General features: G+C 69.3%; 55 protein-coding genes, 4 tRNA genes and 15 pseudogenes (2 of these 74 cut by a window edge). 49 read left to right on the plus strand and 25 right to left on the minus strand.

The annotated features are described in order from the left end of the window. From LP418_RS23600 to LP418_RS23615, 4 genes are all read left to right on the plus strand, one after another. Positions 1-47 carry the 3' end of a hypothetical protein gene (locus tag LP418_RS23600; RefSeq protein ID WP_257953918.1) on the plus strand. The gene continues 115 nt to the left of window position 1, outside the view, so the window shows 47 of its 162 coding nt (coding positions 116-162); its start codon lies off the left edge, out of view; the stop codon is at positions 45-47. Then, positions 44-805 carry a YihY/virulence factor BrkB family protein gene (locus LP418_RS23605; RefSeq protein WP_257953919.1) on the plus strand — a complete coding sequence of 254 codons (762 nt, stop codon included), beginning with the start codon at positions 44-46 and terminating at the stop codon, positions 803-805. Before LP418_RS23600 ends, LP418_RS23605 begins: the two co-directional genes overlap by 4 nt. A 16-nt stretch (positions 806-821) precedes the next feature. Continuing rightward, positions 822-1,100: a potassium channel family protein gene (locus tag LP418_RS23610; protein WP_257953920.1), complete on the plus strand. Its 279-nt coding sequence runs from the start codon at positions 822-824 to the stop codon at positions 1,098-1,100. Positions 1,101-1,225: 125 nt separating this feature from the next. Next, a complete protein-coding gene (locus tag LP418_RS23615) occupies positions 1,226-1,912 on the plus strand; it encodes a potassium channel family protein (protein ID WP_257957165.1) in 687 nt (228 codons plus the stop codon). A gap of 4 nt (positions 1,913-1,916) precedes the next feature. On the opposite strand, the pseudogene LP418_RS23620 reads toward LP418_RS23615, so the two are convergent. The 6 genes and pseudogenes from LP418_RS23620 to LP418_RS31435 all read right to left on the minus strand — a co-directional run bounded on the left by LP418_RS23620 (position 1,917) and on the right by LP418_RS31435 (position 5,759). Beyond that, positions 1,917-2,583: pseudogene (locus LP418_RS23620) on the minus strand (response regulator). 25 nt (positions 2,584-2,608) lie between these two features. After that, positions 2,609-3,037: a sensor histidine kinase gene (locus LP418_RS23625; RefSeq protein ID WP_257953921.1), complete on the minus strand. Its 429-nt coding sequence runs from the start codon at positions 3,035-3,037 to the stop codon at positions 2,609-2,611. Next, on the minus strand, positions 3,034-3,921 hold the full coding sequence (locus LP418_RS23630; RefSeq protein WP_257953922.1) for a DUF4118 domain-containing protein: 888 nt from the start codon (positions 3,919-3,921) through the stop codon (positions 3,034-3,036). The genes LP418_RS23625 and LP418_RS23630 overlap by 4 nt, the downstream gene beginning before the upstream one ends. Positions 3,922-3,944: 23 nt before the next feature. After that, positions 3,945-5,009 (minus strand): hypothetical protein, encoded by a 1,065-nt coding sequence (locus tag LP418_RS31425; protein ID WP_336275794.1) that lies wholly within the window; start codon positions 5,007-5,009, stop codon positions 3,945-3,947. After that, positions 5,006-5,383 carry a hypothetical protein gene (locus LP418_RS31430; protein ID WP_336275795.1) on the minus strand — a complete coding sequence of 126 codons (378 nt, stop codon included), beginning with the start codon at positions 5,381-5,383 and terminating at the stop codon, positions 5,006-5,008. The genes LP418_RS31425 and LP418_RS31430 overlap by 4 nt, the downstream gene beginning before the upstream one ends. Continuing rightward, complete coding sequence (locus LP418_RS31435; protein ID WP_336275796.1) at positions 5,349-5,759, minus strand: hypothetical protein; 411 nt, start codon at positions 5,757-5,759, stop codon at positions 5,349-5,351. The genes LP418_RS31430 and LP418_RS31435 overlap by 35 nt, the downstream gene beginning before the upstream one ends. Between LP418_RS31435 and LP418_RS23640 the strand changes: the two genes are divergently transcribed. From LP418_RS23640 to LP418_RS23650, 3 genes are read left to right on the plus strand one after another with little or no spacing between them, the layout of a single operon-like run. Then, positions 5,758-7,185 carry a SigE family RNA polymerase sigma factor gene (locus tag LP418_RS23640; RefSeq protein ID WP_257957166.1) on the plus strand — a complete coding sequence of 476 codons (1,428 nt, stop codon included), beginning with the start codon at positions 5,758-5,760 and terminating at the stop codon, positions 7,183-7,185. The genes LP418_RS31435 and LP418_RS23640 overlap by 2 nt on opposite strands. Further along, a complete protein-coding gene (locus LP418_RS23645; RefSeq protein ID WP_257953923.1) occupies positions 7,155-7,433 on the plus strand; it encodes a hypothetical protein in 279 nt (92 codons plus the stop codon). Before LP418_RS23640 ends, LP418_RS23645 begins: the two co-directional genes overlap by 31 nt. Positions 7,434-7,443: 10 nt before the next feature. After that, entirely contained in the window at positions 7,444-7,686 is a 243-nt protein-coding gene (locus LP418_RS23650; protein ID WP_257953924.1) for a hypothetical protein, read from the plus strand. A gap of 6 nt (positions 7,687-7,692) precedes the next feature. Here the strand turns inward: LP418_RS23650 and LP418_RS23655 are convergent, their stop codons facing one another. Continuing rightward, entirely contained in the window at positions 7,693-8,649 is a 957-nt protein-coding gene (locus LP418_RS23655) for a hypothetical protein (protein WP_257953925.1), read from the minus strand. 131 nt (positions 8,650-8,780) lie between these two features. Here LP418_RS23655 and LP418_RS23660 point away from each other — a divergent pair, with 131 nt between their 5' ends. Beyond that, a complete protein-coding gene (locus LP418_RS23660; protein ID WP_257953926.1) occupies positions 8,781-9,260 on the plus strand; it encodes a nuclear transport factor 2 family protein in 480 nt (159 codons plus the stop codon). A 99-nt stretch (positions 9,261-9,359) separates the two neighbouring features. On the opposite strand, the gene LP418_RS23665 is transcribed toward LP418_RS23660, so the two are convergent. Continuing rightward, entirely contained in the window at positions 9,360-9,668 is a 309-nt protein-coding gene (locus LP418_RS23665; RefSeq protein WP_257953927.1) for a hypothetical protein, read from the minus strand. On the opposite strand from LP418_RS23665, the gene LP418_RS23670 reads away from it, so the two are divergent. The 3 genes and pseudogenes from LP418_RS23670 (at position 9,553) to LP418_RS23680 (ending at position 12,105) form a co-directional block, all read left to right on the plus strand. Further along, the gene (locus tag LP418_RS23670; RefSeq protein WP_442939993.1) at positions 9,553-10,110 is read left to right on the plus strand and encodes a GAF and ANTAR domain-containing protein; all 558 of its coding nucleotides are present in this window, start codon (positions 9,553-9,555) and stop codon (positions 10,108-10,110) included. The two genes, LP418_RS23665 and LP418_RS23670, sit on opposite strands and share 116 nt — an antisense overlap. Positions 10,111-10,793: 683 nt before the next feature. Next, positions 10,794-10,982: pseudogene (locus tag LP418_RS23675) on the plus strand (sigma factor); the annotation flags it as partial. 286 nt (positions 10,983-11,268) lie between these two features. Beyond that, positions 11,269-12,105, plus strand: a complete 837-nt coding sequence (locus LP418_RS23680; protein ID WP_257953929.1) for a sigma factor-like helix-turn-helix DNA-binding protein — start codon at positions 11,269-11,271, stop codon at positions 12,103-12,105. Between the two features lie 272 nt (positions 12,106-12,377). On the opposite strand, the gene LP418_RS23690 is transcribed toward LP418_RS23680, so the two are convergent. The 3 genes from LP418_RS23690 to LP418_RS23700 all read right to left on the minus strand — a co-directional run bounded on the left by LP418_RS23690 (position 12,378) and on the right by LP418_RS23700 (position 12,672). Then, positions 12,378-12,451 (minus strand) — tRNA-Val (locus LP418_RS23690). A gap of 27 nt (positions 12,452-12,478) precedes the next feature. Further along, positions 12,479-12,552 (minus strand) — tRNA-Cys (locus LP418_RS23695). 47 nt (positions 12,553-12,599) lie between these two features. Continuing rightward, positions 12,600-12,672: transfer RNA gene (locus LP418_RS23700), tRNA-Gly, on the minus strand. Between the two features lie 136 nt (positions 12,673-12,808). Here LP418_RS23700 and LP418_RS31440 point away from each other — a divergent pair. The 16 genes and pseudogenes from LP418_RS31440 to LP418_RS23775 all read left to right on the plus strand — a co-directional run. Further along, a pseudogene (locus LP418_RS31440) lies at positions 12,809-13,078 on the plus strand (aminotransferase class IV); the annotation flags it as partial. Further along, a complete protein-coding gene (locus LP418_RS31445) occupies positions 13,011-13,649 on the plus strand; it encodes an aminotransferase class IV (RefSeq protein WP_336276125.1) in 639 nt (212 codons plus the stop codon). The pseudogene LP418_RS31440 and the gene LP418_RS31445, both read left to right, overlap by 68 nt. Next, positions 13,646-13,987 carry a phosphoribosyl-AMP cyclohydrolase gene (gene hisI / locus LP418_RS23710; protein WP_257953932.1) on the plus strand — a complete coding sequence of 114 codons (342 nt, stop codon included), beginning with the start codon at positions 13,646-13,648 and terminating at the stop codon, positions 13,985-13,987. The genes LP418_RS31445 and hisI overlap by 4 nt, the downstream gene beginning before the upstream one ends. Then, positions 13,980-14,580, plus strand: a pseudogene (locus LP418_RS23715) (Trp biosynthesis-associated membrane protein). Before hisI ends, LP418_RS23715 begins: the two are co-directional and overlap by 8 nt. Before the next feature lie 49 nt (positions 14,581-14,629). Next, complete coding sequence (locus LP418_RS23720; protein WP_257953934.1) at positions 14,630-14,830, plus strand: HGxxPAAW family protein; 201 nt, start codon at positions 14,630-14,632, stop codon at positions 14,828-14,830. A gap of 4 nt (positions 14,831-14,834) precedes the next feature. Beyond that, positions 14,835-15,083, plus strand: a pseudogene (locus tag LP418_RS23725) (DUF2752 domain-containing protein); the annotation flags it as partial. A gap of 200 nt (positions 15,084-15,283) precedes the next feature. Beyond that, a pseudogene (gene trpC, locus LP418_RS23730) lies at positions 15,284-16,064 on the plus strand (indole-3-glycerol phosphate synthase TrpC). Continuing rightward, positions 16,061-17,303, plus strand: a pseudogene (gene trpB, locus LP418_RS23735) (tryptophan synthase subunit beta). Before trpC ends, trpB begins: the two co-directional pseudogenes overlap by 4 nt. Continuing rightward, the gene (gene trpA / locus LP418_RS23740) at positions 17,300-18,097 is read left to right on the plus strand and encodes a tryptophan synthase subunit alpha (RefSeq protein WP_257953935.1); all 798 of its coding nucleotides are present in this window, start codon (positions 17,300-17,302) and stop codon (positions 18,095-18,097) included. Before trpB ends, trpA begins: the two are co-directional and overlap by 4 nt. Next, the gene (locus tag LP418_RS23745) at positions 18,090-18,698 is read left to right on the plus strand and encodes an SCO family protein (protein ID WP_257953936.1); all 609 of its coding nucleotides are present in this window, start codon (positions 18,090-18,092) and stop codon (positions 18,696-18,698) included. Before trpA ends, LP418_RS23745 begins: the two co-directional genes overlap by 8 nt. Before the next feature lie 30 nt (positions 18,699-18,728). Then, positions 18,729-19,145 (plus strand): annotated as a pseudogene (locus LP418_RS23750) (prolipoprotein diacylglyceryl transferase family protein); the annotation flags it as partial. 91 nt (positions 19,146-19,236) lie between these two features. Further along, a complete protein-coding gene (locus tag LP418_RS23755) occupies positions 19,237-19,602 on the plus strand; it encodes a prolipoprotein diacylglyceryl transferase family protein (protein ID WP_257953937.1) in 366 nt (121 codons plus the stop codon). Positions 19,603-19,746: 144 nt separating this feature from the next. Continuing rightward, a pseudogene (gene gltB, locus LP418_RS23760) lies at positions 19,747-24,341 on the plus strand (glutamate synthase large subunit). Beyond that, the gene (locus tag LP418_RS23765; RefSeq protein WP_257953938.1) at positions 24,334-25,794 is read left to right on the plus strand and encodes a glutamate synthase subunit beta; all 1,461 of its coding nucleotides are present in this window, start codon (positions 24,334-24,336) and stop codon (positions 25,792-25,794) included. Before gltB ends, LP418_RS23765 begins: the two are co-directional and overlap by 8 nt. Positions 25,795-25,845: 51 nt before the next feature. Next, complete coding sequence (pyk, locus tag LP418_RS23770) at positions 25,846-27,066, plus strand: pyruvate kinase (protein WP_257953939.1); 1,221 nt, start codon at positions 25,846-25,848, stop codon at positions 27,064-27,066. After that, a pseudogene (locus tag LP418_RS23775) lies at positions 27,017-27,295 on the plus strand (pyruvate kinase alpha/beta domain-containing protein); the annotation flags it as partial. The gene pyk and the pseudogene LP418_RS23775, both read left to right, overlap by 50 nt. A gap of 315 nt (positions 27,296-27,610) precedes the next feature. Here the strand turns inward: LP418_RS23775 and LP418_RS23780 are convergent. Next, a tRNA-Leu gene (locus LP418_RS23780) sits at positions 27,611-27,686 on the minus strand. Between LP418_RS23780 and LP418_RS23785 the strand changes: the two are divergent. The 12 genes and pseudogenes from LP418_RS23785 (at position 27,644) to LP418_RS23825 (ending at position 33,396) form a co-directional block, all read left to right on the plus strand. After that, positions 27,644-28,336 (plus strand): annotated as a pseudogene (locus LP418_RS23785) (ANTAR domain-containing response regulator). The gene LP418_RS23780 and the pseudogene LP418_RS23785 overlap by 43 nt on opposite strands. Positions 28,337-28,530: 194 nt before the next feature. Further along, the gene (locus tag LP418_RS23790; protein WP_257953940.1) at positions 28,531-28,818 is read left to right on the plus strand and encodes a hypothetical protein; all 288 of its coding nucleotides are present in this window, start codon (positions 28,531-28,533) and stop codon (positions 28,816-28,818) included. A 22-nt stretch (positions 28,819-28,840) separates the two neighbouring features. Then, complete coding sequence (locus LP418_RS34390; RefSeq protein WP_442940312.1) at positions 28,841-29,068, plus strand: hypothetical protein; 228 nt, start codon at positions 28,841-28,843, stop codon at positions 29,066-29,068. Continuing rightward, positions 29,040-29,663, plus strand: coding sequence for a branched-chain amino acid ABC transporter substrate-binding protein (locus tag LP418_RS23795; protein ID WP_257953941.1), 624 nt, complete (start codon positions 29,040-29,042; stop codon positions 29,661-29,663). Before LP418_RS34390 ends, LP418_RS23795 begins: the two co-directional genes overlap by 29 nt. Before the next feature lie 96 nt (positions 29,664-29,759). Then, the gene (locus LP418_RS23800; RefSeq protein ID WP_257953942.1) at positions 29,760-30,269 is read left to right on the plus strand and encodes an ABC transporter permease subunit; all 510 of its coding nucleotides are present in this window, start codon (positions 29,760-29,762) and stop codon (positions 30,267-30,269) included. After that, positions 30,172-30,750: a branched-chain amino acid ABC transporter permease gene (locus LP418_RS23805; protein ID WP_257953943.1), complete on the plus strand. Its 579-nt coding sequence runs from the start codon at positions 30,172-30,174 to the stop codon at positions 30,748-30,750. Before LP418_RS23800 ends, LP418_RS23805 begins: the two co-directional genes overlap by 98 nt. Continuing rightward, entirely contained in the window at positions 30,747-31,151 is a 405-nt protein-coding gene (locus tag LP418_RS31450) for an ABC transporter permease subunit (protein WP_336275797.1), read from the plus strand. The genes LP418_RS23805 and LP418_RS31450 overlap by 4 nt, the downstream gene beginning before the upstream one ends. Continuing rightward, positions 31,051-31,371 (plus strand): annotated as a pseudogene (locus LP418_RS34395) (ABC transporter permease subunit); the annotation flags it as partial. The gene LP418_RS31450 and the pseudogene LP418_RS34395, both read left to right, overlap by 101 nt. A gap of 100 nt (positions 31,372-31,471) precedes the next feature. Continuing rightward, positions 31,472-31,852 carry an ABC transporter permease subunit gene (locus LP418_RS34400; RefSeq protein ID WP_442940313.1) on the plus strand — a complete coding sequence of 127 codons (381 nt, stop codon included), beginning with the start codon at positions 31,472-31,474 and terminating at the stop codon, positions 31,850-31,852. A 44-nt stretch (positions 31,853-31,896) separates the two neighbouring features. Further along, on the plus strand, positions 31,897-32,496 hold the full coding sequence (locus tag LP418_RS23815) for an ABC transporter ATP-binding protein (protein ID WP_257953944.1): 600 nt from the start codon (positions 31,897-31,899) through the stop codon (positions 32,494-32,496). After that, positions 32,471-32,764, plus strand: a complete 294-nt coding sequence (locus tag LP418_RS23820) for a hypothetical protein (protein WP_257953945.1) — start codon at positions 32,471-32,473, stop codon at positions 32,762-32,764. The genes LP418_RS23815 and LP418_RS23820 overlap by 26 nt, the downstream gene beginning before the upstream one ends. Beyond that, entirely contained in the window at positions 32,665-33,396 is a 732-nt protein-coding gene (locus tag LP418_RS23825; protein ID WP_257953946.1) for an ABC transporter ATP-binding protein, read from the plus strand. Before LP418_RS23820 ends, LP418_RS23825 begins: the two co-directional genes overlap by 100 nt. A 58-nt stretch (positions 33,397-33,454) precedes the next feature. Here LP418_RS23825 and LP418_RS23830 read toward each other — a convergent pair whose 3' ends face one another. The 4 genes and pseudogenes from LP418_RS23830 to LP418_RS23845 form a co-directional block, all read right to left on the minus strand. Further along, positions 33,455-34,216, minus strand: coding sequence for an amino acid ABC transporter ATP-binding protein (locus LP418_RS23830; RefSeq protein ID WP_257953947.1), 762 nt, complete (start codon positions 34,214-34,216; stop codon positions 33,455-33,457). Between the two features lie 2 nt (positions 34,217-34,218). Beyond that, positions 34,219-34,515 (minus strand): ABC transporter permease subunit, encoded by a 297-nt coding sequence (locus LP418_RS23835; RefSeq protein WP_257953948.1) that lies wholly within the window; start codon positions 34,513-34,515, stop codon positions 34,219-34,221. A gap of 112 nt (positions 34,516-34,627) precedes the next feature. Then, a pseudogene (locus tag LP418_RS23840) lies at positions 34,628-35,044 on the minus strand (ABC transporter permease subunit); the annotation flags it as partial. 7 nt (positions 35,045-35,051) lie between these two features. Next, positions 35,052-35,525: a transporter substrate-binding domain-containing protein gene (locus tag LP418_RS23845; protein WP_257953949.1), complete on the minus strand. Its 474-nt coding sequence runs from the start codon at positions 35,523-35,525 to the stop codon at positions 35,052-35,054. Between the two features lie 545 nt (positions 35,526-36,070). Between LP418_RS23845 and LP418_RS23850 the strand changes: the two genes are divergently transcribed. Beyond that, positions 36,071-36,637 (plus strand): GNAT family N-acetyltransferase, encoded by a 567-nt coding sequence (locus LP418_RS23850; RefSeq protein ID WP_257953950.1) that lies wholly within the window; start codon positions 36,071-36,073, stop codon positions 36,635-36,637. 6 nt (positions 36,638-36,643) lie between these two features. On the opposite strand, the gene LP418_RS23855 is transcribed toward LP418_RS23850, so the two are convergent. Continuing rightward, positions 36,644-37,087, minus strand: a complete 444-nt coding sequence (locus LP418_RS23855; RefSeq protein WP_257953951.1) for a hotdog fold thioesterase — start codon at positions 37,085-37,087, stop codon at positions 36,644-36,646. Positions 37,088-37,150: 63 nt separating this feature from the next. Between LP418_RS23855 and polA the strand changes: the two are divergent. Further along, a pseudogene (polA, locus tag LP418_RS23860) lies at positions 37,151-39,845 on the plus strand (DNA polymerase I). Positions 39,846-39,979: 134 nt separating this feature from the next. Here the strand turns inward: polA and LP418_RS23865 are convergent. Next, positions 39,980-41,065, minus strand: coding sequence for a lipopolysaccharide biosynthesis protein (locus LP418_RS23865; protein WP_257953952.1), 1,086 nt, complete (start codon positions 41,063-41,065; stop codon positions 39,980-39,982). 165 nt (positions 41,066-41,230) lie between these two features. Between LP418_RS23865 and LP418_RS23870 the strand changes: the two genes are divergently transcribed. Both LP418_RS23870 and LP418_RS23875 read left to right on the plus strand, forming a co-directional pair. Continuing rightward, entirely contained in the window at positions 41,231-42,343 is a 1,113-nt protein-coding gene (locus LP418_RS23870) for a hypothetical protein (RefSeq protein WP_257953953.1), read from the plus strand. Continuing rightward, positions 42,343-42,735, plus strand: a complete 393-nt coding sequence (locus LP418_RS23875) for a hypothetical protein (RefSeq protein ID WP_257953954.1) — start codon at positions 42,343-42,345, stop codon at positions 42,733-42,735. Before LP418_RS23870 ends, LP418_RS23875 begins: the two co-directional genes overlap by 1 nt. Positions 42,736-43,353: 618 nt before the next feature. Here LP418_RS23875 and LP418_RS23880 read toward each other — a convergent pair. Continuing rightward, complete coding sequence (locus LP418_RS23880; RefSeq protein ID WP_257953955.1) at positions 43,354-44,253, minus strand: glycosyltransferase family 4 protein; 900 nt, start codon at positions 44,251-44,253, stop codon at positions 43,354-43,356. 297 nt (positions 44,254-44,550) lie between these two features. On the opposite strand from LP418_RS23880, the gene LP418_RS23885 reads away from it, so the two are divergent. Continuing rightward, the gene (locus LP418_RS23885; protein WP_257953956.1) at positions 44,551-45,186 is read left to right on the plus strand and encodes a class I SAM-dependent methyltransferase; all 636 of its coding nucleotides are present in this window, start codon (positions 44,551-44,553) and stop codon (positions 45,184-45,186) included. A gap of 65 nt (positions 45,187-45,251) precedes the next feature. Beyond that, positions 45,252-46,046, plus strand: a complete 795-nt coding sequence (locus LP418_RS23890) for a DUF3367 domain-containing protein (protein WP_257953957.1) — start codon at positions 45,252-45,254, stop codon at positions 46,044-46,046. On the opposite strand, the gene LP418_RS23895 is transcribed toward LP418_RS23890, so the two are convergent. Then, on the minus strand, positions 46,007-46,318 hold the full coding sequence (locus LP418_RS23895; protein ID WP_257957281.1) for a hypothetical protein: 312 nt from the start codon (positions 46,316-46,318) through the stop codon (positions 46,007-46,009). The genes LP418_RS23890 and LP418_RS23895 overlap by 40 nt on opposite strands. Between LP418_RS23895 and LP418_RS23900 the strand changes: the two genes are divergently transcribed. Next, on the plus strand, positions 46,218-46,892 hold the full coding sequence (locus LP418_RS23900; protein ID WP_257953958.1) for a DUF3367 domain-containing protein: 675 nt from the start codon (positions 46,218-46,220) through the stop codon (positions 46,890-46,892). The two genes, LP418_RS23895 and LP418_RS23900, sit on opposite strands and share 101 nt — an antisense overlap. A 160-nt stretch (positions 46,893-47,052) precedes the next feature. Next, positions 47,053-48,852 carry a discoidin domain-containing protein gene (locus tag LP418_RS23905; RefSeq protein WP_257953959.1) on the plus strand — a complete coding sequence of 600 codons (1,800 nt, stop codon included), beginning with the start codon at positions 47,053-47,055 and terminating at the stop codon, positions 48,850-48,852. 303 nt (positions 48,853-49,155) lie between these two features. On the opposite strand, the gene LP418_RS23910 is transcribed toward LP418_RS23905, so the two are convergent. The 3 genes from LP418_RS23910 to LP418_RS23920 form a co-directional block, all read right to left on the minus strand. Next, on the minus strand, positions 49,156-50,205 hold the full coding sequence (locus LP418_RS23910; RefSeq protein WP_257953960.1) for an acyltransferase family protein: 1,050 nt from the start codon (positions 50,203-50,205) through the stop codon (positions 49,156-49,158). Positions 50,206-50,352: 147 nt separating this feature from the next. Next, complete coding sequence (locus LP418_RS23915) at positions 50,353-50,889, minus strand: hypothetical protein (RefSeq protein WP_257953961.1); 537 nt, start codon at positions 50,887-50,889, stop codon at positions 50,353-50,355. Further along, positions 50,846-51,985 carry a hypothetical protein gene (locus tag LP418_RS23920; protein ID WP_257953962.1) on the minus strand — a complete coding sequence of 380 codons (1,140 nt, stop codon included), beginning with the start codon at positions 51,983-51,985 and terminating at the stop codon, positions 50,846-50,848. The genes LP418_RS23915 and LP418_RS23920 overlap by 44 nt, the downstream gene beginning before the upstream one ends. A gap of 359 nt (positions 51,986-52,344) precedes the next feature. Here LP418_RS23920 and LP418_RS23925 point away from each other — a divergent pair. Together LP418_RS23925 and LP418_RS34405 are read left to right on the plus strand one after the other, a co-directional pair. After that, positions 52,345-52,977 (plus strand): annotated as a pseudogene (locus LP418_RS23925) (porin PorA family protein); the annotation flags it as partial. A 70-nt stretch (positions 52,978-53,047) separates the two neighbouring features. Continuing rightward, on the plus strand, positions 53,048-53,236 hold the full coding sequence (locus LP418_RS34405; RefSeq protein ID WP_442939995.1) for a porin PorA family protein: 189 nt from the start codon (positions 53,048-53,050) through the stop codon (positions 53,234-53,236). A gap of 277 nt (positions 53,237-53,513) precedes the next feature. Here the strand turns inward: LP418_RS34405 and LP418_RS23930 are convergent, their stop codons facing one another. Both LP418_RS23930 and LP418_RS34410 read right to left on the minus strand, forming a co-directional pair. Continuing rightward, positions 53,514-54,623, minus strand: coding sequence for a hypothetical protein (locus LP418_RS23930; RefSeq protein WP_257953964.1), 1,110 nt, complete (start codon positions 54,621-54,623; stop codon positions 53,514-53,516). Further along, positions 54,511-54,728: the 3' portion of a hypothetical protein gene (locus LP418_RS34410; protein ID WP_442940314.1), read on the minus strand. The gene runs 109 nt beyond the window's last position; the window shows 218 of its 327 coding nt (coding positions 110-327); its start codon lies off the right edge, out of view; it ends in the stop codon at positions 54,511-54,513. Before LP418_RS34410 ends, LP418_RS23930 begins: the two co-directional genes overlap by 113 nt.

Consider the following 54,728-nt stretch of genomic DNA (forward strand, 5'->3'; position numbering starts at 1 on the left):
TGCCGCCACTGATCTTCGCGCTCCTGCAGGTGCGGTGGGCTACGTGACGGACCAGTTCTCGCCCGCCGACATCGCCGAGGTCCGGGGCGCGATCATCGACCCGGCTTCTCGCGGGCTGACCGAGAAGGCCGTGCACGACATCATCACGCCGACCCTCAACTCCGTGCTGCGCGGCGGCCGGTTCGACGTGGTCTCGGTCGGCTTCGTGCTCGCCCTGTGGTCGGGCTCGCGGGCACTCAACGTCTTCGTCGACACCATCACGATCATGCACGGGCTGGGCGGTCACCGCGGGATCGTGAAGACCCGGGCGCTGTCGTTCGGCCTCTACGTCCCGGCGATGCTCACCGGCATGGTCACGCTGCCGCTCGTCGTCGCGGGGCCCTCGCTGATCCGGGACTGGTTGCCGGAGCGGTTCGAGTTCGTGATGTCGTTCTACTGGCCGATCGTGATCGTGCTGTGCATCTGCTTCCTCGCCACGCTCTACCACGTGTCCGTGCCGGTGCGGACGAACTGGGCGTTCAACCTCCCGGGCGCGACGTTCTCCCCGGTGGCCCGGATCGGCGGATCGTTCGTCCTGCGCTGGGTCCTCACCGTGACCGCCGCGGAGTCGCGGTCGATCTACGGGCCGCTGGCCGCGCCCATCGCCGTACTCCTGTGGCTCTATCTCCCGGCCATCGCCGTGCTCATCGGAGCGGCGGTCAACGCCGCCTTCGACACCGTCTTTCCGCAGGGCACCACGACCCGGGCGAGACTCGAGCTCGTCCAACGCCTGCGCGCGGCGATCACGTCCAAGGACGCGGCGTGAAAGACTCCGCCCGTGCATGACCTCTCCGCGACGTCAGCGGCCTCCAGCAGCGGGCGCGTGGCCCTGCCGGAGCGCGTCCGTTCCCCATGGTGGGTGCTCGGTCGACGCGTGCTTGCCGCCGTCTCGATCTCGGTCGGCACGGTCGTGCTGGTCTACCTCGACCGTCGGGGCTACATCGACGGAAACGACCCGACCGGCCGGAGTCGACCTCATCGACTCGATCTACTACACCACCGTCACGCTGAGCACGACCGGCTACGGCGACATCACCCCTGTCGACGAGCGCGGCGGCTGATCAACGCATTCGTCATCACCCCGGCCCGCGTCGCCTTCCCCGGTGCTGCTGATCGGGACCACCCCCGGAGGTCCTTGCCTCCCCGGGGCCGCGAGATGTTCCGGGTCGCCCGGTGGAGGAAGAACATGGGAGAGCACGTCGTCGTCGTCGGCTACGGCACCAAGGGACGCAGCGCCATCGAGACGCTCGTCAACAACGGTCACGACCGCGAGGCGATCATCGTCGTCGACCCGAGCCCGGTGGCGAAGGAGGAAGCCCACCGCGACGGCCTCGCGGTCATCACCGGCGACGCGACGCGGCGTGAGGTGCTGCGCAGTGCGCGGGTCCAGCTCGCGACGCACGTCATCATCACCACCGACAGCGACGCCTCGAACGTCTTGTCCACCCTCACTGTGCGCCAGCTCAACCCCGACGCTTGGATCGTCGCCGCGGTCCGTGAGCAGGAGAACGTCCCGCTCATGCGCCAGTCCGGTGCCAACTCCGTCATCACCTCCTCCGACGCTGTCGGGCGACTGCTCGGTCTCTCGTCCATGTCGCCGATGCTCGGCTCCGTGATGGAGGACCTCCTGACGTACGGCGAAGGGCTCGAGGTCGCCGAGCGCGACCTGCTCGTCAGCGAGGTCGGCAAGCCCCCGCAGTCGTTGCCCGACCAGGTCATCGCGGTCGTGCGCGACGAGAAGGTCTACCGCTACTTCGACCCCGTCGTGACGCTGCTGGCGCGAGGCGACCGGCTCATCGTCGTACGCCCCGCGAAGGAGCTGCCCCGGGCGCCGCGCCCCGGGACCCACGGGGAAGACACCTCCGAGGACTGATCCCTCAGGGCTCGAAGCGGTAGCCGATCCCGGGCTCGGTGACCAGTGCCGCGGGCGGGAAGGGTCTGTCTCGAGCTTCTTGCGCAGCGCCGCGAGGTGGACCCGCAGGTAGTTGGACTGCGAGTCGAAGCCCGGTCCCCACACCTCGTGCAGCAGGTCGCGCTGGTCCACGAGACGCCCGGGCGTGCGGGTCAGCACGAGCAGCAGCGACCACTCGGTGGGCGTCAGCCGGACGGGCGTCCCGGCTCGGGTGACGGTGCGCGAGCCCGGATCGATCACGAGCTCGCCGGCCATCAGCCTCGGCTGCTCGGTGCCGGCCCGCCGGGCCGCCGACCGGATGCGGGCGAGCAGCTCCTCGAGACCGAAGGGCTTGGTGACGTAGTCGTCAGCGCCCGCATCGAGCGCCTCGACCTTGTCGGCCGAGTCGGTGCGCGCCGAGAGCACGATGACGGGCACCGGGCTCCACGCACGGAGCTGGCGCAGCACCTCGATGCCGGGGACGTCGGGCAGACCCAGGGTGCGAGGATGACGAGGTCGGGGGAGTCCTCGCGGCAGGCCTGCAGCGCGGTCCGGCCGTCCCCGGCGGTCAGGGCGTCGCAGCCGTTCGCCCGCAGGCCGATGGCGAGGGTACGGCGCAGGCCGGGCTCGTCGTCGGTGACCGGGATCCTCATGGGGTGGCCAGCTCGACGGTCATGGTCAGCCCGCCACCCGGAGTGGGTGAGGCGATGAGGGTGGCGCCCTGCGCCTCGGCCGGGCCGCGGGCGACCGCCGGCCCAGTCCGATGCCCTCGCCGGCGGTGACGTCGCCGAGCCGCTGGAACGGCTCGAAGAGGCGAGGCAGGTCTGCCTCGGCCACGCCGCGGCCGTGGTCGGCGACGATCAGCAGCACCCGCCTGCCCTCGGATCGGGCGGAGATCGATCCGCCGCCTCCGTGCCGGATCGCGTTGGACGCCGGGTTCTCGACGACGCGCTCCACTAGGCCGGGATCGCAGAGAACCTCGGGCAGGCCCTCGGCCACGCTGAGGAGATCTCGCTGCGGGAGACCCCGCAGGGCGTGCTCGACCACGTCCCCGAGCGCGGTCGGGACCATGATCGGACTGACCGCACCGGTCTGGAGCCGGCTCATGTCGAGCAGGTCGGTGACGATGCGCGTGAGCCGGGTCGTGGCCGTCCCGACCGTGTCGAGCAGTGCTTCGCGGTCGCCCGCTGCCAGCTGTCCGGACGGCAGGGTGAGGGGTGTCGACCGCCGCCCGGATCTCCGCGAGCGGTGTGCGCAGGTCGTGCGACACGGCAGCGAGCAACGCCGTACGCGTGCGGTTGCCGGCCTCGAGCTCGCGCGCGGCCTGCACCCGGCGACCCATCTCCTCTCGCTCGGTGAGGACGCCGAGGTGGGACGCGAAGGCCGATGCGATCCGGTGATCGGCGAGCGAGAGGGACGGCCCGCGCACCACCAGCGCCAGCTGCCTTCCCGCCGGGGCGACCACCACGTCGGGCTGGGGCTCGGGAGCGGTCCCGGCGCTCACGAGCGCGACGTCCGCGGCCCGGAACGTCGTGCGGACCCGGGGCCAGCAGGGCGTCGACCTCGAGCTCACCGCCGAGGACAGAGCGGTTGAGCATGGCCAGCGTCTCCGCCTCGTGCCGTGCCTGTTCGGCCTGCCGCAGCCGCGACGCGGCCGCGTCCACCACCGCTGACACGGCGAGGGCGGTGACCACGAAGACGGCGAGGGCGAGGACGTCCTGCCCGGACTGGATGGCCAGCGTGTGCAGGGGCGGCGTGAAGAAGAAGTTCAGCAGGGCGGCGCTGGCAGCCGCCGCGGCCACTGCCGGCCAGCGACCGCCCACCGGGGCGACGGCCACGGTCAGCCCGAGGAACAGCAACGCCTCGTTGCCCAGCGCAGGCTCGTCCCGGTGGGGGAGCATCACGGCCGTCAGCACCCCGGGCCCCGCGAGCGCGAGCAGCCAGCCCGACACGAGCCGGGTCGTGCCGAGCGTCGAGCTCTCGTCGCGCATGGCGCCCATCCTGCCGGGCGACGTCACCCGACGTGCACGTGCGGTCGTCGGTGCCGCTCGGGCTCGGCACGACGCAGCACCTCGCGGGTCACGGGCGCCACCTCGCCCTGCCCGAAGAGCAGGAACCGCAGGAAGTGCAGCGCCGGGTTGCCCTCCGTCCACTCGAAGTAGACGTGCGGCACGACGCCCGAGACGTCACGCACGTGCAGCGTCAGGGCGGCCAGTGCGTTGGGCACCGAGGAAGACTCCAGCGTGATCACCCGGTAGTGGTCGTGCAGCACCTCGCCGCGCACCCGCAAGCTGGCCTCGAAGTCGCTGGGGTCGCGCACCGTGACCTCGACGAAGATCACGTCGGGGTCGTTCGGGAGATCGTGGTCCAGACGGAGCTGGCGCACCTTGTCGGCGTACTCCGCTCGGTCCCGGGCATCGGGGTGGTTGGCGACGAGGCGGATCGTCCGGCGGGCGCAGTCCCGCAGGAAGACTCGGCTGGTGGCGTCCAGCGTGACCTCGGTGGTGCGCAGCTCGAAGACGCGACGAAGCCGGGAGAGCAGTGAGACACCCATGATCGCGGCGATGAAGCACAGGCCGATCTTGAGGCCGTCGGGACGCTCGACCACGTTGTCCGGGGTCGTGTAGACGAAGACCAGCGTCACCGCGCCGAAGGCGGCGGTCAGTCGCCGCTGCCCGTCGCGACGGCAGGCGAGGGTCACCGCGACGGAAGCACTCGTCATCAGCACGAGCACACCGGTCGCATAGGCGCCGCCCTGTGCGTCGACGTCGGCATCGAAGATCCGGGTGATCAGGAACGCCGTCGCGGTGAGCACGAGCACCAGCGGGCGCACGGCGCGCGCCCACTCCGGTGCCATCCCGTAGCGCGGCAGGTAGCGCGGGATCAGGTTCAGCATGCCGGCCATCGCCGAGGCGCCGGCGAACCAGAGGATCGCGATCGTGGAGGCGTCGTAGACGGTCCCGAAGACGTTGCCGAGGTGCTGGTGCGCGAGGAAGGCCAGTGCACGCCCGTTGGCCTGACCGCCATCGGCGAAATCCTCGGCGGGGATGAGCAGCGTGGTCACCAGCGAGCTGGTCACCGGGGAAGCCGCTCATGATCAGCGCGGCCGTCGTCAACAGGCGCTGCGTGCCCCGGATCCGGGCTTCCGGGTTGGCTGCCGTGTCCTCGACGCTCCCGCGCACGTGCGGCATCACGGCGACACCGGTCTCGAAGCCGGACATGCCCAGCGCCGAGGCTCGGGAAGACCATCAGCGACACCGCGATCATCGCGATCGGGTCCCCGTGGGTGCGGGTGAGCGCGTCCGTCCAGTCGGGCACGACGTGCGGGTGGGTGGCGATCTGCCACAGGCCGACGCCGATCACCACGACGTTGAGGAGGAGGTACGCCGCAACGAGCGCTACGGCAACCCCGATGGCCTCAGTGAACCCGCGCAGGAAGACACCGCCCAACATGGCCAGCAGGCCCGGGGGTGATCAGGAGGTGGTGGCCGTCGAGGAACGGGTGCAGTGCCGGGTTCTCGATCAGGTGCGCGGTCGCGTCCGCGGCCGAGAGGGTCATCGTGATGATGAAGTCCGTCGCTGCGAAACCGAGCAGCACCAGCACGAAGGCCTTGCCCTTCCAGAAGGACAGCAGCCGCTCGAGCATCGCGATCGAACCCTCGCCGTGCGGGCTCTCGCGGGCGACGCGGCGGTAGACGGGCAGTGCGCCCAGCAGGGTGAGGGCCACCAGCACCGGGGTCGCCATGGGGGACAGCAAGCCTGCGGCGAGCGCCGCGATGCCCGGCTGGTAGCCGAGCGTCGAGAAGTAGTCGACGCCGGTGAGGCACATGACCTTCCACCGGGGAGTGGCCGTGGCCGGCCTTCACCTCGCCGCCCAGCCCACCGCCGTACATCCAGCGCGTGACCGGGGTGTCGGGGGAAGGCTCGGGGCGCAGCTCGGTGCCGGCGTAGGTCATGTCGCCAGCGTCCGGCCGTCCGGCGCTGGCGCCGGAGATCTTGACGCGATCTTGACGCGGGCGCAGGCAACCAGATCGGAGGGCCGGGCGGTTCAATGGTCAGTGGCTCTGACCGAGGGGGATCGCGTGGGCGCAGAACCGGCTGGATTCCGGGAGTTCGTGGTGGCGCGCTCGCCGGCACTGCTGCGCACCGCTTGGATGCTCACGGGTGACGGAGCGCTGGCCGAGGACCTCCTGCAGACGGCGCTGGCCGGGACCCGGCCGCACTGGAAGCGGATCGCGGACGGCCAGCCGGAGGCCTACGTACGCACGGTGATGGTGCGCACCAGCTCGAGCTGGCGCGCTCGTCGCTGGACGGGAGAGAGACCCAGCTCGGACGCGCTGCCCGAGACGGGAGCCGACCAACGCCGCCCCGACGAGACCGCCCGGGTCGACGACCGGGCCCAGCTGGCGACTGCCCTCGGGTCCTTGCCGGTGGGCCAGCGGCAGGCCGTGGTGCTGCGGTTCTTCGACGACCTCTCGGTCGAGGCGACCGCGCAGATCATGGGCTGCTCGACGGGGACCGTGAAGAGCCAGACGGCGAAGGGTCTCGTGAAGCTGCGCTTGGCCATGGAAGTGACCGCCGTCCCGGGAGGGGAGAGAACGATGAACGACGCCGACCTCGAGGCCATGCTCCGTGAGCTCACTCCTGACCTGCACGAGCCGCCTGACCGCTTCGCCCGGATCGAGAAGCGCGTGCGCCGCACCCGAGCGCGCCGCATCGGTGGGGCCGCGGCCGTCGCGGCCGTGCTCGCGGTCGCGATCCCCGTCGCCCTGCTCACCGCGGACGGCACCGCGGTCAGGGACCCGGACGCGGTCGTCGCGACGGACCCGCAGAGTCCCAGCCAGTCCGCTGCACCGGTGGACCACCTGCCGGGAGCCGACCCGGACACCCCGCTCAGTGAGCCCGTCATCACCCGGGGCACGGGCACCACGTCCATCGACCCGGGCTCGCGTCCGGAGGGCGCGACCGGCGTGTCCACGGACCTGAGGTGCCTGAGCGCGGGCACCTTCCGCTGGCCGAGCGGTGCCTCCCTCACGTGCACCGCGCGACGCCGCCCGGGCAATGGATCAGCCGACGTCCCCGGGCAACGTCTTGGACCTCCGACCTCACCAGACCAGCCTCGTGATCGGGGCCGATGCCGATGCGTCCTTCTGGATCAGCACGACGTACGTCCGGACGGAGCCGACGGAGTGGGGGTGTCACCGCCACTGGTGAGACCTACGGCGTGCCCAACGACTCGGGCCAGCCCGACCTGATCGCGACCGCCGCGCGCGGCGGCGGCGAGGTTCGCTACGCCGGGGCCGTGGACTCGGACGCCGGCGCGGCCGATCCCGACGAGGCCATGGCATGGACGGCCGACGGCGAGCTCTACTCCGTCCCGACCTACGCGGTGGACGGGCTGACCGTTCTGGGCACCTTCGCGATGTCCGGTCGCGCGGGCGGACGAACCCGACACGAGGCTGGTCGTCGGATCCGCGCCGGCCGGCGCCGAGCCGGGTGTTGAGACTGGCGTCGTGACCGTGACGGAGCAAGGGTGCGTGCACCTCGCCACCCCGGCCGGCACGCGGTGGGTAATCCTGCCGTGGGGTGTCCAGCTCGCTGGCACGCCAGACGGGGGAGTGCTGCAGAGATTCACCGGGGATCCGGTGGCAGAGCTGAACCGCGAGGTGACCTTCAACGGCTCGGAGATCGCGGGCCGGGAGGTGGAGCACGACTGCGGAACCGGCCTGCCTCCGTTCTACCTCACGACGCCGTAGGCAAGCTCAGGCGATGAGCAGGTCACCGCGCGCGGAGCGCCGGTAGTCCACGTTGCGACCGCGCCCGGTCGCGACGAGCAGCCCGGCCGCGGCGAGCGCACCCGGGTGGTGGGAGACGGTCGCCTTGGCGAGGGAGTGGCGCTCACTCAGCTCCGAGGTCGTCCGGGCGACGTCGAGGTCACGGAGCAGGGCCGCTCGCGACGTACCGAGGAGCGACACCATCCCGTCGCGTCCGTTGGTGCGAGACGATCCGGAGCCGAACGCGAAGGCCGGATAGACGATGCTCCCGCGGGGCTCGTGGACCACCCGGACGGTGAGCCGGGGCCGAGTCAGCACCGAGGGCGACAGGACGAGCTCCCGGTCCCGATAGCTGACGGCCTCGTCGAACGGCTTGGCGATGCGCAGCGCGCCACCGCTCCACCTGACGTCCGGGTGCATGCCGCCGAGCACCGCGCCCACGCCTTCGCGACCGGCGGTCGCCGCAGCATCGTGCGTGGACCGCTCCGGGCGTTGCTTCACGGACTCCCAGCGGTCACCCATGGCACGCCGGGCGGTTGCGAGCCCACGCGCCGCTCGCGGCCCGACGTCGCCGCGGTCCACCGCGGTGCGTACCCGGGGCGGTGCGGCTCGGCCGGCGCTCCACCAGCCGACCTCTGTCGCGCTCTGCGCCGGATCGGCCGAGGCGATCGCGTCGAGCTGGTCATGGAAGGCGGTCTCGAAGCTGCCGCCACCCGCGACGGGAGTGAGGAGATCAGGTTGATAGCCGCCGCCGGCCACCGGGTCCACGACCAGCGCGACGTCCGGGTCGCGGATCGAGGCGCGGTCGGAGGCAGAGGTCCGGCCGTAGACCGGATGGCGAGCCTCCGAGTCGACGAGGCGGAGCCAGCCGATCACCTCATGGACCGGCGAGGGGCGGATCGTCAGTCGCGCCGGGGTCGACGCATCGAGGTCGGCCACGATCATGCCCGTCAACGTAGGTGGCGCAACGGCGGGCGAAGAAGGCCGCGGATTCGATCGTGACCGAATCGTTGGCCCGGTCCCGTCGACGCGAGATCTCCTGAGCGGACCAACCCCACTCGGCAAGGAGAACACCCATGACCGCCATGCGCATCGCCACCCTCTCGACCAGCGTGCTTGCAGCCATCGCCGTCGGCGTCGGAGCACCGCCCGCCACGTCGGCCAAGTCGAGCGCGCCCAGCCACTGCCGCGCGAGCTTCGACAGTGCTGTCGAGGACTACCGACAGACGACGTTCGACAAGGACGCCGGCGGGTTCAACGCACTGCTCCACCCCGATGTCACCGCCATCTTCGCCGACGGCAGCACGCTGCTGGGCAAGGAGGCAACCGCGGGTTTCATCGACGGCTTCTTCACCGACCCGGAGTGGACCCAGACGCTCGATGTCCTCGTGACCGAGGTCGAGGGCTGCCGCTCCGGCTTCGTCCTGTTCGACTCGGTCTACACGCCGTCGCCGACGACGGACGGAGTCCCGCTGGCCATCGGCGTCACGTTCACCTTCGAGTCGGGCGAATGGCTGGTGCTGCACAACCAGGACAGCGACGGCCCGGTCTCGTAGCGACCCCGGTCCCCGGCCCCTCGCCGATGATCTCCCGGGCGGTTCTCCGGGTCTACGGCGACCCGGGCCGGGCGCTCGACAAGGTCCGTATGATTGCTGTCAGCGTGGTGGGGTCAGTTGATCTTGGACGTGTGAGGAGTGCTGATGGACGACGGCACACTGGCGGGCGATCTCGCCCGCTTGGTCGAGCGCCTGCATCAGGCGCCCAACCCCAGACGGACCGCCGAGGAGGTGGTCACCTATGCGCGTGCGCAGCTCGGCGCCGACTACGCGGGCATCAGCCTGATCAGGAGTGGCGGGCGGCTGCAGACCGTGGCGGCGACCGATCCCCTCGTCGAGGCTGCGGACCAGTTGCAATACGAGCTGGGCGAGGGCCCCGTGCCACGACAGTGCATGGCAGGGCGCCACGATGGTCTCCCGGGACCTCGCAGCGGACTCGCGCTGGCCCCTCTGGGCCCCCAAGGCCGTGGCTCTCGGCATCGGCAGCGCGCTGGGGGCGGAGCTGGTGAACAAGGCGGGCGATCGCAGGCTCGGAGCTGTGAACCTCTACTGGGCCCGGGCGCGGGTCTTCACCTCCGACGAGGTCGCGTTCGCGCACCTCATGACCCGCCACGCCGCCCTCGCCCTCGATGCGTCGCTCACCGTCGAGGGGCTCAACATCGCCCTCGACGGGCGCAAGCGCATCGGACAGGCCCGGGGGATCCTGATGGAACGCCACGGCTCGGACGAGGACCGTGCCTTCGCGGTGCTCAAGCGCTACTCCCCGGGACAACAACGTCAAGCTGCGCGAGCTGGCCGAGCAGCTGGTGGCGACCGGGCGGCTGCCTCGCGATCAGGGGACCCGGGGTGACGCACCGCACGTGCGGGGACATGACCCGACCTGAGGTGGGTACGCCGTGATGAGGTCGGGTGCGTCTCCGGCTGGCGTCGCCTGACCGGGCCCTCGGCCTGCAAAACCGCGCGGGTCGGGGGCCGCCTCCATCTGTACGGCGCCAGACGGCCCGACGTCGGGTGGTCAATCGAGCTCGCCGAGACGGGTGTGGTCGCCGCCCTCGCTCTTCGTCGTTGTCGCGCCCGGTTACTCCGCAGCCGGAGGTTCCTCGTCGGACGCATCTCGCTCGTGATCCCATCCCAACCCGAACGGGTCCGGGACGGTGCCGGCAGCCGGGTCGAAGTCGTGCTCCTGCTCAGTCATCTTCGGCTCCCTCTCCCTTGCCATGACTGAGTCGTACCCGCGGCACCCACGCTCCATACGGTCGCTTGATGCCGCGCGGTCGGGCGGCTACTTTTGACATGTGCTCGGGCATCTTCGCGCCTGCGAAGTGAGCCCACTGGTTCAAGCCACGGACCGCCCCGCGCACCCAGATCACTGCCGGGTGATAGCCCGTGACCGCCGTCCGGGACATGGCCACGTCTGTTCGTGTGCCGCCCCCGCGTCAGGAGAGGCAACGTCGCACCGCCGAGCTCCCGGCGGTTGCCCCCGAGTGTGGCGACGAGGAGAGAGGCCAAGCCCTCCGCGACGAGGTGTTGTTGATGAACCCGGGTGTCGCGCGCACACTGGCCGGGCGGTTCACCCGCCGTGGCATCGAGCTCGAGGACCTCGAGCAGGTCGCCAGCGAGGCCCCGGCCAAGGCCATCCAGAGGTTCGATCCCGCGCAGGACCACGACTTCCTGTCCTTCGCGGTCCCGACCATCAGGGGCGAGCTGCAAAGACACTTCCGTGACCTCGGATGGATGGTGCGTCCGACGCGCCGGGTCCAGGAGACGCAGTGGCGCGCCACCCGCGCCGAGGGAGAGCTCACCGTCCGCCCGGGTCGGCGACCCGACCGCGAGGAGCTGTTGGCCGAGCTCGAGATCACGGACGAGGAGTACGCCGAGGCGCAGGCGGCCCGGGGCTGCTTCCGACCGACATCGCTCGACCGACCGGCGACCATCGAGGGCGACGGCGAGGACCTGGGGAGCAACGTTGAGCGAGGAGGACCGGGGCCGGGCCGAGTGCGAGGCCCGGATGATGGTCCGGCCAGCGCTGCGCTCATTGCCGGAGCGCGACCGCCGTGTCCTCTACCTCCGGTTCTTCGAGGGCCTCACCCAGATCGAGATCGGCAACGAGCTCGGAGTGGGCCGAGCGCAGGTCTCGCGGCTCATCACTCGAGCCCCGGGGGACCTGCGTGACCAGCTCACCGGCCCGGGGGGACCGGTCGGACAGCCCGGAGTCTGCGTAAGCCCGGGTTGGCAGACCGTGTCGAAGATCGCCGTACCCACGACGCCTGCTCCCATGCATCACGAGCGAGAAGTTGGGTACGGCGCTGGCATGATCGATCAGCATCCCGTCGACCGGGCCCGGGAGGTCAGCACCGGCGAGGAGCTCGCACAGTTGTTGCACGCGCAGCACGCCGAGCTGAGCGGTGCCCTGTGCCGGATCCCGCGGCTGCACGACGGTGGCCGGGAGGACGTCTTTCTCCGGGCGCGGCGCCACCTCGCCGTGCACACGGCCCTCGAGGTCGTCGTGCTCGCGCCCCGACTGTTGCCCGTGCCGGACCACTTCCGGCTCGACACCGAGGTCCCGGCCGGGGAGGGCGGTGCCGTGGAGTCGATCGAGTTCGACGCCGCCCACGCGCGGCTCACGGTCGCCTTCCTGCACCACGTCCAGCTGCAGGAGCGGCAGGATCTCACCGGCCCCCTGTCGGAGCGCGAACGGACAGCGGTCGAGGTCGCCGTACAGCTGTGGAACGGTGACGGGGACGTCTATCTCGGCAGCACGTGGGCCGAGATGGTCACGACGGCCTGCGAGCACGTAGCAGGGGACGCGTCGCCGGTCCTTCCAGCACCTCGCCGTCCGCGCTGAAGCGCGAGCCGTGCAGGGGACAGTCCCATGAGCCTTCGGCGTCGTTCCACCTCAGGACACCGCCGAGGTCCCTGTGCTCGCCCTCGTCGAGGCATGCGCCGAAGCCTGCGCAGCCTGTGCGCAGGAGTGTGAGCGGCATACGGTCACGGATGATTTCCACAGCGTCTGTGCCGTCGCCACTCGACGGTGCGAGAGGGCGTGCCGGGCGCTGCTCGCGTGAGTCGACGAAAGAGCCCCTGACCGAGTGGTCAGGGGCTCTGTCCGTGCTGTGCTGGTGGGCGATACTGGGTTTGAACCAGTGACCTCTTCCGTGTCAGGGAAGCGCGTACCGCTGCGCCAATCGCCCGAGGTCGTGCTCTTCACTTGTGGAGCTTGGAGGTGGGTACGGGATTTGAACCCGTGTACACGGATTTGCAGTCCGTTGCCTCGCCTCTCGGCCAACCCACCACGGAGGCCTTCCCAAGAACAAGAAGGCACGGGGAGAGACCTCTCCGAGCGGACAACGAGACTCGAACTCGCGACCTCAACCTTGGCAAGGTTGCGCTCTACCAACTGAGCTATGTCCGCCTGCATTTTGTGACCGGCGAACCGGCCTCAAGTGCGAGCAGAACAGTAGCCGATGGGTAGACGGGTGCCAAAATCGGGTGGTCGATCGCGTGTCCCCGGGCCTGCTTTCGGCCGGTTGCTCTCCTAGAGTGGCGGCATGCGCGCCCGGCTCAACGGACAGCTCCTCGACGACCCGAGCGGAGCGACCCTCAGCGTCACCGACCACGGCTTCACCGTCGGTGACGGGGTCTTCGAGTCCATCAAGACACTTCGCGGGGTTCCCTTCGCCCTGAGCCGCCACGTCACGCGGTTGGGGCGCTCCGCGACGGGGCTGGGCCTCGAGGCGCCGGACGAGGCCGATGTACGCCGAGGCGTTGCCGCGGTCCTCGACGGGACCGCCGACCCGCTCGGTCGGCTGCGGATCACCTACACCGGGGGACCGGCCCCGATGGGTTCCGGTCGCGGTGACGGGCCGGCCACGCTCGTCGTCGCCTACTCCGCCATCGACCCGTTCCCGGCCACGACCGCGGTCAGCACGGTGCCCCGGGCCCCGCAACGAGCGCAGTGCGACCGCCGGCCTCAAGACCACGTCGTACGCCGAGAACGTGATCGCCCTCGCGCACGCGAGCGAGCGAGGGGCCACCGAGGCGATCTTCGCCAACACGCTCGGCGACCTCTGCGAGGGCACCGGCTCCAACGTCTTCTACGTCGTGGACGGCGAGCTCCGCACCCCGACCCCGGCGAGCGGCTGCCCGGCCGGCGTCACCCGGGCCCCGGTGCTCGAGTGGTGTGGGGGAGTGGAGGTCGACGAGCCGATGAGCGACGTCGCCGAGCGGATGAGCGAGGCGTTCCTCGTCTCCACCACGCGTGACGTCCGGGCGATCAGCCCGCTGGGACGACCGCGACCTACCGGCCCCCGGCCCGGTCACCGCGGAGTGTGCGCGCACGTGGGCGCAGCGCGAGTCCGACAACCTCGACCCCTGATACTTGGAGGGTGACCGACTCGGACCCCGCCATCGCCGCACGTCTCAAGCGCACGCCCGACGGGCTGGTGCCGGCGATCGCGCAGCAGCATGACACCGGAGAGGTGCTGATGCTCGGCTGGATGGACGACGAGGCGCTCGCGCGCACCTTGAGCACCGGTCGGGCGACGTACTGGAGCCGCTCCCGCAACGAGTACTGGGTCAAGGGCGACACCAGCGGCCACGTCCAGCACGTCCGCGAGGTGCGACTCGACTGCGACGGCGACACGATCCCGGTCAAGGTCGACCGGGTCGGCGCGGCCTGCCACACCGGCGACCGCACCTGCTTCGACGCGGACCGGCTCGATGGCTGAGACCCGCAAGACGTTCGGTCCGGTGCTGCTGCTCGGCCTCGCCAGCGGGATCCTCGCGGCCGTGGCCGGCGCCCGCCCGTGGGTGAGCGGGTCGTCCGGCAGGGTCGACACGTCGAGCGCGTCGGCCGCGGCCACCTTCGACACGACCGGCATCCGCGAGTCACCGCTCGCCGCCGCGCTCGCGCTCGTGGTGCTTGCGTGCTGGGGCGTCGTCCTCGTGACGCGCGGTCGCGTGCGCCGTACGGTCGCAGCGCTCGGCGCCGTGGCCGCGATCGGCGCCCTCGTCACCACCGTCCTCGCGTTCTGGTCGCTGCAGGATGCGCTGACCGACGCGTTGCTCGAGGCATCCGGCACCGACACGGCCCGGAGTCAGCCTCAACGGCTGGTACGCCGCAGCGCTGATCGGCGCCGTCGGCAGCGTCGTCGCCACGGTCCCGGCGGTCGTGAAGATCCCGTCCTGGCCGGAGATGGGCACGCGCTACGACGCACCGACGGGGGAGGTCGCGCCCGGGGAGCCCGAGGGCAACATCGACATCTGGAAGGCCCTCGACGAGGGCGATGACCCGACGGAGCCGGGCCGCCCCCTAAACTGAGCCGGCACGGACTGACCGAACAGCGCAGCCACGATCAGGAGCACTTCACATGGCGGACAACCACGGCAACACCCTCGCGGCCCGGACCGGCGTCGGCGTTGCCATGCTCGGCTTCCTCGTCGGCTCGATCGCGCTGATGCTGACGCCGGTGAGCATGCCGATCTTCTGGATCGGCGTCGCCCTCGGCGTCGTCGCGTTCCCGCTGTTCCTGATCCTCGCCAAGCTCGGTTTCCACACCGAGCACCACTGAGCCGATGGGCGAGCGGGCCCGCAGGCTCGCCTGCCCGCTCGCGGTCGGCGGCGCTGTCGCGGCCGCCACCCCGGCCCTGCGCCTGCGTGATCCGCACGTGTCGGGCGCCCGGGGCCTGTGTCCCACGAAGGCGTTGACCGACCTCGACTGTCCGTTGTGCGGCAGCCTGCGCGCGGTCAACGACCTGACCCACCTCGACGTCGGAGCCGCACTGTCGAGCAACCCGGTCTTCGTCCCGGCGGTCCCCGCGATCCTCTTCTTCTGGGGCCGCCGGCTGCGGGCCTGCTGGCGCGGCGGCGAGGCGATGCGCCCCGTGAAGATCCGGTCCCGGGGTGTGGATCGCCGGCCTCGTCGTGCTCACGGTCTTCACGGTGGTGCGCAACCTGCCCGGCAACGTGCTCGCTGCCTGAGCCACCCGTCAAAGCGCTGGTGTCGGAGTGAGAGGGTAGGGACATGTCCGTGCTCGATGAGATCATCGCCGGCGTCCGCGAGGATCTCGCCGCTCGCGAGGCCGCCACGCCCCCGGCCGACGTGCGTGCCGCGCTCGCCGACGTCGACCCGGCGCGTGACCCGATGCCGCACTTCCGCGCGGCGGGTTCGAGCGTGATCGCCGAGGTGAAGCGCAGCAGCCCGAGCAAGGGTGCGCTGGCGGACATCCCCGACCCGGCGGTGCTCGCTGCGGCGTACGCTCGAGGCGGCGCAGCCGCGATCTCCGTGCTCACCGAGCAGCGCCGCTTCAACGGCACCCTCGACGACCTGCGCGCCGTGCGCGCGGCCGTCGAGACGCCGATCCTGCGCAAGGACTTCATCGTCTCCAGCTACCAGCTCGTCGAGGGTCGCGCCGCCGGCGCCGACCTCGCCCTGCTCATCGTGGCTGCCCTCGACGACACCGGGCTGCGCCGGTTGTACGCCGAAGCGCGCGAGCTCGGACTGACGGTCCTCGTCGAGGTCCACGACGAGCCGGAGACCGAGCGAGCGGTCGAGCTCGGCGCCGAGCTGATCGGCGTCAACGCGCGCAACCTCAAGACCCCCGGCCGTCGACAACGACACCTTCGGCCGACTCTCGAAGCTGATCCCGGACGACCGCGTCAAGGTCGCGGAGTCCGGCATCAGCGGCCCCGATGACGTGCAGCGGTTCGTCGACGAGGGCGCCTCCGTGGTGCTCGTCGGCGAGGCGCTGGTCAGGGACGGCGACCCCGAGGCAGCCGTCCGTGCGATGACAGGAGTGGCATGACGACGACCGGATCCGATCAGCGCTGGGACGCCGACGAGCGCGGCTACTTCGGCGACGCGTGGGGTGGCCGCTTCATGCCGGAGGCCCTCGTCGCCGCACTGGACGAGGCTGACCGAGGCCCGGCAGACCGCCATGGCCGACCCCGAGTTCGTCGCGTCCTTCGAGAAGATCTGCCGCGAGTACGCCGGCACCCCGAGCCTGCTCTACCACGCAGAGCGCCTCTCGACGCGGGTCGGCGCCCGGGTGCTGCTCAAGCGCGAGGACCTCAACCACACGGGCGCGCACAAGGTGCGCAACGTGCTGGGCCGAGCGCTGCTGACCAAGCGGATGGGCAAGAGCCGGGTCATCGCCGAGACCGGCGCAGGCCAGCACGGCGTTGCCAGCGCGACTGCTGCGGCTTACTTCGACCTCGACTGCACCGTCTACATGGGCGCCGTCGACACCCGCCGCCAAGCCCTCAACGTCGCGCGCATGCAGCTCCTCGGAGCCAAGGTCATCCCCGTCGAGTCCGGCAGCGCCACCCTCAAGGACGCGATCAACGAGGCGCTGCGCGACTGGGTCGCCAGCGTCGACCACACCGCCTACCTCTTCGGCACCGCCGCCGGACCGCACCCGTTCCCGAGCATGGTGCGTGACTTCACCCGCGGCATCGGCGACGAGGCGCGGGCCCAGTGCCTCGAGCAGTACGGCGCACTGCCGGACGCCATCGCCGCGTGCGTCGGCGGCGGCTCCAACGCGATCGGGCTGTTCACCGCCTTCCTCGAGGACGAGGACGTCGCGATCTACGGCTTCGAGCCCGGTGGCGACGGCGTGGAGACGGGCCGGCACGCCGCGACCATCCACGCCGGCGAGGCGGGGGTGCTGCACGGCGCCCGCACCTACGTCCTGCAGGACGAGGACGGCCAGACCATCGAGTCCCACTCGATCTCGGCCGGCCTCGACTACCCCGGCGTCGGACCGCAGCACGCGCACCTCGCGGCGACCGGCCGGGCGACGTACATCCCGGTCACGGACACCGAGGCGATGGAGGCCCCGGCGCTGCTGAGCCGCACCGAGGGCATCATCCCGGCCATCGAGTCGGCGCACGCGCTGCACGGTGGCCTCGAGGTCGCTCGCCGGCTCGGCGAGGAGAAGGGCCCTGACGCGACGGTGATCATCAACCTGTCGGGTCGCGGCGACAAGGACATGGGTACGGCGATCGAGTGGTTCGGTCTCGGCGACGCGGAGGAGCAGAAGTGAGCGCCGCGATCGCCTTCGAGAAGGCGCGAGCCGAGGGTCGTGCCGCGCTCGTCGGCTACCTCCCGGCCGGGTTCCCCACGGTCGACGGGTCGATCGCGGCCCTGACGACGATGGTCGACGCGGGTTGCGACGTGATCGAGATCGGCCTGCCCTACAGCGACCCGGTGATGGACGGCCCGACCGTCCGGGCCGCCGCCCAGCAGGCCCTCGACGGCGGGATCCGGACCACCGACGTGCTGCGAGTCGTCGAGGCCGTGGCCGCCACCGGTGTGCCGACCCCGGTGATGACCTACTGGAACCCCATCGAGCGCTACGGGGTCGAGCGCTGGGCCGCCGACTTCGCGAGTGCCGGGGGAGCGGGCCTGATCACTCCCGACATCACGCCCGACTACAGCGCCGAGTGGATCGCCGCGGCCGACCAGCACGACCTCGACAAGGTGTTCCTGCTCGCGCCGAGCTCGACCGACGAGCGCATCGCGATGACGACCGCCGCCTGCCGCGGCTTCGTCTACGCCGCCGCAGTCATGGGCGTCACCGGCGCCCGGACCAGCACCTCCGAGCTGGCCGGTCCGCTGGTCGCCCGTGCCAAGGCCACGACCGACCTGCCCATCGGGGTCGGGCTGGGCGTCAGCAACGGCGACCGGGCGGCCGAGATCGCGGCCTACGCCGACGGTGTGATCGTCGGCTCCGCCTTCGTCCGCACCATCCTCGACCACCCCGGTGACGAGGCAGCCGGCCTCGCCTCGCTGCGCGCCCTCACCGAGGACCCGGCGCGGGGAGTGCGTCGTGGCTGACGTCCGGCGCTGGCTCGCCGTCGGCGTTGCCGCAGGGCTGCTCTCCGGGTGCGGGCCCTCGGTGGGCATGTCCGCCGGTCACGAGATGACGGGGACGGTGCTCGACCCGCCGTTCCCCGTCGCCGCTGACGCCCCGGTGGACGGCGACAGCTCGCCGTACAGCCCGGTCGAGGACACGGACAAGGACCTCACGCTGGTCTTCTTCGGCTACACCCACTGCCCGGACATCTGCGGGATCGTGATGTCGACGATGGCCTCGGCCATGACGCGGCTCTCCGCGGACGAGCGTGACGAGGTCGACGTCGTGTTCGTGACCACCGACCCCAAGCGCGACACTCCGGAGGTGGTCGGCGACTACGCCACCAACTTCGATCCGGGGTTCATCGGCGTCAGCGGTGGCATCCAGACCATCATCGATGTCGCCAAGCCCCTCGGCATCGCCGTCGAGCAGGGCGACAAGCTGCCCACGGGCGGCTACGACGTCACCCACGGCACCCAGATCGTCGCCATCGACGCCGACGACGAGGGCATCGCCTACTGGAGCGAGGACGTCTCCTCCGCCCAGCTGGCAGCCGACCTCCAGCACCTCCTGAGCGAATGAGCTGACTGAACCCAGATGCTGACGCTGATCATGGCCTTCTCTCTTCCCAGCCCGAGCCGGGGCACGTGGGAGATCGGGCCCTTCCCGCTGCGCGCCTATGCCTTGTGCATCATCGCCGGCATCGTCGTGGCGATCTGGATCGGCGAGCGCCGCTGGGTCGCCCGCGGCGGCACCTCCGGCGAGGTGTCGGACCCGGCGATCTGGGCGATTCCGTTCGGCCTCGTCGGGGCCCGGCTCTACCACGTGGCGACCGACTGGCAGCAGTACTTCGGGGACGGGCAGAACCCGGTCGAGGCGCTCTACATCTGGCGCGGCGGCCTCGGTGTCTGGGGCGGCATCGCGATGGGTGCCCTCGGTGTCGTCATCGGTGCCCGGTTGCGCGGCATCAGGCTGCTGCCGGTCCTCGACGCGATGGCGCCGGGTGTGCTGGTCGCGCAGGCGCTGGGCCGCTGGGGCAACTACTTCAACCGGGAGCTCTACGGTCGGCCCACCGACCTGCCCCAGGGGCCCGGAGATCGACCCGGACCTCAACGATGGCGTGCGCTACCAGTACGCCGCCGACGTCGTGTTCCACCCGACGTTCCTGTACGAGTTCCTCTGGTGCCCGGCGGCCTTCGTCGTCGTCATCTGGGCCGACCGGCGCTTCCGCCTCGGGCACGGTCGCGTGATCGCGCTCTACGTCATGGCCTACACCGTCGGGCGCTTCTGGATCGAGCGGCTGCGGATCGACGACGTCCAGCTCTCCGACGTCGGCGGGCTGAGGTTCAACGAGTGGACTTCGATCGTGCTGTTCGTGCTGGCCACGGCCTACTTCGTGTGGGCGGGACGCAAGCACCCCGGGCGCGAGGAGACCGTCTACTCCCGCGAGCCCGTGACGGAGGCCACGTCGCAGTCTGCGGACTGAGATCGCTGTCTCACGACAGCCCTGCGCCGGTGATAGATTTCGATTCGCGCGGGCCAATGCCGTCCCCTGCCGATCGCCATCACCCGCGTTCACGTCCCGTCCTCGACGGCCCGCGTGAGCGCACGACGACGGGAGAACGCCCAGATGGACGCCTTCTCACCGCCTGCAGGCCGAGCCACTTCGGGACTACTTGCGGGCCCCCGGGCACAAGGGCTCTACGACCCTCGCCATGAGCACGACGCGTGTGGCGTGGCGTTTGTCGCCACGCTGACCGGTGTCGCCAGCCACGACATCGTGGCCAAGGCGCTGACCGCGCTGCGCAACCTCGACCACCGCGGCGCCGCCGGCGCCGAGACCAATTCCGGTGACGGTGCGGGCATCCTGATGCAGGTGCCCGACGCGTTCCTGCGCGACGTGGTCGACTTCGACCTCCCCGGGGCCGGCAGCTACGCAGTCGGCACCGCGTTCATCCCCGGCGAGTCCGACGGCGTCGACAAGGTGAAGGCCCAGATCGAGCAGATCGCCGGCGAAGAGGGCCTGAGCGTCCTCGGCTGGCGCGAGGTGCCGACCAACTCGGACGTGCTGGGCGCCACCGCGAAGAGCGTGATGCCGAGCTTCGTCCAGCTGTTCGTGGCCGGTGCCGGCAAGCGCGTCGCCGGGATGGCGCTCGAGCGCCTCGCCTTCTGCCTGCGCAAGCGCGCCGAGCACGATGCCGACGTCTACTTCCCGTCGCTGTCGGGCCGCACGCTTGCCTACAAGGGCATGCTGACGACCGACCAGCTCGACAACTTCTTCCCTGACCTGCAGGACGAGCGGGTGGCCTCGGCGCTGGCCGTCGTGCACTCGCGGTTCTCCACCAACACCTTCCCGAGCTGGCCGCTGGCGCACCTGTTCCGGTTCATCGCCCACAACGGCGAGATCAACACCGTGATGGGCAACCGCAACTGGATGCGGGCCCGCGAGGCGCTGCTCGAGAGTGACGTCATCCCCGGTCCGCTGGACCGGCTCTACCCGATCTGCACCCCGGGCCACTCCGACTCCGCGTCCTTCGACGAGGTGCTCGAGCTGCTGCACATGGGCGGCCGCTCGCTGCCGCACTCGGTGCTGATGATGATCCCCGAGGCGTGGGAGAACCACACCGAGATGGACGCGCAACGTCGTGCGTTCTACGAGTTCCACTCCTCGATGATGGAGCCGTGGGACGGCCCCGCCTGTGTCGTGTTCACCGACGGCAGCCAGATCGGCGCGGTCCTCGACCGCAACGGCCTTCGCCCCAGCCGCTACTGGGTCACCGACGACGGACTCGTCGTCCCGGCCTCCGAGGTCGGCGTGCTCGACCTCGACCCCGCCACGGTCGTGCGCAAGGGCCGCCTCCAGCCCGGCAAGATGTTCCCGGTCGACACCGACGAGCACCGCATCGTCGAGGACGAGGAGATCAAGTCCGAGCTGGCCGGCGAGCACCCCTACGACGAGTGGCTGCACGCCGGGCTCATCCACCTCGACGACATCACCGAGCGCGAGCACATCGTGCACACGCACGCCTCGGTGACGCGTCGTCAGCAGATCTTCGGCTACAGCGAGGAGGAGCTGCGCGTCCTGCTCACCCCGATGGCCAACACCGGCGGCGAGGCGCTCGGCTCGATGGGCACCGACACGCCCATCGCGGCCCTCAGCGACAAGCCGCGGCTGTTGTTCGACTACTTCGCGCAGCTGTTCGCGCAGGTCACCAACCCGCCGCTCGACGCCATCCGCGAGGAGCTCGTCACCTCGCTGAACGGCACCATCGGCCCGGAGGCCAACCTGCTCGAACCGGCGCCCGCGTCGTGTCGCCGGGTCGTGCTGCCGTTCCCGGTCATCTCCAACGACGACTGGCCAAGATCCGCCACATCAACCGTGACGGCGACATGCCCGGCTTCATCACCCACGTCTCCCGGGGCCTCTACGAGGTCGAGGGCGGCGGCGCCGCGCTGGCGAAGCGGATCGACGAGATCTGCGCCGAGGTGTCCGAGGCGATCGCCGGCGGCGCCCGCGTCATCGTGCTCTCCGATCGGCACTCCACCGCCGATCTCGCGCCGATACCGTCACTGTTGCTCACCGGCGCGGTCCACCACCACCCGGTGCGCGAGAAGACCCGCACCCGGAGTCGGTCTCCTGGTCGAGGCCGGTGACGTGCGCGAGGTGCACCACGTCGCCCTTCTCGTCGGGTACGGCGCCGCGGCGGTCAACCCCTACCTCGCGATGGAGTCCGTGGAGGACCTCGCGCGCGAGGGCTACTACGTCAAGGTCGACCCCGAGAAGGCCGTCGCCAACCTGATCAAGGGCCTCGGCAAGGGCGTCCTCAAGGTGATGTCGAAGATGGGCGTCTCCACCGTGGCGTCCTACACCGGCGCTCAGATCTTCGAGGCCGTCGGGCTCTCGCAGTCCGTCGTCGACAAGTACTTCACCGGGACCACGTCCAAGCTGGGCGGGATCGAGCTGGAGACGATCGCCGAGGAGGTCGCGAGGCGCCACGCTTCGGCGTACCCCCGAGGCGGGATCGCGCCTGCTCACCGCGAGCTGCAGATCGGCGGGGAGTACCAGTGGCGTCGCGAGGGCGAGCCGCACCTGTTCGACCCGGAGACGGTGTTCCGCCTCCAGCACTCGACCCGCACGGGCAGCTACGAGATCTTCAAGCAGTACACCTCGCGCGTGGACGAGCAGTCCGAGCGGCTGATGACGCTGCGTGGGCTGTTCCGCTTCAAGGACGGCGCGGCCACCGGTCGCCCGGCGATCGGCATCGACGAGGTCGAGCCGGTGAGCGAGATCGTCAAGCGCTTCTCGACCGGTGCGATGTCCTACGGCTCCATCAGCCGGGAAGCCCACGAGACCCTCGCCATCGCGATGAACCGCCTCGGCGGCAAGTCCAACACCGGTGAGGGCGGCGAGGACGCCGATCGTCTCTACGACCCCGAGCGCCGCAGCTCGATCAAGCAGGTCGCGTCCGGCCGGTTCGGCGTCACCAGCGAATACCTCACCAACGCCGACGACATCCAGATCAAGATGGCGCAGGGCGCCAAGCCCGGCGAGGGTGGTCAGCTGCCCGGTCACAAGGTCTACCCGTGGGTGGCCAAGACCCGGCACTCGACGCCCGGCGTGGGCCTCATCAGCCCGCCGCCGCACCACGACATCTACTCCATCGAGGACCCGGCTCAGCTGATCCACGACCTCAAGAACGCCAACCCGTCGGCCCGCGTCCACGTGAAGCTGGTCTCCGAGGTCGGCGTCGGCACGGTCGCGGCGGGTGTCTCCAAGGCGCACGCCGACGTCGTGCTGATCTCCGGTCACGACGGCGGCACCGGCGCCTCGCCGCTGACGTCGCTCAAGCACGCCGGCGGTCCGTGGGAGCTCGGCCCGGCCGAGACCCAGCAGACGCTGCTCCTCAACGGGCTGCGCGACCGGATCGTGGTGCAGGCCGACGGCCAGCTGAAGACCGGTCGCGACGTCATCATCGCGGCGCTGCTCGGCGCCGAGGAGTTCAGGCTTCGCGACCGCTCCGCTGGTCGTGTCGGGGCTGCATCATGATGCGGGTCTGCCACCTCGACACCTGCCCGGTGGGCGTCGCGACGCAGAACCCCGTCCTGCGTGCGCGCTACAACGGGCAGGCCGACCACGTCGTCAACTTCTTCACCTACATCGCCGAGGAGGTGCGTGAGCTCCTCGCCGAGCTCGGTTTCCGCAGCCTCGACGAGGCCATCGGCCGAGTCGGCTCGCTCGACATCGAGCGTGCCGTGGGCCACTGGAAGGCGGCGGGTCTCGACCTGACGCCGATCCTGCACCGAGCCTCGGCGCACGGCGAGTTCGGCCAGTTCGAGGGCCGGGACCTGCGCAACACCAAGGGTCAGGACCACGCCCTCGAGAAGGCGCTGGACAACGAGCTGATCAAGCTCGCCGCCCCGGCGCTCGAGCACGGCGAACCGGTGCGTGCACAGGTCGCCGTACGCAACGTCAACCGGACGGTCGGCACCATGCTCGGCCACGAGGTGACCAAGCGCTACCGCGGCGAGGGTCTTCCGGACGGCACCATCGACATCACCTTCACCGGCTCGGCCGGACAGTCGTTCGGCGCCTTCGTGCCGCGCGGTGTCACGCTGCGCCTCGAGGGTGACGCCAACGACTACGTCGGCAAGGGCCTGTCGGGCGGACGCATCGTCGTACGCCCCGACCTCAACGCCGTCTTCGACGCGAGCGAGCAGGTCATCGCCGGCAACACGATCGGCTACGGCGCGACGTCGGGCCAGATCTTCTTGCGCGGCAAGGCCGGCGAGCGCTTCTGCGTCCGCAACTCCGGTGCGACTGCCGTGGTCGAGGGCGTCGGTGACCACGGCTGCGAGTACATGACCGGGGGAGTGGTGCTCGTGCTCGGCCCCACCGGTCGCAACTTCGCGGCCGGCATGTCGGGTGGCCACGCGTTCGTGCTCGACCTCGACGAGGGCCGGGTCAACCCGGAGCTCGTCGCCCTCGGACCCGTCATCGGCGACGCGGTCGAACAGCTCAAGACCCTGATCACCCAGCACGGCGAGGAGACCGGTTCGACGGTTGCCGCCGCCCTGCTGGCCGACTGGGACACCGCGCTGGGCCGCTTCACCGAGGTGATGCCCCGCGACTACAAGCGCGTCCTCGACGCCCGGGCGGAGGCCCTCGACGAGGGCCTCACCGAGGACGAGGCCAACGCACGCATTATGGAGGTGCTCCATGGCTGACCCGAAGGGCTTTCTGAAGGAAGGCCGCGCCGTTGCGACCCGCCGTCCCGTGGACGAGCGCGTGGGCGACTGGAACGAGGTCTACCCCGACGGGATCGGCCGCGCGCTGCTGCCGATCATCACGCCGCAGGCAGGGCGTTGCATGGACTGCGGCATCCCGTTCTGCCACCGGGGGCTGCCCCGCTCGGCAACATCATTCCCGAGTGGAACGACTCCGGTCTGGCGTGACGACTGGGAGGGTGCGATCGAACGGTTGCACGCGACCAACAACTTCCCGGAGTTCACCGGCCGGCTGTGCCCGGCGCCCTGCGAGACCGCCTGCGTGCTGGGCATCAACCAGGACCCGGTCACCATCAAGAACGTCGAGGTCTCGATCATCGACAAGGCGTGGGAGTCGGGCTACGTCCGGCCCCAGCCGCCGGAGTGGCTCTCGGGCAAGACCGTCGCCGTGATCGGCTCCGGCCCCGCGGGCCCGGCCGCCGCGCAGCAGCTCACGCGCGCCGGTCACACCGTCGCCGTCTACGAACGCGCCGACAAGATCGGCGGGCTGATGCGTTACGGCATCCCCGAGTTCAAGATGGAGAAGAAGCACCTCGACCGTCGCCTCGACCAGATGAAGCGGAAGGCACCGTCTTCCCGCGCCGGCGTCGACGTCGGTGCGGAGCTCACGGGTCCCCAGCTGGTCGACCGCTACGACGCGGTCGTGCTGGCCATGGGCGCCACCGAGGCGCGCGACCTGCCGGTGCCCGGGCGCGAGCTCGCCGGCATCCACCGGGCGATGGAGTTCCTGCCCCGGGCCAACCGCGTCGCGCTCGGCGAGGAGGTCGATGGCCAGATCCCGGCCACCGGCAAGGACGTCGTCATCATCGGCGGCGGTGACACCGGCGCCGACTGCCTCGGCACCTCCACCCGCCGGGGCGCACGCTCCATCACCCAGCTCGAGATCATGGCGCAGCCGCCGGAGAGCCGTCCGAACGGTCAGCCGTGGCCGACGTACCCGATGACGTTCCGTGTCTCGTCGGCCCACGAGGAGGGTGGCGACCGCGTCTACGCGATCTCCACGCAGGAGTTCTCGGGCGACGACGACGGCAACGTGTCGGGTCTGCGCCTGATCGAGGTCGACGCGAAGTTCCAGCCCATCGAGGGCACCGAGCGGGAGATCCCGGCCCAGCTGGTGCTGTTCGCCATGGGCTTCGTCGGCCCCGAGAAGCCGGGTCTCATCGAGCAGCTCGGAGTGGAGCTGGACGCGCGTGGAAATGTGGTGCGCAATGGGGTCTACGCCTCGAGCGTCGAGGGTGTCTTCGTGGCCGGCGACGTGGGTCGCGGCCAGTCGCTGATCGTGTGGGCGATCGCCGAGGGTCGCGCCGCCGCGGCCGCCGTCGACACCTTCCTCACCGGCTCGTCGACGCTGCCCGTGCCGATCAAGCCGACGGATCGACCGCTGGTCGTCTGACGTTCACGGACTGGGGCTTTGGATCGATCAAAGATCCGCTAGGGTCGAGTGGTGCGAAGAGCGAAGATTGTCTGTACCCTCGGCCCTGCGGTCTCCAGTGCGGAGGCCATCCGTGAGCTCGTCGATGCCGGGATGGACGTCGCCCGGCTCAACATGAGCCATGGCGAGTACGCCGACCACGAGCGGGCCTACCACCCGGTCCGCAAGGCGAGTGACGAGTCGGGGCACGGCGTCGGGATCTTCGCCGACCTGCAGGGTCCGAAGATCCGGCTGGGCCAGTTCGCCGACGGACCGGTCAAGCTGAAGAAGGGCGCCACCTTCACGATCACCACCCGCGACGTCCTCGGTGACGTGGACCAGAGCGGGACGACGTACGACGGACTGCCCGGCGACGTGAAGGTCGGCGACCCGCTGCTGATCGACGACGGCAAGGTCCGGCTCCGGGTGACCGCGGTCGAGGGGACCGACGTCGTGACCGAGGTGATCGTCGCCGGCAAGGTCTCCAACCACAAGGGCATCAACCTGCCCGGCGTCGCGGTGTCCGTGCCGGCGCTGTCCGAGAAGGACACCGCGGACCTGCGCTGGGCGCTCAGGCTCGGCGTCGACTTCATCGCCCTCAGCTTCGTGCGCAACGCCGCCGACGCCGAGGACGTGCGCGCGATCATGCGCGAGGAGGACATCTTCGTCCCGGTGATCGCCAAGATCGAGAAGCCGCAGGCGATCAAGAACATCGACGAGATCGTCGACGCCTTCGACGGAATCATGGTCGCCCGCGGCGACCCGGGCGTCGAGTGCCCGCTCGAGGACGTGCCGATCCACCAGAAGCGGATCATCGACAAGGCGCGGCGCAACGCCAAGCCCGTCATCGTCGCCACGCAGATGCTCGAGTCGATGATCGCCGCGCCCGCCCCGACCCGGGCCGAGGCCAGCGACGTCGCCAATGCCGTGCTCGACGGGGCCGACGCGGTGATGCTCTCGGGCGAGACCAGCGTGGGGGAGTACCCCATCATCGCGGTCCAGACCATGGCGCGCATCGTCGAGTCGACCGAGGACCACGGCCTGAGCCACATGGCCGCCGTGACTCGGCAGCCGCACACGCGCGGCGGCATCATCGCGAAGGCCGCCGCCGAGGTGGCCGAAGCGGTCGGGGCGGTCTTCCCCGGTCGCCTTCACCGTCAGCGGCGACTCGGCCAAGCGGCTCTCGCTACCGCGGCCCGATCCCCATCCCGGCGTTCACGCCCGAGGCGCGGACGCGCTCGCAGCTCGCGATGACCTCGGGGTGTCGAGACCTTCCCGGGGGCCGAGGTCGAGCACACCGACGAGATGGTCCGCCCGGGTCGACGAGGCACTGATCCACGTCGGGCGGGTCAAGGAGGGCGACCTCGTCGTCATCATCGCCGGGAGTCCGCCCGGGATCCCCGGCTCGACGAACGCCCTGCGCATCCACCGGATGGGCGATGCGATCAACGGAGCCGCGCCGGCCTATCGGCGTACGACCTGAGTCAGGCCTTCGGGCCTCCCGAGCAGTGAGTGAGCCACATTCTGCAGGCGCGGAATGTGGCTGTGACACCCCCGGGTCGGCGTGTCGCGACGCTGCGCATTGGAGGGGTGGGTCAGCCACATTCGAGGGCAGGAAAATGTGGGTGGCGCACCGCTGAAGGGATGACCCGTCCAGCGGGGGCAATACTGATACATCGGCATACGCGCTGACTTGGCGTTGGCAGTTGGGCGTACGGCGATCTATGCGCAGCGTGATTTCAGGCGAGCCTTCTCGAACTGCCGACGCGCGTGGACGCCAGATCTGTATCTGCTCGCGTGGTGCCCCGGGTGAGATTCGAACTCACACTGAATGCTGTTTGAGAGCATCGCCTCTGCCGTTGGGCTACCGGGGCCAACAGCGAGGAAACCGTACCCGACTAGCCTTGCCCCCGTGACCGACCCCGCCACCGTGAGCCAGCCCGCACCCCGACGCGTCGTCATTGCCGAGGACGAGGCACTGATCCGGATGGATCTCGCCGAGATGCTGGGCGAGGAGGGGCTACGACGTCGTCGGCCGGGCCGGCGACGGACAGAAGGCGATCGAGCTCGCGCAGGAGCTGCGGCCCGACCCGGTGATCCTCGACGTGAAGATGCCGATCCCGGACGGGATCGCGGCCGCCGAGCAGATCGCCGGTGAGCGGATCGCACCGGTCGTCATCCTCACGGCCTTCTCCCAGCGCGAGCTGGTCGAGGCGGGCCGGGGACGCCGGTGCGATGGCCTACCTCGTCAAGCCGTTCACCCGCACCGACCTCGGTGCCGGCGATCGAGATGGCCGTCAGTCGCTTCGACGAGGTCACGGTGCTGGAGCGTGAGGTCGCCGACCTGCAGGAGTCGCTGGAGACACGCAAGGCCGTGGAGCGGGCCAAGAGCGTCCTGCAGGCGCAGCTGGGGCTCAGCGAACCGGAAGCCTTCCGGTGGATCCAGAAGACAGCGATGGATCTTCGCCTGTCCATGCGGCAGGTGGCCGAAGGAGTTGTCGAGCACGGTCCCGCACGCGATTGATCCTCGATCAACGGGCAGATCATCGAAACACTTCAGTCACAAAAGGATCACAGCAGCGAAAGTTGCGGGGTGAAGGGTGATTCAGAGCACATCGATGGTGCTAGGTTTCGCTGCACCCGACCATGCGGGTTCACGCATGGCCAGAGACGTTAACCGGAGGACCAATGTTGCGAACCACGAGGCCCAAGCGCGCAGTGATTGCGCTCATCGCCACTGCTGGGCTCACCCTGAGTGCCTGTGGCACCACCGACTCGGGTGACGGTGGCGACGACAGCAACGCGAGCGCCGAAGGCGGCGCCTGTGACCAGAGCATCGCCTTCTTCGGCCCGGAGACCGGCCCCGCAGCCGGCCTCGGTGCGCCGATCATCCAGGGCGCACAGCTCGCCATCGACCAGTACAACGCCGAGGCTGACTGCGAGGTCGGCTTCGAGATCCGCGACTCGCAGGGTAGCCCCCGACGAGGCTCCGTCCCCGGCGACTGAGGTTGCCGGCGACGAGTCCATCATCGGCGTCGTCGGTCCCGCCTTCTCGGGTGAGTCCGCCGCTGCTGGTCCGATCTTCGCCGAGGGAGGGGTTCCGACCATCAGCCCGTCGGCCACCAACCCGGCGCTGTCGACCAACGGCTGGGACACCTTCCACCGTGCGCTCGGCAACGACGCCACCCGGGGTCCTGCCGCCGCGGCCTACATCAAGGACACGCTCCGTGGCCAAGTCTGTCTTCGTGATCGATGACGCTTCCGAGTACGGCGCCGGCCCGGCCGGCATCATCGAGGAAGACCTCGGCGACACCGTCGTCGACACCGACACCATCCAGACCGGTCAGACCGACTTCTCGGCGACCGTCACGAAGGTCAACTCCTCCAAGCCCGACGCGGTCTTCTTCGGTGGCTACTACGCCGAGGCGACGATCCTCATCGGCCAGTTGCGCGACGGTGGTTTCGACGGCACGTTCGTCGTGGCCGACGGCGTGAAGGACCCGGCCTACCTCGACGCCAAGAAGGCTGCCGAGGGCACCATCATCACCTGCCCCTGCATCCCCGACACGGACCCGGCGGTGGCTGAGTTCGCGGCTGCCTACGAGGCCGAGTTCGGCGAGGCTCCCGGCACCTACGCCGCCGAGGCCTACGACGCCGCCCAGATCTTCCCGGACGGCATCGGCTCGGGCATCGACAACCGCGCGGACATGCTCGAGTTCGTCAACGGCTACGACGAGGCGGGCATCACCAAGCAGCTGAAGTTCGACGAGACCGGCGAGCCGGCCGACGTTCACGTCTACGCCTACACCGTCAAGGGCGGCGCGATCGTGCCCGAGGGCGAGATCAAGTGATCCACGGCTGAGCCGTTTCACACCATGACAAAGGCGCGGCCGGGGACGCATGTCCCCGGCCGCACCCTTGTCCAGATCCGAGGGCCGGAGTCTTTCGTGAACTTCGAATTCTTCTTCAACAACCTGCCTGAGCTCACCATCACCGGGCTGGCATTCGGCTCCATCTATGCGCTGATCGCCTTGGGCTACACGATGGTCTACGGCGTCCTGCAGCTGATCAACTTCGCTCACTCCGAAGTGTTCATGTACGGCACGTTCGCCATGTTGTGGACGGTCATGGCGTTCAACGCGGGTGAGGCCAACGGCGCCAAGCTGATTGCCATCCTCATCGCCTCCCTGATCGCGGCCATGGTGGTGTCGGCGATCATCGCGCTGATCCTCGAGCGGGGTCGCCTACCGACCGCTCATCAACCGCAACGCGCCGCGCCCGGTGGCGCTGATCTCCGCGATCGGTGCCTCGTTCGTGCTCGCCGAGCTGATGGGTCTTCGCGACCGCATCGCCGGTTGGGTGGGGCTCGACGACAACTTCTCCGAATACGTCGGCAAGGCCCGCATCAACAACAGCATGGCCGGCGTGCTCGACAAGCCGCGCTTCAACATTGGTGACGTCGGCATCGCAGGCATCGACGTCATCGTGATCGTCGCGGCGATCGGCATGATGGTCATCCTCGACCAGTTCGTACGCCGATCGAGGCTCGGCAAGGGCATCCGCGCCACTGCGCAGGACCCGGAGACGGCCTCGCTCATGGGCGTCAACCCGACCCGGACCATCCAGATGACCTTCCTGATCGGCGGCCTGATGGCCGGCGTCGCCGCCTTCCTCTACATGCTCAAGATCGAGACCACGAAGTACGACGTGGGCTTCCTCCTCGGGGTGAAGGCCTTCACCGCCGCAGTCCTCGGCGGCATCGGCAACCTGCGCGGGGCCCTGCTCGGAGGACTCGTGCTGGGTGTCGCCGAGAACTGGGGCCGGGCACTGTTCGGCAGCGAGTGGCGTGACGTCATCGCCTTCGTGCTGCTGGTCCTGATCCTCCTCGTCCGACCCACGGGTCTACTGGGCGAGTCGCTCGGAAAGGCGCGAGCATGAAGTCGAAGTTCACCAACCTGCCCAAGCCGGCCAAGATCGCGCTGTGGGTGCTGCTGGCCGTGTTCGCCTACGCACTCCCGCTGCTCGAGCCGCCGTTCATCAGCACCCCCGGCGTCGACTTCGGAGGCGTGCTCTTCACCGTCACGATCTACTGCTTGGTGGCGCTGGGCCTCAACATCGTCGTCGGCTATGCGGGGCTCCTCGACCCGGGATACGTCGGGTTCTACGCCATCGGCGCTTACACCGCTTGCCATCGCCACCACCTTCCACGCGAACTGGCCGTTCCTGCTGGCACTGCCCTTGGGTGTCGCGGTCGCGATGCTCTCTGGCGTGCTCCTCGGCGCGCCGACCCTGCGAGTACGTGGCGACTACCTCGCCATCGTGACGCTCGGCTTCAGTGAGATCATCCGGCTGACGGCCGTCAACCTCGAGTGGTTGGGTGGCAACAAGGGCATCCCGGGCATATCGAAGCCACCGAGCTTCGGCGGGGATGAGGGCCTCTTCCAGATCCCCCACCTGCTCTGGGACAACGGCACGGTCCTCATCGACACCCGGGACACGACCGCATTCCTCAAGTTCGGCGTGCTCGACCAGATCCCGTACTACTGGATGGGCCTCACGGCTGTCTTCGTGGTCCCGGCAGCCGACGTCCTGATCAAGAACAGCCGCGTCGGTCGCGCCTCGGGAGGCGACGCGCGAGGACGAGGACGCCGCCGAGCTGATGGGTGTCCCGACCTTCAAGTTCAAGCTGCTCGCGTTCGCGACCGGCGCTTTCGTCGGAGGCCCGGCCGGTGGGCTCTACGCCACTCGCCAGAGCTTCATCAACCCCCAGTCGTTCCTGCTGCTGTTCTCGATCCTGTTCCTCGCGGCCGTGGTCGTGGGTGGCCGGGGCAACAGGTGGGGCGTGATCGTCGGTGCGATCCCCGGTGGCCTACCTGCCTCAGCGGTTCCGCGAGTTCGACGACTTCCGCGTCCTTGCGTTCGGCCCGGCCCCGGTCCTGCTCGCGACGCTGCGACCCGAGGGTCTGCTGCCGCCGCGACGCACGGTTCGCGCCAAGCAGCTCGAGCACGAGCTGATCGAGCTCGAGCAGGGCGTCGATGACGACAGCCCCGGCGACGGCGGCAATGACGGAGAGGAGCAGGCGCGTGTCTGAACGCATCCCGGAGATCGACAACCTGACGCTCCGCTTCGGCGGCCTCACGGCCCCGGACGACGTGTCACTGCACATCAACGAGGGCGAGATCCCGGGCCTGATCGGGCCCAACGGCGCCGGCAAGACAACCTGCTTCAACGCGGTCACCGGCGTCTACCGCCCGACGAGCGGGGACATCAAGTTCCGGGGCTCCTCCATCGTCGGCATGAAGAAGCACCAGATCACCCAGAACGGCATCGCCCGGACGTTCCAGAACATCCGGCTGTTCCCGACGATGACCGCGCTGGAGAACGTCCCGGTCGGTACCGACGCCCGGCACCGCACCGGCATGCTCACTGCGCTGTTCCGCCTTCCGAGGCACCGCCGCGAGGAGCAGGAGGGGCACGACCGCGCGATGGAGCTGCTCCGCTTCATGGGCATCCACCGCAAGGCCGACGAGCTCGCCGCCAACCTGTCGTACGGCGACCAGCGACGCCCGGAGATCGCGCGCGATGGCCACGGAGCCCAAGCTGATCTGCCTCGACGAGCCGGCGGCCGGGTTCAACCCGGCCGAGAAGGTCCAGCTCATGGAGCTCATCCGCAAGGTGCGTGACCGGGGTTTCACCGTGCTGCTCATCGAGCACGACATGAAGCTGGTCATGGGCGTCACGGACCGCATCGTGGTGCTCGAGTTCGGGCGCAAGATCGCCGAGGGCGCGCCTGCTGAGATCCACGACAACCCGGCGGTCATCGCCGCCTACACCGGGAGTGGACGAAGAAGATGCTTCTTGAGGTCGAGGGCCTGTGTGTCAACTACGGACACATCGAGGCCATCCGTGACATCAGCTTCGGCGTTCCCGAAGGAACCGTCACCACGCTGATCGGCGCCAACGGCGCCGGCAAGACCACCACGCTCAAGACGGTGTCGGGGTTGCGCAAGGTGCGAGCCGGCACGGTCAGGTTCGAGGGCAAGGACATCACCGACGTTGCGCCGTACGACCGGGTGAAGCTGGGCATCAGCCAGTCTCCCGAAGGCCGTCGCTGCTTCATCGGCATGACCGTGCGGGAGAACCTCGAGATGGGCGCCTACAGCCGCACCGACCGCAAGTCGGCCGCCTATCGGGAGGACCTCGAGCGCGTGCTCACGTTGTTCCCGCGGCTCGAGGAGCGCATCGACCGAGTGTCCGGCACCATGTCGGGCGGCGAGCAGCAGATGCTGGCGATGGGCCGCGCACTCATGTCGCGGCCGCGGCTGCTGCTGCTCGACGAGCCCTCCATGGGCCCGGCTCCCAAGCTGATCGCACAGATCTTCTCGATCGTGACCGAGATCAACAAGCAGGGCACCACCGTGCTGCTGGTCGAGCAGAACGCCGCCCGGGCGCTCAAGCGGTCCGACGAGGCGCACATCCCGGAGACCGGCTCCATCGTGCGCTCGGGCACCGGTTCCGGATCTGGCCGGCGACCCGGCCGTGAAGGCCGCCTACCTCGGTGGCGACGTCTGAGCACCACCTGATCAAACGCACAGCGGCCCGGCTCCTTGAAGGAGCCGGGCCGCTGTCGTCGTACAGGTGCTACAGGACCTTGGACAGGAACGCCTGCGTGCGCTGGTGCTGGGGGTTGCCGAGCACCTCGTGCGGGTCGCCCTCCTCGACGATGACGCCGCCGTCCATGAAGACGAGCTTGTTGCCCACCTCACGGGCGAAGCCCATCTCGTGGGTGACGACCATCATCGTCATGCCCTCGGAGGCCAGTGTCTTCATGACGTCGAGGACGTCACCGACGAGCTCCGGGTCGAGCGCGGACGTGGGCTCGTCGAAGAGCATCATGTCCGGGTTCATCGACAGCGCCCGGGCGATGGCCACGCGCTGCTGCTGGCCACCGGACAGGTGCGCAGGGTAGACGTTCTCCCGGCCGGAGAGACCGACCTTGTCGAGGTTGGCACGGGCGATCTCGATGCACTCCTTCTTCGAGCGCCGCCGGACCTTCTCCTGCGCGACGGTGAGGTTGCGCAGCACCGTCATGTGGGGGAACAGGTTGAACTGCTGGAAGACCATGCCGATGCGGGAGCGGACCGCGTCGAGGTCGGTCTCGGGGTCGATGATGTCGACACCCTCCACCGGGACCTGACCGGAGTCGGGCTCCTCGAGCCGGTTGATGCACCGCAGCAGCGTGGACTTGCCCGACCCGGACGGGCCGATCACGCAGACGACCTCGCCGTTGTCGACGTGGAAGTCGATGCCCTTGAGCACCTCGTTGCTGCCGAACGACTTGTGCAGGTCGCGGACTCGGATGGCCGGGGCCGTCGGGTCGACGGAGATGGTTTCCTCGGACATGGTCACCGTGCCCTTTGCTGCCGACGCTCGAGCCACGCGACGAGGCGGGTGAGCGGCAGCGTGATGATGATGTAGAGGATCGCGGCCTGGATCAGGCTGGTCGCGGTGCCGGCGGTGGCGCTGGAGGACATGAAGTCGCGGGCGATCGTGGTCAGCTCACGCTGGTCGGCGGCGAAGCCGATCACGAACAGCAGCGCGGTGTCCTTGATCAGGAGTACGAACTCGTTGGTCAGTGGCGGGATCACGATCCGGAAGGCCCGGGGGAGCACCACCGTGACCGTGGTCCGGCCCGCACTCATGCCCAGCGACCGGGCGGCCTCGGTCTGACCCTTGGGCACGGCCTCGGATGCCGGCCCGGATCGTCTCGGCCATGTAGGCCCCAGCGACCGGGATCAGGCCCACGACCCCGGCACCGACGGTCCCACCCGGGGGTGTCCAGCCACTGAAGGCGATCGGGATGCCGAAGGCCATCAGCAGCACCACCAGCAAGGCAGGCAGGGCACGGAAGAACTCGATGTAGGCCGTGGCCAGCCACCGGTAGGCCCCAATCGGCGAGAGCCGCATCAGGGCCAGGACCACAGCGAGGACGAGGCCGACGCCGAACGCGATCGCGGTGTAGATGATGGTGTTCTTGACACCGATCGTGATCAGGTCGGGCCAGGTGCCCCAGTCGCCCTTGAACGGGTTGCCGATGCCGCCGGGAGCGAAGAAGTTGGCCCGGATGGTCGGCCAGTCGGCGGCCGGGATCAGGAGGAGCAGCAACCCCAGCAGGACGGCGTAGAGGACCGCCCTGCCGAGGTTGCGTCGCGTCTTGCGCTTCAGAGGCACGTGCAGGTCACTCGGTTGCGAAGTAGGAGTTGAAGATCTCGTCGTAGGAGCCGTCCGCGCGCATCTCGGTGAGCTGCTCGTTGACGGCGTCGACCGGGGCGGTGTTGCCCTTCTTCATCGCCGGGCCGTAGGCCTCGTCGGTGGAGTAGGTCTCCACGACGCTGAAGCCGCCGGCGTCCCGGTGGTTGATGTTGACGGGGAGGTCCTGCAGCAGCGCCTCGACCTGTCCGGCCTTGATGGCCCGGAACATCTCGGCATCGCTCGGGAACGAGACCAGCTCGGCGCCGGTGGCGTTCTCCTCGGCGTAGGCCTTGCCGGTGGTGCCCTGCTGGACACCGACCTTCACGCCGTCGAGGTCGTCGATGCTCGCGATGTCGGAGCCCTCGGTGACGAGGAGCGACTGCTGCGAGTCGTAGTAGCCGTCGGAGAAGTCGAGGGAGGCCTTGCGCTCGTCGGTGATCGTCATCGCGCTGGCGGCCATGTCGCACTGACTGGCGTTGAGCGCCCGGCCGCTCTGCAGGGCATCGAACGACGAGTCCTTGACGGCCGAGGTCGAGCTCGAGGCCGTCGGCGATCGCCCGGACGATGTCGATGTCGAAGCCCTTGAAGCCGGACTCGGAGGTGTCGTCGAAGTCCTCGAAGGGCGGGTAGGGGACGTCGGAGCAGACGGTCAACGTGCCCGAGGCGATCGTCTCGAGGCCGCTGTCTCCGCTTCCGGAGGTGTCGTCGGCCGAGTCGTCGGAGCCGCCGCCACAGGCAGTGAGGAGGAGGGCGAGGCCGAGCGTGGGGATCAGGGCCGGGGATCGGTGAGATGAGCGAATTCGCATGCGCGGGACTCTAGTGCACCGGGTCACACTCGCGGCTGCATTGTGGTGTCGCTGCGACAACGAACGCGTTACGTGCTCTTGTTCCGGCCCTCGAGGGACAGGAGCCGTCGGGTCAGGTTAAGGTCAGCGCACAAGGCCGGGAACGATCCCGGTAACGGGGAGAGCAGTGTCACGGGGCTGAATCCTTGGGAGAACAAGCATGAGCAGGACTTCGGTACAGGTGCGCGCCGCCATTGCTGCAGACGCCCCGGTGCTGCGTGAGCTGTGGTCCGACATCCTGCGGCGCGCCACCGATGCCGAGCAGCAGGCCGACGTCGAGAGCGTCATCGCCGACTGCGCCGACCGCGAGGACCGCTGCATCGCCGTCGCCGAGCTGGACGGTCACGTCGCCGGCGCGGTCTTCCTCGCGGCCTCGACGCTGACCCCGCTCAACCTCGAGCCCGCCCTGCTGGCGGTGTCACCCCACGTGCTGCCCGAGTTCCGCCGCCGCGGTGTCGGTACGGCGTTGATGGATGCCGCAGCCGGGTTCGCCGAGCACCGGGGGATCGGCACGGTGGCCACCGCCGCCATGGCCAGCTCGCGCGACGCCAACCGGTTCATGGCGCGGCTCTCGCTCACTCCGCAGGCGACCTTGCGTGCCGCGAGCACCTCCGCCGTGCGCGCGAAGCTGTCGGCTCGGCGCTCCACGACCCGACCGCGCGGATCGCGCCAGATCGACAAGGTCCTCGCCGCTCGCCGCATGGGCCGCGAGCACGTCGCCAGCTGACGCAGGTCAGCCCTGTGGGGCGGAGATCAGCGCGCAGGTGATGCGCGACGTGCACACGCGCTTGCCCTGCTCGTTGGTGATGACGACCTCGAAGGCCGCCATGCTGCGCCCCGGGTGGATCGGCGTGGCCGTGCCGGTCACGGTGCCCGACGTCGCCGACCGGTGGTGCGTCGCGTTGATGTCTACGCCGACGGCGACCTTCTCGGGGGACGCGTGGATGTAGGACCCGATGGACCCGAGGGTCTCGGCGAGCACGACGGACGCGCCGCCGTGCAGGAGGCCGTAGGGCTGGGTGTTGCCCTCCACCGGCATCGTGGCCACGATGCGCTCCGGCGAGATCTCGGTGATCACCACGCCCATCTTGTCGTTCAGGGCGCCGTTGCCCCGGGGCATCTGCGCGACGAACTCGTCGATGCTCATGTCGATGGAGGGAAGTCTGAGGTCGCTCATGCCGCCATTCTGGCCGACCCCCGTCCGGTCCGCGCCGTCGGTGCCGGCCGATAGAGTCGCGTCGTGTCCGAGACGAGTGCCGCCCCCGCCCGACTGCTCCTCCTCGACGGCCACTCGCTGGCCTATCGCGCCTTCTTCGCGCTGCCGGTCGAGAACTTCTCGACCGCCACCGGGCAGCACACCAACGCGGTCTACGGGTTCACCTCGATGCTCGTCAACGTGCTCCGCGACGAGGTGCCGACGCACGTGTGCGTCGCCTTCGACAAGTCACGCCAGACGTTCCGGCTGGAGGAATACCCGGAGTACAAGGCGAAGCGGAACAAGACGCCGGGCGAGTTCAGCAGCCAGCTGCCGCTGATCCAGCGAGTCCTCGACGCGCTCCGCATCCAGCACCTCGAGCTCGAGGGCTACGAGGCCGACGACATCATCGCCACGCTCGCGACCCGGGCCATGGCCGAGGGCATGGAGGTGCTGATCCTCACCGGCGACCGCGACTCGATCCAGCTGGTCACCGAGACCTCGACCGTGCTCTATCCGATGCGCGGCGTCAGCGACTGGCCCGACTCACCCCGGCCTACGTCGAGGAGAAGTACGGCGTCCCGCCGTGGCGCTATCCGGAGCTCGCGGCCATCGTGGGGGAGACCTCCGACAACCTGCCCGGCGTCCCGGGAGTGGGTCAGGGATATGCCGCCAAGTGGATCAACCAGTTCGACGGGCTCGACAACGTGATCGCCCGCGCCGACGAGATCACCGGCAAGAAGGGGAGGCCCTGCGGGCCCACCTCGGCGACGTGATCCGCAACCGCCACCTCAACGCACTGATCCGTGACCTGACCCTGCCGGTGCGCCCGGGGAGACCGTGCGCCAGCCGTGGGACCGCACCGCCGGCCTCGAGCTGCTCGACGAGCTCGAGTTCCGAGGCGAGCTGCGCACCCGCCTGATGGACACCATCGACCCGGCCGCCGACGACGAGGTGTCCGAGGAGGGCTTCGACCTCGACGGCGAGCGCCTTGCCAGCGGAGCCGTGGCCGGTTGGCTGGAGCAGCACGCCAGCGACGGTGAGCGGGTCGGCGTCGCCGTACAGGGATCGTGGCGCGCCGGGACCGGCGAGGTCGTGTCGGTCGCGCTCGCCGCGGGCGCCAGCGCGGGGGGCCCGGATCGACGTCACCGAGATCTCCCCCGAGGACGACTCTGCCCCGGCTGCGTGGCTGGCCGATGCGTCGAAGCACAAGGTGCTGCACGACGCCAAGGGGCCGACGCTCGCGCTGGCCGCGCACGGCTGGGAGCTCGGCGGGCTCGCGGTCGACACCGCGCTGGCGGCCTACCTCGTCCAGCCCGACCAGCGTTCCTATGACCCGGCCGACCTGACTCTGCGCTACCTCAAGCGCGAGCTGCGCCAGGGACACCGGCGACGCCGACCAGCTCAGCTTCGACACCCTCGACGACACCGGCACCAGCGACGTCGCGATGCTCACAGCCCGGGCCATCCTCGACCTCGCCGACGCGCTCGACGACACGGTCGAGGAGCACGGCGGCACCGCGCTGCTCGCCGACGTCGAGCTGCCCCTGATCGGCACCCCGGTGCGGATGGAGCAGACCGGGATCGCGGTCGACACCGACTACCTCGAGTCCCTCGAGTCGGAGTTCGGCGACCGTGTCAAGGCCGCCGCCACCGACGCCTACGACGTGATCGGCAAGGAGATCAACCTCGGGTCGCCCAAGCAGCTGCAGGTGGTTCTCTTCGATGAGCTCGACATGCCGAAGACCAAGCGGACCAAGACCGGCTACACCACCGACGCAGATGCCCTGCAGTCTCTCTACGAGAAGACCGAGCACCCGTTCCTGCAGCACCTGCTGCGACACCGCGACGTGATCCGGCTGCGCCAGACGGTCGAGGGGCTGCTCAAGACGGTCGCGTCCGACGGGCGGATCCACACGACGTACAACCAGATCATCGCGGCGACGGGACGGCTCTCGAGCACCGACCCCAACCTGCAGAACATCCCGATCCGGACCGAGGCTGGACGACGGATCCGCGAGGGGTTCGTGGTCGGCGAGGGCTACGAGTCGCTGATGACGGCCGACTACAGCCGGGTCGAGATGCGGATCATGGCCCACCTCTCCGAGGACGAGCTGTTGATCGAGGCGTTCCGCTCCGGTCAGGACTTCCACTCGATGACCGCCGCCCGCGTCTTCGACACGCCCGCCGACGACGTCACCGTCGAGCAGCGGGCCAAGATCAAGGCGATGAACTACGGCCCGGCCTACGGTCTGTCCGCGTTCGGGCTCTCCCAGCAGCTGCGGATCACGCCCGGCGAGGCGCAGGGCCTGATGGACGAGTACTTCGAGACCTTCGGCGGCATCCGCGACTACCTCGGGGGCCTGCGCGACGAGGCACGCGGCTCCGGCTTCACCGAGACGATCATGGGACGCCGTCGCTACCTGCCCGACCTCAACAGCGACAACCGGATGCGGCGTGAGGCGGCCGAACGGATGGCCCTGAACGCACCGATCCGGGGGTCGGCGGCCGACCTGATCAAGGTGGCGATGCTCAACGTGGAGGCGGCCATCGTCGACCGGGGGCTGAGGTCACGGATGCTGCTGCAGGTCCACGACGAGCTCGTCCTCGAGGTGGCGCCGGGGGAGAGCGACGCCCTCGGCGATCTGGTGCGCGAGCACATGGGCAGTGCCGCCGACTGGCGGTGCCGCTCGACGTGTCCGTCGGGACCGGCCGCAGCTGGCACGACGCCGCGCACTGACAGCGGCCTCGGTTTCGGCCCGCCCGCTCCTCAACCAGCGGGAAGAGTTGCGGGTTCCTCCGGCGCGGGTGCGCCCTCGCGCAGGAACCACGCGCTGACGCCGAGGAGCACCAGCAGCAGCGCGACATCGACGGTCACGACCGTCGTGACCAGACTCGAGCACGGTGTCGGTCGTGAGCCCCACACCGACCCGGGCTCGCCGGGGCCAGCCACACGACGTAGACCGAACGCCTGCCCCGGCGGGCGAGCACGGAGTAGATGAGCAGCTGGATCATCGAGAGCAGCGTCCCGAGAATGGCGAAGATCCAGAGCCGGGGCTCCACCTCGGCATACTCCGCGCCCCCGACGAAACGGATCGCGATGCCCGACAGAAGCCACGCAGCGAGCGTGCCGACCGACCCGAGCGTGGCGACCAGCCCCGGGCTGACGACCGGGGCCTTGCGGCGACCGCTGCCGGTGGCCATCGTCGGGAAGGCCACGATCACGACGAACTGCGGCAGGAACAGCATCGCCTTGGTCAGGATCAGACCGCTGGCGTAGAGACCGGTCTCGTGGTCGGTCATCACGTTGCGCGCCACGATGATGTCGACGCTGCTGAGCGCGAAGAAGGCGAAAAGGGCTCGGCCGTTGCCGACGCTCTCCTTGAGCATCGACATGCCCGTGTGCTCGGAGCTCCCGGTGCTGGTTTGGCGCTGGTGTCGCAGGGCCCACCAGCCGACGACGACGGGTGCCCAGAAGCTGATGCCGACCCCGAGGACGCTCCAGAACTCCGTGGGCCGCCACGCGATGAACGCCCCCCGATGAGGAGACGTGGCACGCCGGCGGCGATGTACACCGCGCCCAGCGCGGCCCACCGTCGCTCGCCCTGAAGGATCCCGGCGAGGCCGCCCATGATCGTCATCGGCACGGCGGAGATCGCGATGACCGGGGGCGGTGCTGAGGTGATCGAGGCCGAGAACCCGCTGGATGAGTGGGCTCAGGACCAGCAGGATCAGTCCCAGCGCCGCCGCAGCACGGTAGGTCACCCGCAGGATCGAGTCCTCGATCTGTGCGACGTGCTGCGGGTCGGCGGAGATCCGTCGGGCGGCGGTCGCCTGCAGGCCCAGCGCGCCGACACTGATGACGAGCATCAGGTTGAGCGAGGCCGCGAGTGCGCCGTACCCCTCGGTGCCGAGCAGTGGGGACGCGACGATCACGAAACCGTAGGTGGCGACGTTCATGACCGCCATCGACACAGCGATGCCTGAGCTGCTGTTGGCGACGCGCGCAGCTGTGTCTCTCATTCCCACGCGGGCGAGCCTAGTTGCTGACCGCGCCACTACAGTCGGCACCTGCACAACCCGCGCGGCGCGGGCGCACGTCGGGAGCGAAGGGGAGTCGGGCAGGTGACCGGAGCACGACGGTGGGCGCCGGCGCTGTGGTCCCTGTTGTTGGCCGCGCTGATGCTGGGCGGCGCGCTCGGCCCCGGCTACGTCTTGACCTACGACATGGTCTGGGTCCCGGACACGGCGCTGACCCCGGAGGTCTGGGGCGTGGGTACAGCGCTGCCGCGGGCGGTTCCGTCCGACGCCGTCGTCGCGGTGCTGGACACGGTCGTGCCCGGGATGCTGCTGCAGAAGGTCGTGCTGATCGGATCGTTGGTCGGGGCCGGTGCCGGGGCCGCGGCTCTGGTGGGCCAGCGCTCGCTCGGCACGCAGCTGGTCGCGACGTCGTTGATGGTCTGGAACCCGTTCGTGGTGGAGCGGCTGGTGATCGGGCACTGGCCGGTGCTGATCGGCTACGCCGTGCTGCCGTGGCTGTTGGTCATCGGAAGGCGCTGGGACGTCGGCACCCGCATGCCCGCCCTGCTGCCCGTGCTGCTCGTGCTCGGCTCGCTCAGCGCCAGCACCGGCGTGGCCACCGCGTTCGCGGCCCTGACCGGTGGGATGCGCCGGGGGACCGTGCGACGAAACGCTCTCCCGGCCGGACTGTGTGCCGTGGCCAACCTGCCGTGGCTGGTGGCGGGACTGCTGCACGCCACGTCGGCCACCTCCAGCGCCGTGGGTGCGCGGGTGTTCGCCGCGAGCGACGAGGGTCCGCTGCCGGGTCCGCTCGCCGCGATCACCCCGGGCGGGATCTGGAACGCGGAGGTGGTGCCTTCCACCCGCCTCGGCTTCCTCGCCGTCGTCTCGCTGGTCGTCCCGGCAGCGCTGGCGGGCCCGGGGTGGCTGGCGCATCGCCGTACGCCCATCGAGGGGCGGGGCGCCCCGGTGGCCTGCTGGTTCGTGGGAGTCGGACTGGCGGTCGTGAGCTGGTCGGCTCCGGGCGCGGTCGGCTGGGTCGCCGCCCACGTGCCCGGCGGCGGACTGCTGCGCGACGGGTCACGGCTGCTGGCACTGGCGGCGCCGTTGACGGTGGTGCTGGTCGCACGCGGCGCCGGGTGGTTGATCGACCGCACACCCGACCGGGCGACACGGGTGCTCGTGGCCGGCCTCCCGGCCTTCGTCCCCCGGCCCTGATGCCCGACGCGGCACTCGGGTCGGCAGGCCGGCTCGATGCCGTGTCCTACCCGACCGGCCCGGCGGACGTGCGCGCCGCGGTCGTGTCCGCGCCGGCCGGCGACGTCGTGCTGCTCCCGTTCACGAGCTATCGCGCCCCGGAGTGGAACGGTGGACGCAAGGTGCTCGACCCGCTTCCGCGGTTCCCGGGCCGGGGGCAGTTGCCAACGCCGAGCTGTACGTCGACGGACGCCCCCTCCCGGGGGAGGACCCGCGTGCGGCCGATGTGGGGGAGGCGCTCGATCTCCCCAGCCCCGACGAACGTGCCGCCGCGCTCGCCGCCCCGGGGGTGTCGGTGGTGGTGGCCGAGCAGATCCCCGGCCGGGACACGCCCGAGGTCGCGGGTGACGTGACCTTCTCCGAGAGTGGTGTCACGGTGGTGGAGGTGGCCGGTAAGGTTCGCCCCCGACCGCGCGCGACTGACCCGGATCGTCGCGATGACGCTGGCTTGGAGCGGGTGGATCGCGCTGCTCCCGGCGGCTCCTGCGGGTGCTGGCGGCGGCGCCGAACCGGCGCCAGATGACTCGGGGGTGACATTTCCACCTGTAGTCAACGATTCGGGCGGGCTGCTGTTACGCTTCGCCGCGAACCTTAGGGAGGGTCAACACACATGAACGCTGGTTTTGTCGGACCGATCGTCAGCCTCGTCGCTGGTGGCTTGCTTGCCTCGGTCTCCGTCTTCGGCCTGATCTCGTCGCAGACCTCAGCTCCGTCCAAGTCCCCGGCCAACGCCGAGGCTCCCGCCTTCGACTACGGCACCACGACCGAGTGATGCACGGCGGGTGATCCCCGCCCGACACGACGCGGCGCCGGCTCTCGAGCCGATGCGCCGCGTTTGTCATTCCTCGTCCGGGTCCCGGCTGTCGATCCGGACGCCTCGCAGGGCGCTCGCGACCACGTGCGTGAACGACTCCTGCGCGTGCTGCCGGGTGAAGGCGTGGCTCATCTCCACCGCCCCGGCTCCCAGCCGCTCACGCTCCGTGTGGTCGTTGATCAGCCGACCGAGCGTCCCGGTGAACGCGGTCGCGTCGTCGACCGGGACACCTGACCGGTCGTGCGCGATCGACTCCCTCGTGCCACCGGCCGAGCGGTAGGCCACGGCCGGGGTGCGATGCATGCCTGCTTCGCCGATCACCGGGGCCCCAGCCCTCCTTGAGGGACGGGAGCGCGAGGATCCACGACTGCTCGTAGACCTCGTGCTTGCGACGTTCGTCGACCTGCCCCTCGAACACCACGGTGTCTCCGGCGCCGCGCGCTGCGGCGTACTCGTGGAGCTCTGCTTCCCACCATCCTGACCCGACGACGTGCAGCCGAACGTCCGGGTGCTCGGCGCGCAGGGCGAGCACCGCGTCGATCGCGTGCTCGACCTGCTTGTGCGGCACCGGGCGACCGACCACCGCGATCATCGGGTGCGCGGACTTGCCGATGCCGACCGGGATCACCGGGTCGGTGCCGTTGTGGACGACGGCGATCCGTTCGCGGTCGACGCCGAGCTGTTGCAGCTCGTTGCGGGTCGCGCGCGAGACTGCGACGTACTGGCAGGTGCGATAGAGCCTCGGCGCCAAGGAGTGCTCGATCCACCAACCGATCCGGCCGGTCACACCCGGGTAGACCACCGGCCACTGCTCGCGGTGCACGTGGTGCACCAGGACCACGACGGGCTTGCGGGTCGCGGCCCGGGTGAAGAACGGCAGACCGTTCTGTATGTCGACCACGACATCGACATGGCCGAAGTCACGCCGCAGCAGTGCCGACACTCCCTCCCGATAGACCGTCATCTTGGTCCCGCGGCGGACGTAGCGCACGCCGTTGATGGTCTCGTCGGGCGGCGCGGCCGCGTGGGCAGCGCACAGGATCGTGACTCTGGGCACCGCGCTCGACGAGGCCCTCGGCCATCTTCTCGAGGTATCGCTCGGCGCCGCCGCCCTCCGGGGTTGTGGGTGTCGCGCCAGCTGAAGAACGCGACGTGCCGACCGGAGATCTCACTGGTGTCTGACATTGCCGGCACACGCTACTACCGGGGGTAGGGTCTGCGCGTGCCGCGCCTGACTCGAACCATTCCGGCCCGCCGGTCCCCACGGACTCGGCGGGCCGATCTGCGTCGTTCGCTGTTTCTCTTCAACGAATTTCGCTTCGAGCAGCCCGATCCCGCACGGTTCTACACGGCCTTGGCACAGGACTCGGCCGCGCACGTCGGGGAGTATGCGGACCTGAGCAACGCCACCCTGCTCGACGTCGGCGGCGGCCCGGGATACTTCCGCGACGCCTTCACCGAGGCCGGGGCGACCTATTACTCCCTCGACTCCGACGTCGGGGAGCTGGCTGGGGCCGGGCACATCGGCGCGGGCACCGTCATCGGCAGCGGCATGGATCTTCCGTTCCGCGATGGCGCGGTCGACGTCTGCTACTCCTCCAACGTCCTCGAGCACGTGCCCGACCCGTGGCGGATGGCGAGCGAGATGGTGCGCGTCACCGGGCCCGGTGGGCTGACCTTCATCAGCTACACCACGTGGTACGGCCCGTGGGGCGGACACGAGACGTCCCCGTGGCACTTCTCGGGTGGGCGCCGGGCACGGCGGCGCTACGCGAAGAAGAACGGTCACGAGCCCAAGAACAAGTACGGCGAATCCCTGTTCGCGGTCACGGTCGCGGACGGCCTGCGCTGGGCACGCGAGCAGGACATCGCCGACGTCGTGCACCTCATCCCGCGCTACAACCCGTGGTGGAGTCGGTGGCTCCTGCGCGTTCCCGTCGTGCGGGAGGTGTTGACGTGGAACCTCGTCCCGGTGCTGCGCAAGAGGTGAGTGAGAGCGCCACACGATTCCGCTGGCGCTTGGTTGCTGGTTGTGTTGCGCTGATCGGCCTTGCGATGACCCAGTCGCCGGGTCTGCTGGTTCCCGACACGAAGCTCGACCTCGCGATCGCGCCGATCGACTTCCTCCGGCGCGCCGCCCACCTGTGGGACGCCGAGGGGGCCTTCGGGCAGCTCCAGAACCGGGCCTACGGCTACCTCTGGCCGATGGGCCCGTTCTTCGCCCTTGGGTCGCTACTGGAGGTCGATGGCTGGGTGGTCCAGCGACTCTGGATGGGCTCGGTCGTGTGCGTCGCCTTCGTCGGGGCCGCGAAGGTGACGCGGGAGCTCGGCGTGCGCTCCGACTTGGCCTGCCCGGTCGCGGGCTTCGCCTTTGCACTCTCGCCCCGCATGCTGTCGGTCGTCGGCCCGAGCTCCATTGAGATGTGGCCGAGTGCGCTGGCTCCGTGGGTGCTCCTGCCACTGATCATCGGCGCTGATCGAGGGTCTCCGCGCCGAGCTGCCGGACTGTCTGCGCTCGCGGTCGCCATGGTCGGCGGAGTCAACGCGGCCGCGACCGCGGCGGTGCTGCCGCTCGGCGCGCTGTGGCTGCTGACCCGGGCTGCTGGCCAGCGCCGACGCTCGATGATGATCTGGTGGCCGGTGTTCACCCTGCTCGGGACGCTGTGGTGGCTGGTGCCACTGTTTCTGCTGGGGAGCTACAGCCCGCCGTTCCTCGACTTCATCGAGTCGGCCGGGGTCACCACCTTTCCCACCACGGTCATGGACGCGTCCGCGGGACGTCGAACTGGGTCCCGCACGTCGACGCGCAGTCACCAGCCGCGCTGGACCTCCTGCGCGAGTACCACCTGATCGTCAACACCGGTGTGGTTGTCGTTGCCGGGCTTGCTGGACTGACATTGGCCCGTAACCCGCATCGTCGATTCCTGCTCGCAGGTGTCCTGACAGGTGTCTTCCCGGTGACCATGGGTCACACCGGCCCGGCCGAGGGACTGTTCGCCGACTCTCTCAAGTCTCTGCTCGATGGTGCGCTGGCGCCGTTGCGCAACGTGCACAAGTTCGATCCCGTCCTCAGACTTCCGCTGGTGGTCGGACTCGCTTTCACGCTCGACGAGGCGCGTCACAGGTTCCGAACCTCCCGGACCTTTGCGGGTCAGCGAGCTGATCGCATCACCGCTGGCGTGCTGGTCGGATCAGTCGTCCTCAGCCCGGTGGCGTCGACAACGCCCTTTGCCCCGGGAACCGTCGCCGCCCGCAACGGGTTCGCCGACGTGCCCAAGTACTGGGTTCAGGCGGCCTCTGGCTGGCATCCGAGCAGGATCCGGGCGTGGCGTTGCTGGTGCCCGGTACCTCCTTCGGAACCTATGCCCGGGGCGAGCCGCGAGACGAGCCCATGCAAGCCCCCAGGCCCAATCCGCCCGGGCCGTGCGCAACGCTGTGCCCCTTGTCCCGGCCGGCAACATCCGGATGCTTGACGAGATCGAGAAGTCGCTGGCCCGGGGAGCGGGCGGACCGGGGCTGTCCTCGTACCTCGCACGCGCCGGGATCAGCCATGTCGTCGTTCGCAACGACCTCGTCCGCTCGGACGCCGTTGCCGACCCGATCCTTGTGCATCAGGCGCTGGACCACTCACCCGGACTCGAGCTCGTTGCCGACTTCGGGGCCGGAGATAGGGTCCCAGCCCGAGGTCGGGGGTGATCTGGGTCGTGGTCTCATCAACGGCGGGTGGCAGTCGTCCTTCCCGGCGGTTGAGATCTACCGGGTCGCCGGTGCCGGCGGGTTCGGCACGGCTGTCGATGCACCGACGACGGTGGTTGGTGGTCCCGAAGATCTGCTCTCGGCTGCAGACGCTGGAGTCGTGGGGTCGGAACCGACGATCTTGGCCACCGACGCGGATCCGGAGATCTCGACGGTCGGTCCTCTGCTCCTGACCGATGGGCTTCGTCTTGTCGAGCGCAACTTCGGCGCCCTCCACGACTCGACCTCCCACACCCTCGGTGGCGAGGAGCCGTGGACGCTGCCGGGCGTCGTCCACGACTACGACCTCGTCGACCATGACCGGTGGGTGACCCGTTCGCGGCTGATCAACGCACGGGCAGTCTCGGCCACCACGTCGCGATCGAATCCGTCGAGCCTAGGCGGCAGCGAGCCTGGGGCGATGCCGTACGCGGCCATCGATGGGGACCCGAACACAGCGTGGATCTCCGCGCCCTATCCCGACGCGCCCCAGTCCCGGTGGGTGGACTTCGGAGCGAGCCGTGGGACGCGCGAGATTGCCGTGACCCCGGGTCCGGGCACGGGTGCCGAGCAGCTGCGACTCAGCACGCCGAGCTGGGAGAGCCCGGTCCTCGAGTTCGTGCCGGGGGAGACCCGCAAGATCGCAGGCCCCGCGTCGGCATCGCGACTGCGGATTGATGACGTGTCCGGCAAGCCCAACAACGATGTGTCCATCGCTGAGGTGACCGTGGTCGGGCCGCCGGTGGGCCGTGAGCTCGTCCTGCCCCAGCTACCCACTGCCCGGGGCAGCCCCGATGCCATCCTCCTCCGCCGCGTGAGCGATGGTCGCGACGGGTGTGCCGAGGTGGGCACCGCCGTCCGTTGTCGTCCCGGCGCAGTCGTCGCGCCCGAGGAGCCGAGCGACTTCAGGCGACGGTTCTCCGTGCCCTCCGACATCGAGCGGGACGTGGCGATGACCGTTCGGCCGCGTGGCGGTCCCGAGCTCGCCGGAATGATGCAGAAGGACCAGCCTGTCTCGATCGCTGCTTCCGTCACTGCCCTCGCGGATCCACGCGCATCCGCGACCGCCATGATCGATGGCGACTCCGGCACCACCTGGTTGGCTCCTGCCGGCGAGGTCCGTCCCGTCATCGACGTCAACCTGTTGCGGCGACAGAGAATCCGGGGCTTGGCGGTTGCCGTCGAGTTCGGTACGGCAGCACGAGTTCCTCAGACGTTCGAGTTGTCCCGGCCGGGCGGATCGCGCTTCGTCGAGGTCGACGACGACGGGACGGCCAGCTTCCCGCCGATCGTTGCGTCGCGGTTGCGACTCGAGGTGCGCGACGCGGAACCAGCCACGGACTTCAGCTTCCGAGGTGCTGCGAGCGAGGTCCCGATCGGCATCGGTGAGCTGCGGCTCGAGGGTGTGCCCTATCTTCCGTTGTCCCTTTCGAACGACGCCGTGGACCTCGGTTGTGGGTCGGGACCCGACCTGACCGTCAACGGCGAGATCCTCCGGACCAAGGTCACGGTCAGTCCCTGCAGACCTCCTGGCCGAGAGGTCGGCGCAAGCAACGCTGTGCGGTCGCGATCGAGTCTCCCCGGTGGCGGGAGAGAACACCGTGGCTGTGGAGGCATCGGGTGGATTCGTGCCCGACACCGTGCTCCCCGGGGGCGATCCAGCCCACGGATGCGGCACCCGCCCCCGGTCTCGTTGGAGCCACCACGGAATCCTTCGAGCCACTTGAGAGCGCCTACCCGGCCACCCGGGACAACGTCAATCTCGGCTGGTCCGCGACGATGGACGGCCGGGCACTCACCCCTCAGGTCTTTGACGGTTGGCGTCAGGGGTGGCAGTTGGAAGGCGATGCCGCGGTTTCCGTGCGGTTCGCCCCTGATCGCATCTATCGCTGGAGCCCGGTGGTCGGCCTGCTGGCTGTGATCGCGCTGCTCGGCGCTGTCCTCTTGCCCGCGCGCAAGCGCATCGACGCATCCAGTCTTGCGGAGGCACGCGGCGCACGACCGTTCTGGTTGGTCGTGGTGTTGGTGTCCTCCGTAGTCCCGGGGGGGTCTTGTCGGTGCGGTGATGGGATTGGTCGCGCTCGTTGCGGTCGCATCCGTACGCCGCTGGCAACCCCGGTGGGAAGGGTGGGCGCTCGCGGGCGTGCTGGTGCCGGCAGTCATGGCCTACGCCATCAAGCCCCAGGGGTGGCTCCGGCTGGGCGGGCCACTACGCCCGGCCGAGCTACCTCGCGGTGCTGGCCATGTCGGCCGTGGGCGTTTGGGTCGCGATCGTGGTCCGACCCAGCGGTGACCGGCGCAGCAGAGGGCGCTCCACGAGCCAGTAGAGAAGCTCACTCACGATGATGGTGCAGCCAGCAGTGAGCGCCCAGATGCGTGGGAAGTCACCCGTGAACAGCTGGTAGTCGAGTCGTTCCCGGACGAGGCCGAGAACGATCAGGTGCACGCAGAAGATGCTGTACGAGATGTGGCCGAGGTGTCGGACCAGACGGGCTCCCATCAGACGCATGTAGCCGCCGCCCGGGGGAGCCCAGACTCCGGCCGCCACCGGGAGGAAACCGATGGCGGCGTACACCGGGTTCTTCAACAGCGCCTCGGAGACGCTGCCCACCTCGAGTGAGACAGGACCGGCGACGGGAGTGGATGCCACCAACATGAGCCCACCCGCCGCGACCCAACACACGCCGGGCTGTCTGCCGAGCTGCACGAGCCCGGAACCAACCCTCATGAAGGTGCCGTCCCGGTCGCGGACATGCACCGGGGCCAACCACATGCCCGCTGCGAACCACGAGACGTAGCCGGGCAGCCACAGGTTGGGCGCCCACGAGGTGACGTTGGAGATCGTGGGGACCACCCACGCGATCCATGAAATGTTGATCACCACCATCATCACCGGGCCGAAGCCTGCTCGGCGGGGGCTGGGGCGATGACGTCCGATCATGACCCACATCAGGAACGGGAGAAGGGCGTAGAAGGCGACCTCTGCTCCGAGACTCCACATGTGAGTGAGGCCGTACGGGAGGGTGGCGTGAACGTAGGTGTCCGTGAGTGTCAACGAGACAAGCCACGCCCCGATGGTTGAACCCTCGTTGTCGGGGACGAGAAGGAGAGCCGCCGCGACTGTGATCACGTAGACCGGCATGATTCGCCGGACCCGTTTGAGCGCGTAGTTCGTCAGGTTCGGAGACGGCGCCTCGAGCTCGGCGCGAGCCCAATATGCTCGCGAGAGCAGAAAACCGGAGAGGACGAAGAAGATCGCAACGCCGACGTCCATCCGTGCGAACAACGTGCCGAGGGTGCCCCAAGCGAAAGTACTCGCCGGTCTGGAACGCGACGTGGGTGGTCAACACCGCCATGGCGCCGACCGCGCGCAGACCGTCGAGCCCTGCGAAGTCGGGGTTGAGGTCAGTGCGATTCCTCATCACAGCGGAGCTCCCAGCTTGGTCCCGCCCACTCGGACCTTGTCGATGCACAGCGTGGTGTCCTTGTCGAGACCGGAGAACGTGATCTCCTCAAAGGAGTCCTCGATCCGCAGGTAGATGTCGTTGAGACCCGATCGGGTCCCTGTCGGCACAACGGTGTCGCCGAGTGTGATCGTCACCGGCGAGGATGAGCTGGCAAGGTACGCGACGCGCACCCACCACACGAAGTCGAAGGCTCGGCCTGACAACGGAATGGTCTTGCCCTCCTCGGTGACCTTCCAGCCACAGCCCTTGACCGGCCCCTTCGGCGAGTGAATGACGTCGTCGATGTCGGCTCGATGGAGCAAACCCTGCTCATCGATCATGACCAAGGACGTCGACACGGAGGGGAACCGCGCTTGCGGAGAGAGCAGCGGCACGAAGTTGGCGGTGTTGTTGGCGGGTGCGGCGATGCTCGCGAACACCCTGTCGGGAGCGATCTGCGGGACCGGGTCAGTCTGGCCCCGCTGGTCGAGCTGAGCCTTGACCCTCAGCATGTAGTCCCGGCCCGCGTTCTGATGGTGCCAGATATCGGCGTACTGCAGACTGCTCGCGACGCCGCCGACTGCGATCGCAAGCAACAGAACCGCGCTCAGCCATGGCGGAACCGCTTGGACCAGCAGTGGGCGCTCCCGGTCGCCACTGCTCTCGACGGAACCGACGACTGGCATGGTGGCGAGGGCGACAGCGAGTACGAGGATGATCAGCGAATCCAGCGACGTACCGGAGCTCCATGCCGATGCCTGCCCCGAAGGTTGGAGCTCGAGATCCGAGCAGCAGCAGCACGTCGGCCATGAGGTAGGCGAGTACGAGGACCCATGCGCGCAACGTTCTCGTGCGGCGCAGCCACAGATAGCCGACCACTAACGTGATGAGGATCCACGCCATCGTCACGGCAGCCATCGGAGGCCCCGCGTAGGCGGTGGGCGGGGCGAAGTTGTTCCAGACCCACGGACCGCCGACCGCCGTGGAGCCGAACGCCTTTCCGAGCATGGTCCCGACGAGTTGGAGGGCCGGGGTGCCGGTGAAGGGGCGAGACTGGTCCGTCGTCTGAGCAAGGTAGAGAACGGCATACGCGGCTGCGAGGCCACCCCCCAGCACCAGCGCGGCTGGGTAGCGTCGCGCAACCGTGTACACCCGCATCCAAGGGCTTCCGCTCGCGAAGTAGGCGAGGGCGAGGAACCCGAGAACGGGGATGATGAGTATCGCCTTGACCCAGAAGAACAACCCTCCAGCGACCGCCAAACTGCACAGCGCCACCCACTGAAGTCGGCGGGACCGCAAGTACTTCACCCACAGGGTGATCGCGAGGAAATAGCTCACCCGGAGGGGCAGACCGTTCATGGCTGCCGTCCACCAGATCAGGGAGGGAGTGGCCATCGAGCTGGACAGGTAAAGGATCAGAGGCACGAGGATCATTGGTCGACGGCCGAAGAGCGTCACGAGCATCCAGACGGCCGAGAGTGCGCCCAGTGCATGCATCACCACGATGGACAGAGCAGCGGCAGTCCAATTCACCAAGCCGGTATGCCCGACTGCCCGGGCAATGACGTGTCCGCCGGGCATCAAGTTGCCGTTGAAGGGCGTGAGCATCGTGTCGACCGAGGGCCAACTCCCAGCCCCGAGATCCGGGGAAGTGGAAATCGTCGAGCAGGAACCAGCTGGGGAAGACCATCCACACGCGAAAGGCCACGCTCGCGACGACCATGGCGAGGGCGACGGGGACGACCGACTGCTCCGAGAGCCGAAGCCCTTGGGTTGATGCATGACGCACAGTGCTGCCTCCTCCGGCCGCGAATCATGCCACAACGAAGGGGCCCGTCCGGTGTCGTTGCCCAACCCTCCGGAGGACCCTGCGCGTGCGTGAGCAATCCTGTGGCGATTCCGGTGCCCGGGCTGTCTACCTACTGGTAGCCTTCGGCGACTTATTGAATCCCGGGAGGGACCTCTTCGTGCGCAAGATCATTGGCTGGGTATTGCTCGGCTTGGGTGCGTTCTTGTTGGTGACGGGTCTGCTGGCAACCGTGTGGGTGCCCCAGCAGGTCGAGCGGACGCCACTCGACGTCGACAGCACCACGCACCTGAGTGGCACCGCCGACAAGCTCAACCCCGCTAGCGGTGAGACCGAAGCCATTGACGTCAAGGCCACCAGCGTCACCAAGACCGACTCGAAGCGTTCCGACGACGACGTGGTCGTCTTCGTGAACACGACGTGTCTCGTCATCGACGAGGGCGACGTCCCCGACTGTGTCGACGCGGACGACCCCCGGGAGCGGCTCGTCAGCGCCACGTCCGACGTGTTCTCCACCGACCGCTACGACGCGCTCGCCGTCAACGGCAAGTACCTCCCCGCCGGTGCCGAGGAGAAGGAGGGCCTCGTCAACAAGTGGCCCTTCAACACCGAGAAGAAGGACTACCAGTACTGGGACGGCTCGGTCGGCGCCCCCGTGACCGCGGCGTACGACAGCACCGAGGACCTCGACGGTCTCGAGACGTACAAGTTCCACATCCTGCTGGACGAGACGCCCGCCGAGATCATCGAGGGGGTCCGGGGCACCTACAGCCGGGACAAGTACATCTGGGTCGAGCCGCGTACAGGGTGCCATCGTCAACCGGGAGCAGCACGAGACGCGGACCCTCGAGGACGGCACACTGGTGCTCGACCTGAACCTTGCGTTCACCGAGGACCAGGTCGCGAGCGGCGTCCGGGACGCCAAGGACAACAAGTCGCAGATCGACTCGGTCACCGGCACGTTGCCGCTGGTCGGCTTCATCGGCGGCATCCTCGCGCTGCTCGCGGGCGCCTTTCTGGTGTTCGCCGGTCGTAAGGAAGCCGACGTCTGATCGTCAGCAATGCCCGCGAATGATCCGCCCTTGGCTTGACGGGGGCGGATCATTCGATTTGGTCATCGTCGACCTGCTACACGTCAGATACCCGGGTCTGCACTCGCCAAGTGGCTTTGTCGTGGGTGGTCAGGTTTCCGACGCGGGGTTGGCGGCGAGCATGCGCTCAGCGTCATACCGGGAGTGTCGTGTAGTCACGACCACCTTCCACGACGACCGTTTCCAGCACGCTCGAAATGAAGACTTCAGGTTCGTAGTGGGATACAGGCCCGCACCTTCAGGAAGCTCCGATCTTCAGCTGGACGGTGTCCGAGATGCTCGATGTTGTTGCGCTGAACTTCAGCACTCGATCAACCGGAGCGTTCATGCGCACCGTCCGTCTGACCCTCACGCGGAGAGTGACCGACTGCCCCGGTGTGAGCGAGGGCGTGCGGAGATCACCTCGCAACAGTTTCCAGGTCACGCCCAGCCCCGACAAGGTTGCGGTGACCCGCACGCCGGGCCTTGCACTGGGTCCCGCGACGGTGAAGGCGGCAGCCTCGGTGCCGTCGTTCTGGATCCGCACCCGCACCACGCGGATGGGGCGGCGATGCGTCAGCTGGATTCGGCCTCGCTGCTTGACGGCGTAAACATCGTCGCCGATCACGTCTTTGCCGATGATGAGGATGGCATCGGGGCGGGGACCGTTGGGAACCGTCACGGGAGGTTGGGACGGTGCGGGCCCGGGGCCCGGGCCAGGTGCGGGGGCGAAGCTTGGACTAGGAGCGGGGGCGAGGCTTGGACTAGGGGCGGGAGCGGGGAGCACGGTGTAGCTGCTGGTGGTCGAGATGGTGTTGCCGGCTCCGTCGTGAGCCGTGACGGTGAACGTGTGATCTCCGGGCGCTCTCGTGTCCACGGCACTGCCCTCATCGACGGTGCCGACGCAGCCCTTCAGTCCGGAGCCACCGCGGTCGGTACACCCGTAGTCGGCCACGACGTCTTGGCCGAACTCGTAGACAGCGCCTGACGGCGGGGTCGTGAGCGCTGCGGTCGGGTCGCTGGTGTCGGGCACTTCTCCTCGGTGGACGCGGTAGCTGCCGTAGCCCTCCTCCGAGGACAGCTCCCAGATGAGGTTGAAGTCGGAGTCGAGCTCGGTGGCGATGCCGTCGGCGTGGTTCGTCCAACCGATCAGGGTGTTGCCGTTGGGCAGTCGCTCGGCCGACCCTGCGAAGTGGACGAAACGACCTCCGGGGGGCGCATATGTGCGTCCGACAGTGGCGGTGCCCGCTTCCTCGTCAAGCACGAACTCGACGACGCGACTCTGGCCGCGACCCACCGCCGGCCCCGAAGGATCCGCCGGGTCCACGCAGAGCGAGTTGACGTCGAAGGATCCGTTGTCGAAGACCATGATCGTGGTCGGACCGCCCGGTCGGGGTGACATCGCTGGCCGTGTGCTGCGCGCAGGGGCCGAGGAGAGAGTCGGACGACAGATCGAAGTCACTGAGGCGGCCAC

The sequence above is a fragment of the Nocardioides sp. B-3 genome, from assembly GCF_024703895.1.
Classification (GTDB): Bacteria; Actinomycetota; Actinomycetes; order Propionibacteriales; family Nocardioidaceae; genus Nocardioides.

Bases quoted from the DNA above. Each gene is read 5' to 3' on its own strand.
- LP418_RS23865 (WP_257953952.1), bottom strand. From the start codon at position 41,065: ATGAACGTCGCCACCTACGGTTTCGTGATCGTCGCGTCCCCACTGCTC.
- LP418_RS31450 (WP_336275797.1), top strand. From the start codon at position 30,747: ATGAAGTCGAAGTTCACCAACCTGCCCAAGCCGGCCAAGATCGCGCTG.
- LP418_RS23720 (WP_257953934.1), top strand. From the start codon at position 14,630: ATGGCGGACAACCACGGCAACACCCTCGCGGCCCGGACCGGCGTCGGC.
- LP418_RS23835 (WP_257953948.1), bottom strand. From the start codon at position 34,515: ATGAGTGCGGGCCGGACCACGGTCACGGTGGTGCTCCCCCGGGCCTTC.
- LP418_RS23910 (WP_257953960.1), bottom strand. From the start codon at position 50,205: ATGGACGTCGGCGTTGCGATCTTCTTCGTCCTCTCCGGTTTTCTGCTC.
- LP418_RS23610 (WP_257953920.1), top strand. From the start codon at position 822: ATGACCTCTCCGCGACGTCAGCGGCCTCCAGCAGCGGGCGCGTGGCCC.
- LP418_RS23890 (WP_257953957.1), top strand. From the start codon at position 45,252: ATGACCCAGTCGCCGGGTCTGCTGGTTCCCGACACGAAGCTCGACCTC.
- LP418_RS23825 (WP_257953946.1), top strand. From the start codon at position 32,665: ATGCTTCTTGAGGTCGAGGGCCTGTGTGTCAACTACGGACACATCGAG.
- LP418_RS23680 (WP_257953929.1), top strand. From the start codon at position 11,269: ATGATGGTCCGGCCAGCGCTGCGCTCATTGCCGGAGCGCGACCGCCGT.
- LP418_RS23845 (WP_257953949.1), bottom strand. From the start codon at position 35,525: ATGGCCGCCAGCGCGATGACGATCACCGACGAGCGCAAGGCCTCCCTC.
- LP418_RS23875 (WP_257953954.1), top strand. From the start codon at position 42,343: ATGCCCGACGCGGCACTCGGGTCGGCAGGCCGGCTCGATGCCGTGTCC.
- LP418_RS23915 (WP_257953961.1), bottom strand. From the start codon at position 50,889: ATGCTGAGGGTCAAGGCTCAGCTCGACCAGCGGGGCCAGACTGACCCG.
- LP418_RS23820 (WP_257953945.1), top strand. From the start codon at position 32,471: ATGGAGCTCATCCGCAAGGTGCGTGACCGGGGTTTCACCGTGCTGCTC.
- LP418_RS34400 (WP_442940313.1), top strand. From the start codon at position 31,472: ATGGGTGTCCCGACCTTCAAGTTCAAGCTGCTCGCGTTCGCGACCGGC.
- LP418_RS23850 (WP_257953950.1), top strand. From the start codon at position 36,071: ATGAGCAGGACTTCGGTACAGGTGCGCGCCGCCATTGCTGCAGACGCC.
- LP418_RS31435 (WP_336275796.1), bottom strand. From the start codon at position 5,759: ATGTGCCTCACCGGCGTCGACTACTTCTCGACGCTCGGCTACCAGCCG.
- LP418_RS23630 (WP_257953922.1), bottom strand. From the start codon at position 3,921: ATGCGCGACGAGAGCTCGACGCTCGGCACGACCCGGCTCGTGTCGGGC.
- LP418_RS23660 (WP_257953926.1), top strand. From the start codon at position 8,781: ATGACCGCCATGCGCATCGCCACCCTCTCGACCAGCGTGCTTGCAGCC.
- LP418_RS23765 (WP_257953938.1), top strand. From the start codon at position 24,334: ATGGCTGACCCGAAGGGCTTTCTGAAGGAAGGCCGCGCCGTTGCGACC.
- LP418_RS23900 (WP_257953958.1), top strand. From the start codon at position 46,218: ATGGTGCGCTGGCGCCGTTGCGCAACGTGCACAAGTTCGATCCCGTCC.
- LP418_RS23855 (WP_257953951.1), bottom strand. From the start codon at position 37,087: ATGAGCGACCTCAGACTTCCCTCCATCGACATGAGCATCGACGAGTTC.
- LP418_RS23930 (WP_257953964.1), bottom strand. From the start codon at position 54,623: ATGGTCTTCGACAACGGATCCTTCGACGTCAACTCGCTCTGCGTGGAC.
- LP418_RS23920 (WP_257953962.1), bottom strand. From the start codon at position 51,985: ATGCTCACGCCCTTCAACGGCAACTTGATGCCCGGCGGACACGTCATT.
- LP418_RS23830 (WP_257953947.1), bottom strand. From the start codon at position 34,216: ATGTCCGAGGAAACCATCTCCGTCGACCCGACGGCCCCGGCCATCCGA.
- LP418_RS31445 (WP_336276125.1), top strand. From the start codon at position 13,011: ATGTACGCCGAGGCGTTGCCGCGGTCCTCGACGGGACCGCCGACCCGC.
- LP418_RS23625 (WP_257953921.1), bottom strand. From the start codon at position 3,037: ATGAGCCGGCTCCAGACCGGTGCGGTCAGTCCGATCATGGTCCCGACC.
- LP418_RS23615 (WP_257957165.1), top strand. From the start codon at position 1,226: ATGGGAGAGCACGTCGTCGTCGTCGGCTACGGCACCAAGGGACGCAGC.
- LP418_RS31430 (WP_336275795.1), bottom strand. From the start codon at position 5,383: ATGTTGGGCGGTGTCTTCCTGCGCGGGTTCACTGAGGCCATCGGGGTT.
- LP418_RS23640 (WP_257957166.1), top strand. From the start codon at position 5,758: ATGACCTTCCACCGGGGAGTGGCCGTGGCCGGCCTTCACCTCGCCGCC.
- LP418_RS23655 (WP_257953925.1), bottom strand. From the start codon at position 8,649: ATGATCGTGGCCGACCTCGATGCGTCGACCCCGGCGCGACTGACGATC.